Source organism: Mesorhizobium sp. B2-2-3 (assembly GCF_006442405.1).
In the GTDB taxonomy this organism is placed as follows: Bacteria; Pseudomonadota; Alphaproteobacteria; order Rhizobiales; family Rhizobiaceae; genus Mesorhizobium.
Genome location: NZ_VFWC01000016.1, coordinates 54,724 through 111,315 on the forward strand (window position 1 = coordinate 54,724; position 56,592 = coordinate 111,315).

Sequence of the window (56,592 nt, forward strand, 5' to 3'; positions counted from 1 at the left end):
GGTTCGCGCCAGCGACTGGCGCATTTCGATCCGCCGCGACATGAACGACAGCGACACCGACGCCAACACCAAGGCGATCGACTCTCTGCTCAATTTCGAGACGGTCAAATATTTCAACAACGAGGCCATGGAGGCCGAGCGCTTCGACCGCTCCATGGCGCGTTACGAGATGTCGGCGACCAGGATCTGGACGTCGCTCGGCTGGCTGAATTTCGGCCAGGGCGTCATCTACGGTCTGGGCACGGTCATTGTCATGTGCATGTCCGCGCTCGAAGTGCAGCGCGGTACGCAGTCTGTCGGTGATTTCGTCTTCATCAACGCCATGCTGATGCAGCTCTCGGTGCCGCTCAATTTCATCGGCTTCATCTACCGCGAGATTCGCCAGGGCCTCACCGATATCGAGCAGATGTTCGACCTGCTCGACGTGCCGCAGGAGATCGTCGACAAGCCCAGTGCCAGGCCGCTCGCGATCGAAGCCGGCAAGGTCGAATTCCGCGACGTGCATTTCTCCTATGATCCGAACCGCAAGATCCTGAAAGGCATCAGCTTCGAGGTGCCGGCCGGCAAGACGGTCGCCATCGTCGGTCCTTCGGGCGCGGGCAAGTCGACCATCTCGCGGCTGCTGTTCCGCTTCTACGACATCCAGTCGGGCCAGGTGCTGATCGACGGCCAGGATGTCAGGGAAGTGACGCAGGAGAGCCTGCGCGCGGCGATCGGCATGGTGCCTCAGGACACCGTGCTGTTCAACGACACCATCGCCTACAACATCCGCTACGGCCGCATCGGCGCCAGCGAGGAGGAGGTGCGCAAGGCGGCCGAACTCGCCCAGATCGGCCCTTTCATCGAGCGGCTGCCCGAGGGTTACCGCTCGATGGTCGGCGAGCGCGGGCTGAAGCTTTCCGGGGGCGAGAAGCAGCGCGTGGCGATTGCCCGCACCATTCTCAAGGCGCCGCCGATCCTGATGCTCGACGAGGCGACCTCGGCGCTGGACAGCCATACCGAACAGGAGATCCAGGCCGCGCTCGACCTGGTCAGCCGGGGCCGCACTACCATCGTCATCGCCCACCGGCTGTCGACGGTGATCACGGCCGACGAAATCATCGTGCTCAAGGACGGCCAGATCGCCGAACGCGGCACACATGCCGATCTGATGCGCAAGCACGGGCTTTACGCCTCGATGTGGGACCGCCAGCGCGAGGCGACCGAAGCTGAGGAGCGTCTGCGCATCGCCCGCGAAAGCGACGAACTGGGTGTGGTGGTGCGCAGGCGCACGTCGGAGCTGTCGTAGCGGCGTTGGCTATCTCCATCGCTTTCGCCAATCAGCGTGTGCCCGAAATGTAAGACGGCCATCCCGCGCCAGGCGAGGAAACAGCGACGCCCAGCACCTGACCAGTGCGGGCGTCGCTCGACATGTGGTCGAAGCCGCGCCATTCGGCGACGGTGATGAACAGCGTCCTGCCGTCGACACCGCCCAGCATGCAGGCGAAGCAGCCGCGATCGGCGGTCACGGTCTGCAGCACCTCACCGCCTTCGCGTACCTGCGCACAGCGCTTGTTGGGAACATCCGCGTACCAGACCGTCCCTTCGGCATCTAGGCAGATGCCATCGGGATAGCCGTCGAGATCGGCCCACACCCGCCGATTAGCCAGAGTGCCGTCGGCGGCTATGTCGAAGGCGGTCAGCCGGTTGGAGTGGGATTCGGCAATGATCAGCGTCCTGTTGTCCGGGGTCACAGCCATGCCATTGGCAAACGCGATATTCTCAGCCACTTGCCTGGCCGTCCCGTCCGGTGTGATCAGCACGATCGTGCCCGGGCCGAAATGCTGGCCGGGTGCCGGCGCCGGGCCGCCGCCATTGACATAGATATTGCCGCGCCCATCGACGACGATCTCGTTCCAGGGGCTTTTCGAGAGGTCGCGCAGATCGGCATGGGTGACGAGCCTGCCATCCACCTCCTGCCTTAGCAGCAGGCCTTCGCGGCCTGAAATCACGAGCAACCTGCCATCCGGCAGCCAGTCGATGGAGTAGGGCAGGACCGCTGGCATGGTGAGCATCACCCTGCTCTTGCCGTCTTCGCTCACGGCGACGATCTCTCCGGTACCCCAGTTGCAGAGCCACAGGCGTCCCTCATGCCAACGCGGCGATTCCCCGAAAGCGAGGCCCATGGTGATAATCTTGGCGTTCTCGGCAACGGATGACATTGGCTGGCTCCTTGGCTGCGTGACCCACGTCACCCTTCCGAAGGCGTCGCGAGGCACTGTCCTGCCAAGGACGGGCGAGCGTATGGCTTGCCGACATTGCGGCCGACAATTCTGAAAGGCTAATACGCGATGGTGATCCCGCCAAATCTGCACATACCTGGGTCTCTTTCAAATCTAAAAGCAGGTGATATTGTCACCTCGGGAACAACCAGCCGCGGTTGCTTTGCGGTCTATGAAAGCATTTTCGATGTTCGGATTTTTCTTTCGCAAGTCTAAAAAAACGTCTGAAAAACTCGCGCCGAATGCTGCCAGGTGGCCACAGGTCAGGCTGCCGCTGCCGGTTTTTGTGCGCCGTTCAACAGTAGAAAAGGCAATCGATAGCCCCTCGGAACTCGTCTTCGCCGTTGAGATTTTCATCCATACCATGACTTATGAAGGGCTCTACCGATATCCGGAGATCAGCCCGAGGGCGATGCAGGTTTCCCACGCAAACTCGTACTCGGCTGAGGTGAAGAATGGCGGGCACAGTCAATTCATCTACAATGGCGCAGAGGAAACCAACGCCATGATTACGAACGCCCGAGTTGGACTCGCTGCTAGCGGTGCGAGCGGCCAATTGGCGACTTTGGAAAAGATGTCCTCCTGGATTGCCGAGCATCCCGATGAGGCGGCCGAACAAACGGGCTTCGAGGGTGGTTGCGACGATTTTCTGGATGCGCTTGACGGTGAGTTCTACCACGCAGATGAGGCTGCACCGATGCAGGGTTTCTTGGCGCGCTGGATCGTCTCGTGGCCTGATCTACAGATTGTCGAAGATGACGACTACAGCGATGTTATACACGGTCTGGTGATGGCCAACCCGCAACGCGAAGCCAGGCTTCTTCATCGTTCGATTAGCAAGCTGGTGCGCCAGATGATCGGCTGGCGCGACGTTGGGGCCGGTCTCGCCTGCGCCAAGGTGTCTCCGCCTGAGGTCAGATTGGGCTTTGGCATGGCAAGAATGCTGGATGTCGGGGGTGAGATGCAGATGGTTTTCCAACTGCGTACCAGTGCGAAGGAGCCTCGGCTATGCGTTGCAACTGAGACGCACGCCGATATCTACGAATACATCGCGGCGGAAGACCCACCGGTCATACGCCCGGGTGAGAATTCTTTGGGAGCCATCGCTCCGCGAGTAGGCAACCGACTTGGCCACGCTGAAGGCTCGGAAATCAAAATGGTTGTCGAATTGGCTGAGCAGTATCATGCCCCGGCTGCTGTCGACCTTCTACTGCGCAAAGCCGGATTCGACCCGACGGACGCCATCGTTTCAGCGAACTCAATCGTGCAAACGGCGGAAGGCGTGGTCGTGAACTGGGTGGTGTTGGCGTCTGACCGGGCCTTCCTCTTGCTGTCTTCGTGGAATGGTAGTGTGCTCTTGCGTGGCAAAGATAACGAAAAGCTTGCCGACGCTACAATCCCGGAGCTCGCCGAGCACTTTGATCGTTCCGCTGCTGCGGGCTAGCTCGTCCACCCTCCCTCGCCATTGTCGCGTTGCGGGCAGAGGGTGTTTCGGTTATTGAGGCCGGACCTGAAACAGGGACTGCCCCATCCCATGAGCCTTGTCGATACGGTCAAGAACGCGTTCGTACCGATCCATCGCGAGGGCTATCCGTTCATCGCCGCCTTTGGCGCGGGCACGCTTTTCCTCGGCTATTTCTCCTCGATCCTGTTCTGGATCGGGCTCATCCTCACCGCCTGGTGCGCCTATTTCTTCCGCGATCCCGAGCGGGTGACGCCGGTCGACGACCGTCTGGTGGTGAGCCCCGCCGACGGCGTCATCTCGGCGGTCGGCCCGGCCGTGCCGCCGCGCGAGCTTGGCCTCGGCAATGCCGAAATGACCCGCATATCGGTGTTCATGAACGTCTTTTCCTGCCACGTGAACCGCGCCCCGGTGCGCGGCAAGATTTCCCGTATCGAGCATCGGCCCGGGAAGTTCCTTAATGCCGAACTCGACAAGGCAAGCACCGAGAACGAGCGCAACGGGCTGGTCATCGACAGCCCCAACGGCACCGTCGCGGCGGTGCAGATCGCCGGCCTCGTGGCGCGGCGCATCGTCTGCTGGGCCGAGGCCGGCGGCTCGATCGCCATCGGCGAGCGTTTCGGCCTGATCCGCTTCGGTTCGCGCGTCGACGTCTTCCTGCCGGAGGCGGCGACACCACGCGTGGCCGTCGGCCAGACGGCGGTCGCCGGCGAAACGGTGCTGGCGGAATTCGGCGGTATCGCCGCCACGCCTCTCGTGCGGATATCCTGACCGGTGGGCGCGCCGTTCAAGAAATTCGAGGCGCATGCCAGCGGCGGCCCGCGCATCCGCGAAATCCCGATGCGCATGGTGCTGCCCAATCTGGTTACGGTGCTCGCCATCTGTGCCGGCTTGTCCGGCATCCGCTTCGCTTTCGAGAACCGCTTCGAGCCCGCGGTGGTCATGGTGCTGCTCGCCGCGTTCCTCGACGGCATAGACGGCCGGTTGGCGCGAATGCTGAAGGCAACGTCGAAATTCGGCGCGCAGATGGATTCGCTGGCCGACATCGTCAATTTCGGCGTCGCGCCCGCGCTGGTGCTTTACGCTTTCCTGCTCGACCGCGCGGGATCGCCGGGCTGGATTGCCGCCCTTTTGTTCACCATCGCCTGCGGCATGCGGCTCGCCCGCTTCAATGTTCTTGACGAGGAAAAGGCCGAGCGGCCGGCATGGCAGACCGAATATTTCGTTGGGGTACCGGCGCCGGCGGGCGCCGTGCTGGTGATGCTGCCGCTTTATCTGTATTTCCTGCGGCTTGGGCTGGAGCCCGGCCGCCCGGCCGCCTTCATCGCCACCGGCTTCACCGTACTGGTCGCCTTCCTGCTGGTCAGCCGTTTGCCGGTCTATTCGGGTAAGAGCGTCAAGGTGCCGGGTGACAAGGTATTGCCGGTCATCCTGGGGGTCGTGCTCTACATCCTGCTCTTGATGACCTATCCCTGGTACACGCTGACGGCCTCCGTCGCCGGTTATCTCCTCTTCCTGCCCTTCAGCGTGCGTGCCTATTCGAAGCGCGCCAGGCTGGAAGGCGAGCAGGTGCCGCCTTCGGATATAGGATAACGCTGTTATCCCTCTTTGAAGGCGGGGATGTCGCCGAAGGCGACAGAGGGTGCATTGAAGGCCAGCGCTTTGCGCCCGGGCCTGCGATTTAGGCGAGACGACCCTTCAGGCCGTTCGCCTACGCCGCCGCACTCAGCCCCAGACGATCGATGGCCAGTCTGCGGGCCGACACGTAGTCGGTCTTGCCCGAGCCCAGCGCCGGGATCTCTTCCACCTTGACGATGTCGTTGGGCACCATCAGTTCGGCCGCCCCGGCCTTCTTGCCGAATTGGCGCAGTTCCTCGGCACTCGCATCGTCGGCGGTGGTCACCAGCACGATGCGCTCGCCGCGCCGTTTGTCGGGCACCGCCACGGCGGCATGGCGCTCTTCCGGCCACAGCGACTGCACCAGCATCTCGACCGCACCCAGCGACACCATCTCGCCGGCGATCTTGGCGAAACGCTTGGCCCGGCCGCGAATGGTGATGAAGCCCTCGCGGTCGACCGAGACGATGTCGCCGGTGTCGTGCCAGCCCTCGAGCCGCTGCAATTCGCCCGGTCGGTCGGCGGTCATGTAGCCCATCATCATATTCGGGCCGTCGAGCCACAGACGGCCGGCGCCATCGATGCCGTCGACGGGTTCGAGCTTCATGCGGATGGCCGGCAGCAGCCGCCCGACGGTGCCGTCGCGGCTATGGATGGCGGTGTTGACGGCAACCACGGGCGCGGCCTCGGTCAGCCCAAAGCCTTCGATGATCTCGGCCTGGAAACGCTCGCGATAGGTGCGGCGGGTTTCCGGCTTCACCGCTTCGGCGCCGGCGACGACGAAGCGCAGGCTGGAAAAATCGCCGTCCTTGGCGGTGCGCGCGTAATTGGCGAGGAAAGTGTCGGTGCCGAACATGACCGTCGGCTTCACCTTACGGGCGATCTCGGGGATGATCTTGTAATGGAGAGGCGAAGGGTAAAGGAACAGCTTTACGCCTGTAACCAGCGGCAGGATGGTGCCGCCCGTCAGCCCGAAGGAGTGGAACACAGGCAATACGTTGAGCAGGATATCGGCCGGCGAGATGGTGATACGGGCTTCCGCCTGCATGGCGTTGGCGTAAAGGTTCTTGTGCGACAGCACCACCGCCTTCGGCGTGCCTTCCGAACCGGAGGTGAACAGGATGACCGCGGGTTTGGCTGCGTCCTGGCGCTGCAGCGGCCAGCGCCACAGCAAGGCGGCGGTAAGCTTTTCCAGCGCCGTCACGCTTGCGCGTGTATCCTCCAGCCAGAGAAATTTCGCGCCGCCCTTTTCGACCGCCGTCACGATATCGCCGAGGTCGGCCTTCTCGATGAAGGCGCGGGAGGAGACGACCGTGCGGATCACCGCCGTGCGGATGGCGGCGGTGACGCTGGCCGGACCCGCGGTGTAGTTGATCATCGCGGCCACCCGACCGGCCGAGAGCAGCCCGACCAGGGACAGCACCACGCCATTGGCGTTGGGCAGGAGCAGGCCGACCGCTTCGCCGGGCGCCGTCACCGCCTCGAAATGCCTGCCCAGCACGCGCGCGCCGATGAACAGTTTTCGATAGCTGAGCGCGCCCGAGACGACGTCCTCGATGATCGGATGGGATGCGCCGACCCTGGTTGCGGCATCACGCATGGCCAGGAACAGGCCGCGATCGAGATCGGCGGCTGCGAAGCGCGCCTCGGCGAAGCGGTCGAACAGCGCGTTGGTGTTCGAGGCCTGCTCGGGAATGCGCGCCACCAGCTCGGCGATGGTCATTGGTTCCAATGCGCTGATCGACAGGCGCGGGAACCAGCGCCGGGGCACGATGCTGGCCGGCGTCAACGAGACCGGAAGGTCGCGGGCGCCGCCGACGAAGATCGGCACGATGCGGGCATCGGCCTGCATGGCGATGCGCGTGACAGCGCGAAACAGCCGGAACGACTTGACGTCGGGCTCGACCGCGTCCGGCAGGTAGACGGCAAGCCGGCCCTTGCCCTTCAGCACGCGCACCAGCCTGCGGCTGACGAAGACGTGTTCGGCGTTGAAGGCGATGGTGCGGCCAAGCTCGCGCCACGGCTCCAGCCATGGTGCCCTGGCCGAGGCTCCGTCGAGGATGTGCAGCGTGTCGTCAGGCAGCAGCGACAGCATCAGCGCCGGTTCGAAATGCGACTGATGTGAGATGACATAGATGACTGGCGCCGCCGCATCGCGCGCGATTGCCATGCGGCTGTCGCTGATCCGGTAGGCGAGCTTGAACGGCACGTAGAGCAGCGCCTGGGTAAAGCGCAGGCCGAGGCGGAACTTTTCCATCACCCCGATCAGCAGCCAGGCCACGACCAGACCCGCAAGCAGCGCCAGTGTCAGGATCATACCGCGTCTCTCCCAACGTTCCTTGCACCTCGGCTCTGCGGCCGCTTCGGCAAGAACCTAGACGATGTGCGGTCAAGGTCAATGCGCAAGGGCCTCTTGCCGCCTCTCACGAAGGGAAGGGCAAAAGCGGCATCCTTTACGCCGCCTTCAGTCTCCCGCTGATGAAGCGGAATTCCTGCGTTTTGCCGCCATAACCGTAGGCGGCGGCCGGCACTTCGTGGACGAAGGCGTAGCTTTCTTCGTGCACGGACCCGAGCAGGCGCCCGAAGGCGGCGAAGATCGCCTTGAGATAGGCTTCCAGCTCGAGCTTGGTGTTGGTGCCGTCGACCACCTTGATGTCGAGCCAGAACGTATTGGTCCCATGCTCGGCCAGCGACGCGCCGCCGGCGAACCAGTGCTGCGGATCGAGATAAGAGACGGCAACCGCCGTTATGGTCGGATCCTTGCGAAGGTGCGTGGCGGTGAGTTCGGTCGCCTCCTTGGCGATCCTGGCGGACAGCGTGGCGTCGGGCTTCCCGGTGACGCTGACGTTGATGATGGGCATTGTCCTTCTCCTTGGTTCTGGCGGCCTCTGTCAGCCGATGACGCAACCATGTCACCGACCATGAATCATGAAAATCGAATTGTTTTCAAAGAATAGTTCGATAATATCGAATTATGAAAACGCTCGATCCCGACTTCCTGAGGACATTCCTCGCCTTCGCCGACGGCGGCTCGCTGGCGCAGGCGGCCTCTATTGTCGGCCGTTCACCGTCGGCTGTGACGGCGCAGATGCAGCGGCTGGAAGAGGCTGTCGGCGAACCGCTCCTGGCGCCGCAGGGCAGGGGCCGCGGCCTGACGCCGACCGGTGAGGAGCTTGTCGGCCATGCCCGGCGTATCCTTGCAGCGCATCGTGAAGCCTGGCTCGGCTTGAAGGGCGCAAAGGCCGATGGACGCATCGCGATCGGCACGACGCAGGATTTCGCCGACAGCGGCTTGCCCGATCTATTGCGTGCTTTCGCCGAAAGCCATCCGCGCGTCAGGATCGAGCTGCGCGTCGGCCGCTCCGCCGAGCTGGCGCAAGCCCTTCAGGGCGGTAGCCTGGATCTGGCGATCGTTATGCGGCAAGCTGCGACGCCGGACGAAATCGGCATGCTGCGCGAGCCGATGATGTGGCTCTGTTCGCAAAAAGGACTGGCAGCGCGACAGGACGAGTTGCCGCTTGCACTGCTCGATCCGCATTGCGGCTTCCGCGAAGCGGCTATCTCGGCGCTCGATGCGGCCGGCCGGCGCTATCGCATCGCGGCCAGCAGCGCGAGCTTGGCCGGCCTGCGCACGGCGGTCAAGGCCGGCATCGCGCTGACGCTGCGCACCGCGCGCTTTGCCCATTCCGGCATCGTCGAAGCACCGCGCGCGTTCGACCTGCCGCCCGTGCCCGTTGCCGAATTCGCCATCCGGCTGCGCGCCGATGCCGAGAACCCGGCGCGGGATCTGGCCGCACTGCTCGGCACCGGCCTGGCTGTGCCAGGACTTTTTGGCTGACAGCCGTCTGTCTTCAGGCGTGGGGCCAAAGAAAAAGCCGACCTTGCGGTCGGCTTGGAGTAGGACGGACCGAGGGGTTTGGGGGGACTCGGGGGGTGGTCCGTCGGCTCAACAATGCCTGAACGGGATGATGGTTCCGTGACTGCGCAAATTTTTTTGGGCTCGGCTTTCACAACGGACCTGGCGCTTGTTGCTGCTTTGCCGACAGCCAGTCGCGGCCGGCATGGGCAAAGACCGCGCAAAGCACGATTGCGCCGCCGATCATGCTGGCCATGGGCGGTATCTCGGCCAGGAAAAGGAAGGCAAACAGGATCGCGAACGGCACTTCGGCAGAGCCGAGCAGGCCGGATTCAGCCGCCGGGATGAGCCTCGCGCCTTCCGTCCACAGGATCGAGGAGAGTGCGAAGCTCGAGCCGAAGGCGACGAGCAGCACGGCATCCCTTGCCGAGACGGCAAGCGGGTCGGTGACGAACCAGCCGAGTATGAACAACAGCAGGGCCGAGACCGCGCCTGCCCAGACCGCCGGCGTGTCGCGGAAGGCGCGCACCATGATCATGTAGAGCGCGCTGCCGATCGTCATCAGCAGCGCCAGCCCGTCTCCGAACAGATTGCCTGTGCCGAAGCTCGACCAGACCATGACCGCAACGCCGCAAAGCGAGACGGCGGCGGCTAACATCGTCTGAAGACGGAAGGGCTCGCGCACCAGCAGGAAGGCGAGCAGCGCGGCAATGAAAGGCGACGTCGCGTAGATGACCGTGACATTGGCGACGAAGGTGAATTTGAAGGCGCAGATGAAGGCAATGCTGGCCAGCGCGCCTTCCACCGCCAGCAGCCAGCCGCGCCAGCCGAGCCGCAGCGTCTCGCGGTTGCCGGAGCGGTGGCGGCGCCACAGCACATAGAGGCTGATCAGGATCGAGCCGACGAAACCGCGCCAGCAGGTGATGGTCAGCGGATCGGCATGGATCGATTTGGTCAGCACGCCGGTCAATCCGAACACCGCCGCCGACGACGACACCAGGATGATGCCAAGTGTCCGTTCTGCGGTGTCGGTGGCGGCTGCTACATCGGTCATGAAAGCCAATTTACGTGGTTCTGTTCTGACATCGTAGTGTCAGCAATCTGGACCGTCACAGCCGTTTGCGAAAATGCTCGCCGCCGACGATCAGCAGCCCTGCGGTGATGATGAGAGCAGCGCCGAAAAACACTTCGCGACGCGGCACGTCGCCCCAGATGGCGAAGCCGAGCGCGAAGGCCCACAACAGCGAAGTGTATTCCAGCGGCGCGATGATCGAGGCCGGCGTCCGTTTCATGCCTTCGAAGAGAAGATACTGCGCCAAGCCGCCGAGCGCGCCGACGCTGGCAAGCAGAAGCAGTTCGCTCCAGCCAGGCGTCTGCCACCAAAGCAGCGCGGGCACCGCCGAGAATATCAGGAAATAGAAATTGTTGAGCATGAGCTGGATCATCGAGCGCTCGGCAAGTGCTGTCTTGCGCAACAGCACGATGGCGATGCCCCACAGGAAAGCGGCGGCCAGCACAAGCAGCACCGCCACGGACAGGCCGAGATGGGCAGGGTCACAGGCGACAAAGACGCCGGCGAAGCCGATTGCCACCGCCAGCCAGCGTAGCATGGGCACTTTTTCGCCAAGCATCACCACCGAAAGCACGGTGACGATGATCGGGGCCGCGTAATAGACGGTGGTCAGTTCGGCGAGCTGCAGGCTGCGCGCGGCATTGTAATAACAAAGCCACGCCGCCAGGGTGAAGACGCCGCGCAACAGCATCGGCCACACGATCGGCGACCGCGCCGTCTCCGCATAGAGATGCCGTCCGCCGATCGCCGCGCAGGCGGTCAGTATGGTGACGCTGCGGAAGAACAGGATCTGCCAGACGCTCATGCCGGCTACCAGCAGCTTGATCGAAGCGTCCTGCGTCGAAAAAAGCAAATAGGCGGCGCCGGTCAGGAGGATACCGGCGAGAACCCTTTCGCGTGTTTCGAGAATGGCGACATCGGCCATGCGACAAGCGGCCTTGTGTGAAAACGGCTCCGGCCCCTGTCGGCTCCGCTCCCGCCAGCTATAGGGGCGAAACCTTGCATGGCGCTGCTCCAGCGCCGTGCTTGCGTTGGGGCAGGGCCGATCCCGATGCGGCTTCTGGCGCGGCGCGACTGATTGGTTTAGCATCGTCTCACAAAGCCGGCGCGTAAGGTTCGGCGAGCCAAGGGAACGGTGCGGATCAGGAAGCCAGCGCTCGCATAAGAGACGCCATTCGCATCATGCGCGGTGGGCCTGACAGCTGGCACTTACGGATATCGAAACGCCGACATCAGGGGGAGAACGCAATGCAGAAACTGCAATCGCAAGGCGTCCATCACATCACGCTGGTCGGCGCCGGTCGCCAGACATCGATCGATTTCTGGGAAGGCGTGCTGGGCATGCCTTTCATTTTCGAGCAACCCAACCTCGACAAGGCAGCCGAAAGCCATCTCTATTTCGATCCGGGCGACGGGCGGCTGATCACCATCTTTACCGACGAGACCCGCACGCCGGCAAAGCGCCGCACCCCGACCGATACCGGCTGCGTCCACCACATCGCCTTTGCCGTGTCGCGCGTGACCTTCCTGCAGGCGGTCGCCCGGCTTGACGAGCGCGCCATCAAGCACAGTGGCGTCAAGGACCGCGGTTTCATGGATTCGATCTATTTCGAGGATCCGCTTGGCCTGCTGATCGAACTTGCTTCCTACCGTTTCGAGCCGCCGGCCGGCTTTGGCCATGCCGACGTGCTGATGGAAGCGCACAAGCTCCGCGTCGCGCGTGGCGACTACAACATCGCCGAGGCGCATCTGGCCGACGCCATCCAGGCGCTGGTCGAGCGCTCGCGCGCGAGTTTGTCGGCCGACAGGACGCCGCGCAATCCGTATTGATTTTTGAATAAGCAAAGGGAGGAACACATGGCAAAGACAGCGACGAAGGGTGCGAGGAAGCCGGCAGCTAAGGGCACACCAAAGGCTATGGCAAAACCAGCAGCAAAAGCTTCAACCAAGCCGGCACCAAAAATATCGGCAAAGCCTTCGGCCAAGGCGACGTCAAAAGCAGCAACCGCCGGCAAAGCCGCGTCCAGGACCAAGGGGAAGTCGGCGAAGAACCCCGCCCTGATGATCAGCATGCTGAAGCCGAGCGTCAACAACATGACGGTTCGGGTGTTTGCCCGCGCCGCCGGGCTGGACCATGCCGAGGCCGACGCCTGGGGCAGCACGCGTTCGCCCGAATTCATGGCGCGCAACCCGGCCCATCTGACTCCGATGATCGAGGACAAGGGCCTGCCGCGAGGGGTGCTTTGGGAAAGCTGCGCCATCATGCAGTATCTCGCCAACAAGCACGGGCTGGAGAAATTCTACCCCAAGGCGCCCGCCAAGCGGGCGATGATCGACAGCGCCATGTTCTACCTGATCGGCACGCTCTATCCCTATGTGGCGCGCGCCACCTATCCGGCGCTCGGTTTCCCGCAATATGCCGGAGAGGTCGGCCACAGCGACGCTCATCCCGACAGGAAGGCCGAGGCCCAGAAGGCGGCGATCGCCGCCATCTCCGAACCGCTGGAGGTGTTCCACTCCTTCTTCAGGGACGGCAAGCCCTTCATTGGAGGCAAGAACCCGTCTATCGCCGATATCCGCCTGGCGGCGACACTCGAATTTCTCGCCGTCATCGACTATGCCCTGCCCGAATGGGCCAGCGACTACATGGCCGCGATGGAGAAGAAGCTCGGCAAGGCCTATGCAGACCCGGCCAGCGACGTGCGCGGCTACATTGCCCATGTGAAGTCACAGCCACGGGTGTGAGATCGCTTCGGCGCCGCAGGCCGGTTGAAGGCAGCCGGCGGCCAAGATGAACTGCGATGTCCTTCGCGGCTCCTTTGCCTGGAGGACAGAGGAGCGAACTGTCCCGCCAGCGTATCGCGGACTGCCCGTCACTCCGGTGCTACCAAGCGACGCTTACTGCGTCGCTTGGTAAAGCTCCGCCGCCGCTGCCTTGAGCGCCCGCCTTCCGTCCGGCCTGAAATACATCATGTGTCCTCCGTCCAGCACATCGACGCGGATGGGCTTTGCACCGGCGAGCGTCGGTACCTGGTTCACCAGATAGCGAGATGCCAGATAGGGCGTGACGAGGTCGGTGTAGCCGTTGACGATGACGACGCCGAGCGCGGGATTGAGCGAGCGCGCCCGCTGCAGATCGTTCATCACGCCGGCATAGCCTTGCCGCGATGTGCCGTAGTCCCAATTGCGGCTGATCTCGCCATTGAGCAGCCGGTAGCTGACATCGGTGTGGTAGTTCAATTCGTCCCGGGCATAGCCGACAAAAGCCGAGGTCAATGCTGGAACGCTGCGGTCGAGCACCGGATCGGGTCCGGCGGTGCGAGCGCTTTCAGGAGCGATGTCGGCCGTGCCGATCATGGCGTCATAGGGGCTGAGCACCTTGCTTTTCGAGCGGGCAAACTCCCTCGCGAAAAGGCTGGTCGGTATACGCGCGAAATTCCGCTGCACGAGGTCGAGGGGCAGGCCGGTGATCTCGGCCACCCGCTGGCTCGCCAGCCGCCCGCCTTGCTCCAGCCCGCTGGCCAGCGCCGTGAGGTAGTCGCCAAGCGCATAGCGCTCGACCGCGGCCAACTGCGCCCGCAGCGCCTCGCCGGTAACGCCGTCGGCACTGAGCCGCACCGACGCCAGCGAGGGGAGTTCGAGAGCCCAGTGCAGCGGCTCGAATTCGTCGGGTTGCACCAGCATGAATTCCAGCGCCGGCGAGATCAGCACGATGCCGCTCGGGCTAAGGCCGACATCTTCCTGCAAAGTCCTGGCGAGCAGCGCCGCGCGAAACCCGCCATAGCTTTCTCCGGCCAGGAAAAGCGGCGAGCTGCTGCGGCCGTTCTGCGCCAGATAGAGCCGGATGAAGGCGCCGATCGAGCTGGCGTCCTGGTTGACGCCCCAGAAGTCGTGGGTGTTCTGCCCGGGAGCCTCGCGGCTGTAGCCGGTGCCGACCGGATCGACAAAGACGAGGTCGGTCATGTCGAGCCAGCTGTCCGGATTGTCGATGATCTTTTGCGGCGGCGGCAGGAATTCGCCATCGGCTCCGGTCGTGATGATGCGCGGACCGAGCGCACCGAGATGCAGATAGGCGGAAGCCGCCCCGGGGCCGCCATTGAAGACGAAGGTAATGGGGCGTGGTGCCGTTTTTGCCGCGTCAGCCGGTGGCCGCAGCGTATAGGCGACATAAAAGATCTCCGCCGTGACGTCGGCCTTGCCTGAAAGCAGCGACAGCGTGCCGGTCTTGGCCTGATAGTCCAGCTTGCGTCCGGCAACCGTGATCGAATGGCTGGTGACCTGCGGCGGCGGCAGCAGCGACAGCACACCGCCGGTCGGCGCCGGCCTCTCCGGCGTTTCAGCCAGGACAGGCTGTGCGAAGGCAGCAAGCATCAGCAGGATGAGAGAGATCAGTTTCAACTTGAACGGCATGACGCCTCCGCGAGAACGCTTGTCGCATAGCTATAGCCGATGCGATCGAAGTCAAAGGAAAGGCTTGTCCGGCTGAAGACGGATCGCCCGCCATCAAGCAACGAATCCGGGTCAGCGGGTTCCGTGCAAGCCTTCTCGACGCGCTATTGAGAGAGCATTGAATGAAAAAAACCGCCTGTACGGCGGGTCCGTGGCGCAACTCAGCACCATAACCAGAAATGTACCATAGCTGCCTTCACCCTGTCAAGAAAAAATTCCTATCAGGAGAGACCGTTGGCACACCCGACTGCCCATCGCCAGCCTTGTTGACCCGAGTCGGTCACCAGAAAATGGGACGACGGCACTCGCACGGCTCAGACGGTCTTTGAGACCTCGTCCGTCAATGTCCATTTGGGATAGTGATTGCGCGCCTGTGTCCCAACGCGATGATTATGTTTGCTTTCCGGTGTGATCGGGTCAAATCTCGGTGGGTTGACGCATGCCAGCGCCAGAAACGATCGTCGAAAGGGGCAGCGAAATGGACGCCACCGCACTGAAGGCCATGCAGGCGCCGCTGAAAGAGACCTATCGCGATGATGCTTCGCGCGCGCTCATCACGCTCAGGGCCAGAGGCAGTCTCGATGACCAGTCGATCGCCTGCAAGGTCGAGACGGGCAGGGCTCTCGCGATTGCCGGTCTGCATCCCGCAACCGGCGGCTCGGGGCTCGAGCTTTGCTCGGGCGACATGCTGCTGGAGGCACTTGTGGCCTGCGCCGGCGTGACGCTCAAGGCGGTGGCGACGGCGCTCGAATTCAAGCTCGGCGCCGCCACGGTCGAGGCCGAAGGCGACCTTGATTTTCGCGGCACGCTTGGCGTTGCCAAGGATGCGCCGGTCGGTTTTCGCGCCATCAGGCTGAATTTCAGTCTCGACACCGATGAGCCGCAGGAGCGCATCGATTCCTTGCTGAAGCTGACCGAACGCTACTGCGTGGTGTTCCAGACCATCAACCAGAAGCCGGAACTGACGGTCAGCGCACGGCGCTGACGCCGCATCGCGCCTTACTGCGCTGCCGGTTCCTCCGCGTCGCCCTCATCGGTGAAGGGTGACGCGCTCGGCACGCATTGCAGCGACCAGCCGGTCGGGGCCGGCTGCTTCTGGTATTCGGTGATGGCGGCGGTGCATTGTTCGCGCTTGTCGAACGTGCTGGGCAACACGACCATGCCGCCTTGCGGGCCGGCGATTACCAGGTACCAGACCAACGCTACGCTCGAAGCCATGGGAATTTCCTTGCTCTGCCCAGCCGGGCTTGTTGTGGGAATCTATGCGATCCTATCAACTCTGCGGAAATGACGAAAGCATGACCGCGACTCAGCTTTCCGCCGCCACATCACAGCCGCGTGATGTGGCGGGGCGGGCGAGGTCTGGTCAATTCGTTGCGAAACAATAGAACAGGCCGTCGCCGCCGGTGCCTTTCAGCGCCTCCTGGCCGCAGCCGCCGCGCGAACCATGCGAAGAGTTCCAGGATTTGGCGGCAGCTGAATCGTCGAGCCCGGTGCGGTCGTGATGGCCCATCATGGCTGCCCCTTCCGTGCCGCTCATCGTCCAGTCACCGCAGGTCTGGTCGGCGATCCTGGTGCCGTCGGGTTTCGAGCCGGTCAGCATATCGTGGCGGTTCGGCGTGTCGCCGCGGCCGTTCACCATCTCGCCTTTTTCGTTGAGCGCCGTCTGCTTGGTGATGCCGTTGGCATCGCCGTGCAGCGAGGCGACGTCGTCGGCTATCTTGACGCCCTTGGCATTCACCCACGGTCCCTTGCCGATGCGGTCGCGCGCATCCTCGGTGCTGGTCGACAGATATGCGGCCCAGGTCTTGCCGGTGACGCCGGCTGCTTCCGCCAGCGAGGCGCAATGCGCGTCGGCGCCCTTAAGGCCGCCGAGGTCGGCCCCCTTGCCCGAGCCGACGCTGGTGACGAAGAAACTCATCTTGGCATCTTGTGACAAGGCTGTGCCGGCGGCCAAGGCGGAGATAGTGGCGGTGGCGGCGATGAGAATAAGTCTGCGCATGTCGGTCCTCCGGGTTTGAGCTTCGAATGTACATTCGAGGAACGCCGCCCGGAGCCGAATTCTTCCGACAAAAAAGATGCGGCTATTCCGGCTGTCGGTAGGCGACGAAACGGTTGTGCTTGGCCTGGAAGATCAGTCCTGTCTCTTTCAGGTCGGGGCTTGCCAGCGGCACGATGCGTTTGGCGATCTCGGAAGGATGCGGCAGCGTTTCCGGGTCCTCGCCGGGCACGGCTTGCGCGCGCATCACGGTACGGGTGGCGCCGGGGTCGGCGGCATTGACGCGCAACGGCAGGCTCTGCGTCTCATGTGCCCAGGAGCGCATCATCGTCTCGACCGCCGCCTTGGAAGCCGCGTAGGGCGCCCAGAAGGCGCGCGCCGAGTGAGCAGCGTTGGACGACAGGATGATGGCCCGGCCGGCGTCGGAGAGCCGCAGCAGTGGGTCGACCGAGCGGATCAGCCGCCAGGTCGAGGTGACGTTGATGGTCATCACCTTCTCGAAGGTTTTCGCCTCGACATGGCCGATCGGCGAGATCACGCCGAGCACGCCCGCATTGGCGACGAGAATGTCGAGCTTGCCCCACCGCTCATGGATGGCGCCGCCCAGGCGGTCGATGCCGACCATGTCGGCAAGGTCGAGCGGCACCAGCGTCGCTTCGCCCTTGCCGGTTTTGGCGCGCTCGGCCTTGATCTGGTCGTCGAGTTCTTCCAGCCCGCCCACGGTGCGCGCCACGGCAATGACGTGGGCGCCGGCGGCAGCCAGTTCCCTGGCGATGAAGTAACCGATGCCGCGCGAGGCGCCGGTGACGACCGCAACGCGGCCGGAAAGGTCGAAGGTCATGCGATAGATTCCGGAAATATGGCTATGGCAACTGGCAGTGCGGCAATCCTATGCGCCGCTCGTCGCCAGCAGCGACAGCGTGCGCACATTGTCGTGGCCTTCGAAGTCGAGCAGGCGGGTCGGATACTGGCCGGTGAAGCAGGCGTCGCAGAATTGCGGCTGCTCGTTGTCGCGGTTGGCCTCGCCGACGGCGCGATAGAGTCCGTCGATCGACAGGAAGCCGAGCGAATCGACGCGGATGAATTCGGCCATCTCCTCGATCGACATACGTGATGCCAAAAGCTTCGATTTTTCCGGCGTATCGACGCCGTAGAAGCAGGAGGCGCTGGTCGGCGGCGAGGCGATGCGCATATGCACTTCCTTGGCGCCGGCGTCTCGCACCATCTGCACGATCTTCTGGCTGGTCGTGCCGCGCACGATGGAATCGTCGACCAGCACGACGCGCTTGCCCTCGATCATGCGGCGGTTGGCGTTGTGCTTCAGCTTGACGCCCATGTGGCGGATCGAATCGCCGGGCTGGATGAAGGTGCGGCCGACATAGTGGTTGCGGATGATGCCGAGCTCGAAGGGGATGCCCGCGGCTTGCGAAAAGCCGATTGCCGCCGGCGTGCCGGAATCCGGCACCGGCACGACGATGTCGGCCTCCACGGGATTTTCCTGCGCGAGTTCCGCGCCGATGCGCTTGCGCACCTCGTAGACGTTGCGGCCTTCGACCGAAGAGTCCGGGCGTGCGAAATAGACATATTCGAAGATGCAGAAGCGGGTTTTCTGCGGCTCGAACGGGAACAGGCTCTCGATGCCCTTGGAGGTAACGACGACCATCTCGCCGGGCTTCAGGTCGCGCACGAAACGCGCGCCGATGATGTCGAGCGCGCAGGTTTCGGAGGCCAGGATCCAGGCACCGTCGAGGTCGCCCAGCACCAGCGGGCGGATGCCGAGCGGGTCACGGCAACCGATCATCTTCTTGGCCGTCATCGCCACCAGCGAAAAGGCGCCCTCGACCTGGCGCACCGCATCGATGAAGCGCGAGTTGAGATCGCGCTCCTTGCTGGTGGCGACGAGGTGCAGAAGCGTCTCGGTGTCGGAGGTCGAGGAGAAGATCGCGCCTTGCTTCTGCAGCGCGCGCTGGACGGTCATGGCGTTGGTCAGATTGCCGTTATGGGCCACGGCAAAACCGCCATCGGCCAGTTCGGCGAAGAAGGGCTGGATGTTGCGCATGCCGGCGCCGCCGGTCGTGGCGTAGCGCGTGTGGCCGATGGCGCGATTGCCTTGCAGGCTGTCGATGACGCGTTGCTTGGTGAAGGTGTCGCCGATCAGGCCGACATGGCGTTCGACATGGAACTGGGTGCCGTCGTAGGAGACGATGCCGGCCGCTTCCTGGCCGCGATGCTGCAGCGCGTGCAGGCCGAGCGTGACGATGGCCGCCGCGTCCTGCCGGCCGAAAATGCCGAACACGCCGCATTCGTCGTGGAAGTGATCGTCAGCTTCCGCGGAAAGCACGTGGTCTGCGTCTGCCATGGGGCTCAAGCTCCGCTAAAATCGCCATATAAGGCGACAGCGCCGTAAAAGCAACGCGCCCGGCGATGGTTCACGATCACCGCCAGTCTCGGGCGCCTGTTCTGCGGCGCCCGATCACTCATCAATTCGCCGGCGCCGCCGGGGCCGGATTGGCCGGTGCGTTGTCCGCGGGAGGCGTTCCGGCATCGCTGTCGTCAGGAGCCGGCGCATTGGCATCGTCCCCTCCCGCCGGGGCATCCGTCGCCGGTGCATCCGGTGCGGCGGGCGTTTCGGCAGCCGGCTGATTCGGGTTGAGCTTCTTGAGGATGGCGTTCTCCGGATCCTCGGGCAGCAGGCTTTCGAGCTTGGCGCCGATCTGCTCCAGCAGCGGCCGCGACTTGGCCTCCGTGACCCAGGCCGGTGCCTTGGCGCCGGCCAGCCAATTGAAGAACAGCAGGGCCACGGCGACCACCAGAATGCCGCGGGCGGCGCCATAGAGGAAGCCGAGCGTGCGGTCGAGCGCGCCGATGCGGGAATCGATGATCCAGTCGGCGAGCTTCATGGTGATGACGCTGACGACGATCAAAGCAATGATGAAGACGACGCCGGCGGAGGCCGCCATGGCGATCTTTTCATTGTCGATGTAGGGCTTCAGATAGGGCAGCACGGGCTTGTAGAAAAAGAATGCCGCCGCGGCCGCCGCCGCCCAGGACACGATGGACAGGACCTCGCGTGAAAAGCCGCGAACCATGGCGAGCATCGCCGAGACCAGGGTGAAGCCGACGAGAATTCCGTCAAGCAGCGTTATCGGCATCTTTGTCGCCCCACTCCCTGTCGCTCACCACCAGGTGAGCCCGTCATTCTTCGTCGTTGGCGCGGCTGCGCCGTGAGCCGGCTATGCGCGCCACGAGGTCGGCGAGCTCGGTAGGCTGGAAAGCGCCGGCCCCGATTCCTCCGGCAAGTTCCTCGCTGCCCAAGGGCAGAACCGCGCTTGCGAAACCCAGCTTTTCGGCCTCCTTGAGACGCTGCTGCGCATGCGCAACCGGCCTCACAGCGCCAGAAAGGCTGATTTCGCCGAAATAGACGCAATCGGCGGGAAGGGCAAGACCGGTGAGCGAGGAAACCAGTGCGGCCGCCACCGCCACATCGGCCGCGGGCTCGGAAATGCGGTAGCCGCCGGCTACGTTCAGATAGACGTCCTGTTGGCCGAAGCGCACGCCGCAATGCGCCTCGAGCACCGCCAGGATCATCGACAGCCGGGCGCCGTCCCAGCCAACGACGGCGCGGCGCGGCGTGCCGAGCGAGGAGGGCGCGACCAGCGCCTGGATTTCGACCAGCACCGGCCTTGTGCCTTCCATGCCGGCGAAAACCGCTGCTCCCGGCGATTTCGCGTGGCGCTCGCCGAGGAACAGCTCGGACGGATTGGCAACCTCGCGCAGCCCCTTGTCCGACATTTCGAAGACGCCGATCTCGTCGGTCGGCCCGAAACGGTTCTTGACGGTGCGCAGGATACGGTAGTGATGGCCGCCTTCGCCCTCGAAATAGAGCACGGCGTCGACCATGTGCTCGACGACGCGCGGGCCGGCGATCTGGCCTTCCTTGGTGACATGGCCGACGAGCACGATCGCAGCACCCGTGGATTTCGCATAGCGGATCATCGCCTGGGCGGCCGCACGCACCTGGGTGACGGTGCCGGGCGCCGAATCGGCGAGGTCGGTCCACAGCGTCTGGATCGAATCGAGGATCACCAGGTCCGGCCGCTTGCCGTCCGCGATCGTGGCAAGGATATCCTCGACATTGGTCTCGGCCGCAAGCTCGACCGGTGTGGAAGCGACGCCGAGGCGCTGCGCGCGCAGCCTGATCTGGGCGACCGCCTCCTCACCCGAGACATAGACGATGCGGTGGCCCCTCGAGGCAAGGGCAGCAGCAGCCTGGGTGAGCAGCGTCGACTTGCCGATACCGGGATCGCCGCCGACCAGCAGCGCCGAGCCGCGCACGAAGCCGCCGCCCGTGGCGCGGTCGAGCTCACCGATGCCCGACACGATGCGCGGCGCGTCCTCGATATCGCCGGAAAGCGTGGTCAGCACCACCGCGCGGCCCTTGCGGGCGTTGCGCGTATTGGCCGGCCCGGAACCGATGCCGCCGGACGTACCTTCCTCGACCAGCGTGTTCCATTCGCCGCAGGCGTCGCATTTGCCGGCCCAGCGCTGATGCACCGATCCGCAGTTCTGGCAGATGAACTGGACGCGGGATTTAGCCATTAGCGAGGCCTGCTTCGGGATCGCCGATGCTGGATAGGTGGGCGGGACAGAGGGGGTGTGACGGAGCGTGACGGTGAGTCAAAAAAGCTACTCAAACCTTTCCGCGATATGATGTTCCTCCGCCAGATCCGAGAAGCGGGTAAATTCGCCGTGGAAGGCTAGCGTGACCGTGCCCGTCGGTCCGTGACGCTGCTTGGCCACGATCACCTCGGCCTTGCCGCGCATCTCGTTCATCTCGTTTTCCCACTTGATGTACTCGTCGGTGCCGAGCTTCGGCTCGCGGTTCTTGAGGTAGTATTCCTCGCGGTAGACGAAGATCACGACGTCGGCGTCCTGCTCGATCGAGCCGGATTCGCGCAAGTCCGAGAGCTGCGGGCGCTTGTCGTCGCGGCTTTCAACTTGTCGCGAGAGCTGCGACAGCGCGATGATCGGCACCGCGAGCTCCTTGGCCAGTGCCTTGAGACCGGTGGTGATCTCGGTGATTTCCTGCACGCGGTTCTGCGAGGCCCTGGCGCTGGAGCCCTGCATCAGCTGGATATAGTCGATGACGATGAGGTCGAGGCCGCGCTGGCGCTTCAGGCGCCGGGCGCGGGCCGAGAGCTGGGCGATCGAGATGCCGCCGGTCTGGTCGATGAACAGCGGGATCTTCTGCATGGTCTGCGAACAGGCGACCAGTTTTTCGAAGTCCATTTCGGTGATCTCGCCGCGGCGGATCTTCGAGGAGGAGATTTCCGTCTGTTCGGAGATGATACGGGTCGCGAGCTGTTCCGACGACATTTCGAGCGAGAAGAAGCCGACGACACCGCCATTCGCCGCCTTGAACGACCCGTCGGCCTGCTGCGCCGGCACATAGGCCTCGGCGACGTTGAAAGCGATGTTGGTGGCGAGCGACGTCTTGCCCATGCCCGGACGGCCGGCAAGGACGATCAGATCGGACGATTGCAGGCCGCCCATGCGGCGGTCGAGGTCGCGCATGCCGGTGGCCAGCCCCGACAGGTGGCCGTCGCGCATGTAGGCGGCGTTGGCCATGTCGACCGCGGTCTTGACCGCGTCGGTGAAGCTCTCGAAGCCGCCGTCATAGCGTCCGGTTTCGGCCAGCTCGAACAGGCGCCGTTCGGCATCCTCGATCTGCTCGGACGGCGACATGTCGACCGGCGCGTCATAGGCGATGTTGACCATGTCCTCGCCGACGGTGATCAGGGCGCGACGCGTCGCAAGGTCATAGATGGCGCGACCGTAATCTGCGGCGTTGACGACCGTGACGGCTTCGACCGCCAGGCGCACGACATATTGTGCTACCGTCATGTCGCCGACCTTCTCGTCGGCCGGCAGGAAGGTCTTCAGCGTGATCGGCGTTGCCACCTTGCCCATGCGAATGAGCTCTGCCGCGATCTCGAAGATCTTGCGATGCAGGGGTTCGTAAAAGTGGCTGGCCTTCAGGAAGTCGGAGACGCGATAGAAGGCATCGTTGTTGACCAGGATCGCGCCGAGCAGCGCCTGTTCCGCCTCGATGTTGTTCGGCGCCTCGCGATAGAGCGGTTGCTCCGCCACGCCGAATTTCCGCGCTGCCTCTGCCATGATGTCCCCGATTTCGATCCCGGTCTCTCGATATCAGAATCGGAAAATTGAGTGCTGACTTATCTGCAACAGTTATCACCCAAGCAGATTTGATGCCCACTGTTCACAGAAACAAAAAACCGTCCACAGGACAGTATTCCCGTGCCCTGATTCCGATTGACTCGACAAGGTGCTGATTCTACGCGACGGTTTGGAACAAAGCAAGAACGATCGTCACCCGAATCCCTACGCTGTATCGAGCACATCGCCCCAGTCCGACCGCCGTGCCGCCTTGAACAGTTCACCGTCACGCTTGCTGAAAAGCGTCTCTCCGGCACTGCCGTCCGGCCGGCAAAGCTTGAGCGCCGCCTTGCCCGAGCCGGTTTTCGGTGGCGCGATCACCCGCGCCGCGCGGACTGGCGCCGGCTGCCTCGAAGCCGCGACATAGATGAACTTCTCGTCCTCCCATGGCACTTCGGCGTCCTTGGCCAGCCGGTGCAGGCGCGAGCGGGCGACGCGCCGCGAAAAGTGGCACCAGTCGGGCGGGATGAGCGGGCAGGGGGCTTCGTGCGGGCAAGGTGCCAGCACATGCGCGCCCGCTTCTATCAGTTGCCGGCGAACCGCGAGAACACGCTGCCAGCCCGCCGGCGTGCCCGGCTCCACGATCAGCAGCGTGTCTGTCGTGAGCTGCCACAGCCGATCGACTATTTTGGGCAGGGATGCCGGTGCGATCTCATCCAGCACATAGGCGCAGGTGACGAGATCCGCCGGCTGCGAACCGTCAAGGTCGATGGTCACATCGCCGGCCTGCCAGGCGATCCGGGCAGCGATTGCATCGGCGGCAAGCGCCTCGCCGACCTTGCGCACCGCAGCACTGGCCTCCAGCAAAACCGCATGCTGAAGATCGGGCCACAGGTCCGCCGTGGCCCAAAGCACGGTGCCCGGGCCGGCGCCGACATCGAGCAGGGTTTTCGGCGCGAATTCCGGCTGGGCTTCGTTCACCGCGTCGAGGCTGGCGCGGACGGCGGCATAGGTCGCCGGCAGCCGCGTCGCCAGATAAGCCTTGACCGCCATATCCTGCGCCATATGCAGGCGGCCGTCGCGCATCTCGGCGCGGTATCGGTCCGACAGGGTTTTCGCCGCCTGCCTGAGCACCGGCAGCGGCACGTTTTCGAGGGCACGGTCGACGGCCTGTCGAAGCGGGGCGGGCAGTTCCACGGCTCATGCCCCTCGTGGTGCGAGCAGGATGACAGAGGCACCCAGTATGCAGAGCGCCGCCCCCGCAAGGTCCCACCGGTCGGGACGCACGCTTTCCACCAGCCAAAGCCAGGCCAGTGACGCCGCGATGTAGATGCCGCCATAGGCGGCATAGGCGCGGCCGGCCGCGCCGGTGTCCACCAGGGCCAGAAGCCAGGCGAACACAAGCAACGAAACGAACCCTGGTAGCAGCCACAGCGGCGATTTCTCCAGCCGCCACCACGCCCACACCGAAAAACAGCCAGCGATCTCGGCGAGCGCCGCGGCTGCATAGAGGAGGTAGGTCATGAAAAAGGCCTCGCGACGATCACGAGGCCTTTTTCAGGGCACGAGCCGGGAATGGCAAGCGCCAATGCGGCAAAGCGGTCTGTTCCTATTCCGCCACCTTGCGGCGCCGGGCGGGCTTGGCGGCCTCTTCGACCGGAGCCGCTTCGCGATGGCCCATGTCGCGCATTTCGAGCGCCTTTTCACATTTGACCATATAGTCGCGCGCCATCGGCAGGGTGTCGTTCTTCCTGGCAAGCTGGATCTGGAAGATGACCAGATCCTGCCAGCGGAAGGCGGCTTCCGAGGCTGCCAGATAGAATTCCCACATGCGGCAGAAGCGTTCGTCATAGATCGCCTTGGCCTTGTCGCGGTTGGCGGCGAAGCGCTGGCCCCAATGCTTCAACGTGTCGGCATAATGGAGCCGCAGGATTTCGATGTCCGTGACGACGAGGCCTGACTTCTCGATCGCCGGCATGACTTCGGAAAGCGCGGGAATGTAGCCGCCCGGGAAGATGTATTTGCGGATGAAGGCGCTGGTCGCCCACGGCACGCCGGAGCGGCCGATCGTGTGCAGGAGCATGACGCCATCAGGCTTCAGCAACGTCGCGCTCTTGTCGAAGAAAGTGCGGTAGTGATTGACCCCGACATGTTCGAACATGCCGACCGAAACGATGCGGTCGAAGCGTTCGTTGAGTTCGCGGTAATCCTTCAGCTCGAAGTGAACGTGGTTTTCCAGGCCCTGGGCATGCGCCCGGTCGGTGGCGACGCCGTGCTGCTCGGTCGACAGTGTCACGCCCTGTACGTCGACGTCGAAGGCCTTGGCAAGGTAGAGGCCTAGCCCGCCCCAGCCGGAGCCGATGTCGAGCACCGTCTGCCCGGCCTTCAGCCTGAGCTTGGCGGCAATGTGGCGCTTCTTGGCTGCCTGCGCCTCGTCCAGCGTCATGTCGGGCTGCTCGAAATAGGCGCAGGAATACTGCATGTCCTCATCGAGGAAGAGCCGGTAAAGGTCGCCCGACAGATCATAGTGGCGCTGCACGTTGCGGCGCGAACGCGACGCGGTGTTGATCTGCTGCAGGCGGCGGAAAGCGTGGCGCAGGCCTTCGATGGCTTTCGACCACGTCGCGTCGATGCCGCCGCTGCCCATGTTCTGGAAAGCGATGCGCATCAGGCCAAGAACGCCGCCCTCGAGGATGTCGAGTTCGCCATCCATGTAGGCTTCCGGCACGGCCAGCATCGGATCGAAGGTAATGGCGCGCTCGGCGTGCCTGGTCTTGATGTGCAGGTGCACCGGCTCGCCGCTGCCGTCACCGAACACGAATGTCGTGCCCTGTGGGCCGGTCACCTTGAGATTGCCTGTGCGCACCAGGCGGTCGAGAACGCGTTTCAACAGAATATTCATGACCCAAATGTCCCCTCTCGGTCAGACAGGCTGTCCTACTCTGCATCAATATATAGGGTTTCGAAAAGTTCCTTTTGGCACAAAAATGCCCAGGTGGTGAACCCGGGCATTGGTCCAGTCTGGCTTGAACTGCCAGTCTGATCGGAGCTGCCAGTCTGATCGGAGCTGATTGGCCGAAGCCGAATGCGGCGCGCCGGCAGGCGCGCCGCGCCGATGTCAGGCGTTCTCTTCGCCGCCCTCGAACTCGGCGTTCGGGTCGAAGAAGTTCTCCGGCCGGGCATTGTCGTTGATGTCCTCGCCATAGATGGCCTCGGCGGTGGTCAGCGTCTCGCCCTTGGCCTGCCGCTCGGCTTCGTCGGCCGTGCGGGCGATGTTGAGCGTGATCGTGACCTCGACTTCCGGATGCAGCGCGATCGCCACATTGGTCACGCCGATGGTCTTGATCGGCTGGTTGAGCTGGATCTGGTTGCGGTTGACCGAAAAGCCCTCTGCCGTCAGCAGGTCGGCGATATCGCGCGTCGACACCGAGCCGTAGAGCTGGCCGGTCTCGCCGGCCGAGCGAACGGCGATGAAGCTCTTGCCGTCGAGCTGTTCGGCGACCTGCGAGGCTTCGGACTTCCGCTCGAGGTTGCGGGCTTCGAGCTGCGCGCGCTGGCCTTCGAACTTCTTCTTGTTGGCTTCGTTGGCGCGCAGCGCCTTGCCCTGCGGCAACAGGAAATTGCGGGCAAAGCCGTCCTTGACCTTGACGGTGTCGCCCATTTGGCCGAGGCGGGAAACGCGTTCGAGAAGAATGACTTCCATGGTTTTGTTCCTTTTGGTTAGGGCGCCAATCACGGGATCGGTGCGAAATTCTTTGGAACAGGTCAGGAAGCAAAAGGGCGTTGCCGCCGGTGTCGCTGTCCTGCCTGTCGCGGCAGTTAGAGGCTTTTGGCCTCAACTCGGGATTTGATGCGCAACCCAGCGGCGCCCGTCGCCGTGGAAGAGAAGCGGGGGGCGGAGCCGCCCGCGCCAAGGATTAGCGAACCACGTAGGGCAGCAGGCCGAGGAAGCGGGCGCGCTTGATCGCCTTGGCGAGCTCGCGCTGCTTCTTCTGGCTGACGGCGGTGATGCGCGACGGCACGATCTTGCCGCGCTCGGAAATGTAGCGCTGCAGGAGGCGCACGTCCTTGTAATCGATCTTGGGCGCGTTGGCGCCCGAGAACGGGCAGGTCTTGCGGCGGCGATGGAACGGGCGCCGGGTCGGGATCTGGTTAATGTCGACCATTATTCTGCACCCCCTTCAAAGCCTTCGCGCGGACGGCGCGGACCACGATCGCCACCAGCGTCGCCGCCGAAGCTGCGTGGCGGACGATCGCCGCGATCACGGTCGCCGAACGAGCGCGGACCACGGTCGCCGCGGTCGCGGTCGCCGAAGCCGCCGCGTTCCGAGCGCTCTTCGCGCTTCTGCATCATGGCGGAGGGACCTTCCTCATGCGCATCGACCTTGATGGTCAGGAAACGCAGCACGTCCTCGGACAGGCCCATCTGGCGCTCCATTTCGTTGAGCGCTGCCGGCGGGCAGTCAAGATCCATCAGCGTGTAGTATGCCTTCCGGTTCTTGTTGACCCGGTAGGTGAGGGACTTCAGTCCCCAGTTCTCGACCCGGCCGACGGACCCGCCATTGGCGGAGATGACGCCCTTGTACTGTTCGACAAGCGCATCGACCTGCTGCTGCGAGAGGTCCTGCCGGGCAAGAAACACATGTTCGTAAAGAGCCATTATGTCTTTTCGCCTTTCTTCGTTTCTCTCCCGGTTCCCGGCGGCAAAAGCCTCTGCAACTTCTCTGACCCGCCAGGAGCGGGGAAGAAAGGAGCATGACGAGACGGTCGAGAGCGGAGACACGGGAGGCGGAAGCGCTTCTGGCTTCACGCGAAGGTTTTCGAAAACCTCCGGCCCTCCGTTCAGCCCCCAGCTGGGACCGGCAGATTGGCGGCGTCTATATAGCAATCCACGTGGAAGGCAAGAGCAGGCGGCAATCCCGGATGTCGCAGGGCCGGAAAAACCGGCATGTGCGGCAACAGGACTCCGTGGTTCCCGGAAACCAGGCCTTAACCACCATGACAGGTTGTATGGGGTTGCGGCCCCGGCATCAACCGCCGATTCATCATGTCTGGCGCAAAAAGCGGCATCCCGCTGTCAGCAACGGGCTAGGCATTTCCGGGGGTAAGGATGCTTCTCAAGAAATTCTGGCGCTCGAAAAGCGGCAACTTCGCGCTTTTGCTCGGGATCGGCTTGCCGGCCATCCTGTCGGCGGTGGCCTTCGCAGCCGATGTCTCCACCATCATGCGGGCCAAGAGCAACCTGCAGAATGCGCTCGACGCGGCAAATCTCGCCTCCTCGCATCTCGGCGATCTGGACATCACCCGCACCGACGCCTTCAACCGCTATTTCCAGGCCAACGTAGCCGGACATGGCGAACTCACAAATGCGCGGGCCACGTTGACGGTCGACAGGGGCGTCAACTTCGTCAAGACGAAGGCCGTCGCCTCGGCTGACGTCGATTTGAACTTCGCCTTCCTGCTCGGTGAGAGCAGGCACATCGTGGTCGATGCCTCGGCGGTCGAATCGAACAATCAGCTCGAAGTCGTGCTGGTTCTGGACAACACCGGCTCGATGGCCGGCGCCAAAATTGCTGCCCTCAAGACAGCGACGGACAATCTGCTCAAATATCTGGAAGCGGCGCAATCACCGACGCGCAAGGTCCGCGTGGCGCTGGTACCCTTCGTCACGGCTGTCAATGTCAACGGCGACGGGTTCGACCCGTCCTGGATCGACATGGACGGCAAGTCATCCACCAATGGAATCAATTTCCCCGTCATCAACGACAAGCGTCCCAATCATATGGCGCTGTTCAGGCAGTTGATGAAAGATCCGGCCTCTGCCGCCAAATTGACGGGGTGGAAGGACGGCAAGGGGGAGGATACGGGTTGGAAAGGCTGCGTCGAGGCGCGGCCTGGTGTCCTTAATATCGCCGATACGCCGCCTGATCCACGTTACCCTGACACTCTGTTCGTGCCTTATTTCGCGCCGGACAGTCCGGGAAAGGGGACGAGACCTTCCAGCGGCTATTCAAACGATGCCTATCACTACAACAATTCCTTTATCGACGACGCCCCTGATGAGGCCAAACTTGCTCGGAATGGCGGACTGAATATTCTCGGAATAGACCTGAGCGGCTTGCTTGGAAGTGCTGCCGGGCTTTTGCGGGGTGATCTTGAAACAGTCGCCAAATATGTGGCGCCGCAGAACACCGCCATTGCCACCGCGGTCACAAACGATCCAAACGCCTTGCAATTGACGGTGGGGCCAAACCGGTCCTGTCCCTCGCCAATCGTCCCCTTGACCGAAGACTTTACAAAACTTCGCAACGAGGCCGCCAAGATGCTTGCATGGGCGGGGTCCGGCACCAATGTTTCCGAGGGCCTGGCCTGGGGCCAGCGGGTGTTGTCGCCGGGTGCGCCATACGCCGAGGGTACGCCTTGGAAGACGCCTGGGGTGAGCAAGATCGTCATGTTGCTCACCGACGGCGAGAATGTCGTCTACGGCGCCAGCAACGAGACGACCAAGTCAGACTATACGTCCTATGGTTTTCTCGCGGGCTCAACCTATGGCGCTGCCGGTCGGCTTGGATCGGACAATCAGACCACCGCCGCGCGCAATGTCGACGGATGGACCAAAAGCGTCTGCACGCAGTTGAAGAAGCAGGGCGCCGAAATCTACACGATGGTGCTGCAATCCGATACCGCCGCCAACCGCACGCTTTACAGCGCCTGCGCCTCGGATCCCAGCGACTACTACGCCGTCAACGATCCAAACAAATTGCCGAACGTGTTCCAGCAGATCGCCAACAAATTCTCGAAATTGCAACTGACGAATTGAACGCTCGACCCCGCTGGGCGGCATCCTGGAAGGATGCCGCGAATTTCAGCTCATATGGGCGACGACCTTGTCCACCGTTTCGGGGAAGAAGTCGGGCGCCGCGTGGCGTTTGCCGAACATCATGTCGTATTGCAGCAGCCGGAAGTCGCGGATCGCCGGGTCGATCTGCTTTTGCCGCGCCCAATCGGGCGTGGCTTCTCCCGCCGGCGTCAGCAGCAGATTGCGGTCGACCACGCGGTAGCGTTCGCGCATCTCGCCCAGGAAGCCGGTATAGTAGGGGTGGGTGATGCCGGCCGTTTTCAGGATGTGATAGGGCAGGAAGGCGGGGCTGACGGCGCCCATGTCCTTGGCAGGGCCTGTGCGGTTCGACCAGATGACCAGTGGCGTCTGATGATGCTCCAGCGCCGCCTCGGCGGAAGCCTCCTTGCGCGGCGCGACATTGTCCTTCATGAACCCGGTCTCTACATAGACCGGCCCAAGCGGCGGCAGATGGTCGCCGAAGAAGGCGATGACGGTGGGGCGAGAGCGTTTCTTTGCCCATTCGATCAGGCGTTCGAGACCGCGGTCCGCGTCGGCCGAGCCCTCGGTGTAACTCAGCAGCGATTCACGCGCCCATTGGCTGATCGGCGCCTGCACGGTGTGGGTCGGGTTGTAGTAGCGGTTCGGCTCGTAAGGGCCGTGGTTCTGCAGGCTGACGGCAAAGAAGAACACCGGGGCATCGCTGGCATCGGCCTCGCTGATGATCTCGTCCGTCATCGCCGCGTCGGATGCCAGCGGCCCGCGCTTTTGCATCGGCGGCAACGTCTCTTCCGATCTGAAGTCGTCGAAGCCGAAATCGGCATAGACCGCGCCGCGGTTCCAGAACCAGTTGGTGCCCGGATGGATGGCGCGCGCCCTGTAGCCCTCCCTCTTCAGGAAGGTCGCCAGCGACGGCGTCGGCGTGCGCACATATTGCTGGTAGGGGATGCTGCCGGCCGGCAGGAAGGCGTTGGAGAAGCCGGTCAGTGCCTCGAACTCGATATTGGCGGTCATGCCGCCGAATTCGGGTGAGAACATGGAGCCCGAACGCAGCGCCCGCACGTTGGGGATCGGATCGGGCGTGATGGTGACCCCGGGCAGCTTGGTCGGATCCCAGAAGGATTCGCTCATGACGACGATGATGTCGGGCTTTTCCTGGGGCACCGAGGCGGTCACCTGCGGCCTGTCGATGGCCGCGATCGCCTTTTCCGAATAGCCTGGCGGCGCCGAGACATGCGCCATCGGCACGTTCAGCGCGAAGGCGAGCGCAAAGCCGTTGGAGGCGTAATTTTCCTTCTGGTCCCACATAATCGGGATGATCTGCAGCCGGTCCCGGGTCCAGGAGAAGGTGGCATAGTCCATGATCGAGACGAAGAAGGCGAGCAGCGGCACGGCCAGCGTCAGCCGGGCGAGACGGCCCTTGCGGCTGAGTATGGGCACTTTTCGACGCCAGACCCGCCAGCCATAGATGAGCAGCGACAGGCCGGCGACGATGCCGACAATCATGGCAAGGGCAGTCATCGGACGGTCACGCACCAGAAGCGGCAGCAGCGCCACGATCTGGCGGGAGTAGAGGAAATCGGTCGGGTAGAGGGGATCGCCGAGATAATGCGATTTCTGGTGACCGATGAAAGCCAGCGAGAGCGTCAGCGGCGCGACGATCATCAGGCTTTGATAGCTGCGGCCGAAAACGGCATCGAGGCCGACCAGAACCAGTGCGAACACCACGATCGTGGTCCAGCCCGGCTTGAGCGGCTGCAGGAAGAAGGAAACCGTGCCGGCGAAGTCGCCGCGCACGATCAATTCGATGGCGAACACCAGGACGGCCGCGATCAGCAGGCTGGTCAGCCCATAGCGTATGGTCGGCCACTTCCGTCCCGGCAGGTAGCCGGTGGAAGGATCGTCTTCCAGAAACTGTGGCGCGGCTTTGCCTGCGCCTTTCGAAATCCTAGCCACTTTAACTTCCCCACCCAGCGACAGACCCGTCACTCGATTGTCATGGAATTGTCACGCAAAGCTAGCGCCTGTGGCGGAAATAAGAAGAGCCAGCAAACGATTCGTGAGCGGTTTTCATCAGGAGTGATCGCCAAAAAGCCTTTTGGAACAGGCACTCGGCCGGCAAAGCTGCCAAGGGGCCGGGTCGAACCGGGCTTGACTTGGCAGGCCGCGTTGCGTCACAGGCAGGAAAATTCGTGTATCAGGCAAGCAGAACCGAGCTTTGGGAGCCCACACATGGCCGTTGCATTCACCTTTCCGGGACAAGGCAGCCAGGCTGTCGGCATGGGCAAGGACCTCGCCGATGCCTTCCCCGAGGCGCGTAGGGTTTTTAGCGAAGTCGACGACGCGCTCGGCGAAAACCTGTCGAAGCTGATCTGGGAAGGGCCGGAAGAGACGCTGACGCTCACCGCCAACGCGCAGCCGGCGCTGATGGCCGTATCGCTGGCCGCGATCAGGGCCTTGGAAGCGCGCGGCTTCTCGCTGAAGGACAAGATTACCTACGTCGCTGGCCATTCGCTGGGCGAATATTCGGCGCTTGCCGCCGCCGGCTTCGTCTCGGTTGCCGATGCCGCCAGGCTGCTGCGCATCCGCGGCAATGCCATGCAAGCGGCGGTGCCCGCCGGCGAAGGCGCCATGGCGGCGATCATCGGACTGGAGCAGGCCGATGTCGAAGCCGCCTGCGCCGAGGCTGCCAAAGGATCGGTCTGCCAGATCGCCAACGACAATGGCGGTGGCCAGCTGGTGATTTCCGGCGCCAAGGCAGCGGTCGAACTGGCTGCCAAACTGTGCACGGAAAAAGGCGCCAAGCGAGCGCTGATGCTGCAGGTCTCCGCGCCCTTCCATTCGGCGCTGATGGCGCCCGCCGCCGAGATCATGCGCGAGGCGCTGGCCGGGGTAACCAAGAACGCGCCTGTCGTGCCGCTCGTCTCCAATGTCACGGTCACTCCGACCAGCGATCCCGAAATCATTGCGCGCCGTCTGTTCGAACAGGTGATCGGCCGCGTGCGCTGGCGCGAGACGGTGGAGTGGTTCGGCGCGAACGGCGTCACCACGCTCTATGAAGTCGGCGCGGGAAAAGTGCTTTCAGGGCTGGCCCGGCGCATCAACCGCGAAATCGCCACGGCATCGGTCGGTTCCGCGGCCGAGGTCGAAACCGCACTGGCGGCGCTCGGGTGAGGCGCCGCGTGTGAATTTGATGGCGCGGCTTGTATCGCTGAAGATATTCCGTTGGTGATGGCAATCGGATACCCGCGAGACGTATACAGATAAGGTTGCTCGCTGAGCTTCCGAAACCAAAGAGGAAAACACATGTTCGAACTGACCGGCCGCAAGGCACTTGTCACCGGCGCGTCGGGAGGCATCGGCGAGGCGATCGCCAGGGTGCTGCATGCGCAAGGCGCCATCGTCGGCCTGCACGGCACGCGCGTCGAGAGACTGGAGGCGCTGGCCGCCGACCTGGGCGACCGGGTGAAGCTGTTTCCGGCCGACCTGTCGAACCGCGATGAGGTCAAGGCGCTCGGCCAGAAAGCGGAGGCCGATCTCGAGGGCGTCGACATCCTGGTCAACAATGCCGGCATCACCAAGGACGGGCTGTTCGTGCGGATGTCGGACGCCGACTGGGACAGCGTGCTCGAAGTCAATCTGACGGCCGTGTTCAGGCTGACGCGTGAGCTGACCCATCCGATGATGCGCCGTCGCCACGGCCGCATCATCAACATTACCTCGGTGGTCGGCGTCACCGGCAATCCCGGCCAGACCAACTACTGCGCCTCCAAGGCCGGCATGATCGGCTTTTCCAAATCGCTGGCGCAGGAGATCGCCACTCGCAGCATAACCGTCAACTGTGTCGCCCCGGGCTTCATCGAATCGGCGATGACCGACAAGCTCAACGACAAGCAGAAGGAGGCGATCATGGCCGCTATCCCGACGCGCCGCATGGGCACCAGCGCCGAAGTGGCGTCCGCCGTCGCTTATCTTGCCTCCAACGAGGCCGGCTACGTCACCGGCCAAACCATCCATGTGAACGGCGGCATGGCGATGATCTGATCGGGTCGGCCAAAGCATGCATTTCGGGCCGAGCCCGGGCATTCGCGGTGGCTTTGGGACGGCGACAGGCAACGCCTGGGCGGGCTGTGAAAAGCGACCATTTCGGCTTGGACGCCCACGATTTTTCGTGTAATGCGGCCCGCAACCCGGCGGTTCGGGCAAAAACCGGTCTGCGGCCATTGCGTTTCCGGCGGGACCATCTTTCAGCTTGATTAGCGGCATTCCGCCCGCTAACGAAGACAGACAACCAAAAGACGAGGATGCCCCAAATGAGTGACACCGCAGAGCGCGTCAAGAAGATTGTCATCGAGCACCTGGGCGTCGATGCCGACAAGGTGACGGAGCAGGCGAGCTTCATCGATGATCTGGGCGCCGACAGTCTCGACACGGTCGAACTCGTCATGGCGTTTGAAGAAGAATTCGGCGTCGAGATCCCCGATGACGCGGCTGAAACCATCCTGACGGTGGGCGATGCCGTGAAGTACATCGACAAGGCTTCGGCCTGACGCTTTCCGCAGTCATCACCGGGGAGGACCTGCGATGAGGCGTGTCGTCGTCACGGGCCTTGGGTTGCTGTCGCCGTTCGGCATGGGCTTCGAGCACAGCTGGAAGGAACTTCTGACCGGCCGCAGCGCCGCCAAGCGCATCACCGAGTTCGAGGTGGAGGATCTTGCCTGCAAGATCGCCCATGTCGTTCCGCGTGGTGACGGCAGCAACGCCACCTTCAATCCCGAGGCGGTGCTCGAGCCGAAGGAACTGCGCAAGATCGGCGACTTCATCCTGTACGGGATCGCAGCCGCCGACGAGGCGCTGAAGGATTCCGGCTGGCAGCCGAAGACCCATGCCGAGCAGTGCGCCACCGGTGTCCTGATCGGTTCGGGCATTGGCGGCATCGAAGGCATCGCCGAGAACGCGATGATCCTGAAGGAGCGCGGCCCGCGCCGCATCAGCCCCTTCTTCATCCCCGGCCAGATCATCAATCTCGTCTCCGGCCAGGTTTCGATCCGGCATGGGCTGAAAGGTCCCAACCATGCCGTCGTCACCGCTTGCTCGACCGGCGCGCATGCGATTGGCGATGCTGCCCGGCTGATCATCTGGGGCGATGCCGACGTCATGGTCGCCGGCGGCGCGGAAGCGCCGGTGACGCGACTGTCGATCGCTGGCTTCGCTGCCTGCCGTGCGCTGTCGACCGAGCGCAACGACGCGCCGCAAACGGCTTCGCGGCCCTATGACCGCGATCGCGACGGCTTCGTCATGGGCGAGGGCGCCGGCGTCGTCGTGCTTGAGGAACTCGAGCATGCCAAGGCGCGCGGCGCGAAGATCTATGCGGAAGTGACCGGCTACGGCCTGACCGGCGACGCCTATCACATCACCGCACCGGCTGAAGATGGCGACGGCGCATTCCGTTGCATGACGGCGGCGTTGAACCGGGCAAAGCTGACGCCCGCCGATGTCGATTACATCAACGCGCACGGCACTTCGACCATGGCCGACACGATCGAGCTCGGCGCGGTCGAGCGGCTGGTCGGCAATGCCGCATCGAAGATTTCGATGTCGTCGACCAAGTCGTCGATCGGCCATCTCCTCGGCGCGGCAGGGGCTGCCGAAGCGATCTTCTCGATCCTCGCCATCCGCGACAACATCGCGCCGGCGACCATCAACCTTGACAATCCGGAGCGTGAGACCGCGATCGACCTGGTGCCGAACAAGCCGCGTGCCCGCCAGATCGACGTGGCGTTGTCCAATTCCTTCGGCTTCGGCGGCACCAACGCTTCACTGGTCTTCCAGCGCTACAATGGCTGACCGTCCGCCTGCCGGACGGCGCTTCGGCGTGTCGTCAATTTTGCCATATTCGCCCCTACTCTGCCGCAGGGGATTCGTTGAGAGATCAAACGGTAGGGCGAAATGAACACAAATCCGGCCGGAAACGGAGAGTTCGGGCAAGGGCAGGCGACATCGGGACCGATCGTACCGAAGACAGCCGCCGAAGCCTTGCGGCCGGAGGCCGGCACGCCGCCGCCGAAGCGCTCGCGTGCTTCGCGCAGTCAGGTCGTCGTGTTCATGAACTTCGTCATCTCCTTGGTGATGCTGATGGTTCTGGCGGCGGGTGTCGCGCTTTACTTCGGCAAGCAGGAATTCACCGAGCCCGGCCCATCGGCCAATGGCGACACCTTCCTGGTCAAGCCCAACACCGGCGTCCAGGATATCGCCGACCAGCTCGAGCGGCGCGGCCTGATCAGCGACGCCCGCATATTCCGTCTTGGCGTACGCGCCTTCGGCAATGATTCGGCGCTGAAGGCCGGCGAATACGAGATCAAGCCCCGGGCGTCCATGCGCGACATCATGGAATTGCTGAAGAGCGGCAAGTCGGTCATGTACTCGCTGACCATTCCCGAAGGTCTGACGGTCGAGCAGGCGCTGGCGCGCATCGCAGGCGAGCCCGCCCTGAGCGGCGACATGCCGGCCACCGTGCCTCCAGAGGGCAGTCTCGCCACCGATACGCTGCGCTTCACGCGCGGCGCCACGCGCCAGCAGATGATCGACAAGCTGCTGGCCGACCAGAAGAGGCTGGTCGAGGAGGTCTGGCAGCGGCGCGCCGCCGACCTGCCGCTCGCCAGCATTGACGAGTTCGTCACGCTGGCCTCGATCGTGGAGAAGGAAACAGGCAAGGGCGATGAGCGTTCGCGCGTCGCCGCGGTCTTCTTGAACCGGCTGGCCAAGGGCATGCGCCTGCAATCCGATCCGACCATCATCTACGGTCTGTTCGGCGGCAAGGGCAAACCCGCCGACCGGCCGATCTATCAGTCGGACATCCAGAAGCCGACGCCCTACAACACCTATGTGATCAACGGCCTGCCGCCGACGCCTATCGCCAATCCCGGCCGCGCGGCGCTGGAGGCGGTAGCCAATCCATCAAAGACCGACGACCTCTATTTCGTTGCCGACGGCACTGGCGGACACGTCTTCGCCGCCACGCTTAACGAGCACAATGAAAACGTCGCGCGCTATCGAGCCCAGCAGAAGAAGCAGGTCGACGACGCGGCCAAGGCTGATGCCAAGGTGGAGGGGCAGACCGACGCGCCCATTGACGGCGACGCGGGGGCGGCCCAGTAGCGGCGCACGGTTTTTCCAGCTCGTCCACGCTGGTTGAAGGCAGGGGCGTTTGGATTTATCGGGGCGCCTCGTAAGCCGATTGGCAGGCGGGCATTCGGCTTTCTGAAGGTGCGCGAGGCCGGATCACGCAGTATCCGTAATACGCGCCAGGGGGTATGCAGGCACGATGAATTTGCAGAGCATGACCGGGTTTGCGCGTGCTGTCGCCGAACATGACGGCACCTCGATTGCCTGGGAGGTCAAATCCGTCAACGGCAAGAGCGTCGAGGTGCGGCTGCGGCTGCCGCAGGGCTTCGAGCGGCTGGAGCCGGCCATCAGGCAGACGCTTCAGAAACGTTTCGCGCGCGGCAATTTTCAGGCGACGCTGACCATCACGCGCGCCGCCGGAATGCAGTCCCAGCCCGTTGTCAACGAGGCCTTCCTCAAGGACCTGGCCGGGCTCGCCAAGCGGATCGAGGAACAATTTGGTGTTGCTCCTGCGACCGCCGATGGATTGTTGTCGCTGCGCGGCGTGCTCGATATTCCCGAGACCACCGAAACCGAGGATGTGCGCACGGCGCTCGAGAACGCCGTCATGGCGGCACTCGAGGTGGCGCTGGAGGGGCTGGAGCGGTCCCGCCAGGGTGAGGGCGCGGCACTTCGCACGCTTCTGCTGGGCCACATCGACGCCATCGAGGCGCTGACGCTGGGCGCTGAAGCGGATCCGTCGCGCGAACCGGCGGCCATCCGCGAGCGCCTCGCCGAACAGGTGCGGCTCTTGATGGATGCTTCGGCCAACCTCGATGTCGGCCGCTTGCACCAGGAAGCCGCCTTCCTCGCCACCAAGGCCGATATTCGCGAGGAGATCGACCGCTTGAAGACGCATGTGACGTCCGGTCGTGCATTGCTTTCCGGCGGCGGCGCCATCGGACGCAAGCTCGATTTTCTGGCACAGGAATTTAACCGCGAATCGAATACGCTGTGCTCAAAGTCGAACGCTGCCGCGGTCACCGCCATTGGACTGGAACTGAAGGCCGTGGTCGATCAGTTCCGTGAACAGGTCCAGAATCTGGAGTAGCCGATGGTCGCCAGGGATTTAGGGTCCCGCATTCGCCGCCGGGGCCTGATGCTCGTGCTGTCGTCGCCGTCGGGCGCGGGCAAGTCGACGATTGCGCGCAACCTTCTGGAAAGCGATTCCAGCCTCGAATTGTCGGTCTCCGTCACCACCAGGCCTCGCCGCGGCTCGGAGATCGAAGGCGTTCACTATCATTTCCGCACCATGCGCGCGTTCGAGCGGCTGCGCGATTCCGACGCCCTGCTCGAATGGGCGGAGGTGCATGGCAATTGCTACGCGACACCGCGCGAGCCGGCGGAACTTGCGCTCGCTCAAGGGCGCGACATGCTGTTCGACATCGATTGGCAAGGTGCCCAGCAGCTCAAGGAAAAGATGCGCGCCGACATTGTCTCGATCTTCATCCTGCCGCCGTCGATGAAGGAGTTGAAGGCAAGGCTGAAGCGCCGCGCCGAGGACCAGGAAGCGGTGATCGAGACGCGGCTGAAGAACGCGCGCAACGAGATCGAGCACTGGAAGGAGTATGATTTCGTCATCGTCAACGATGATCTCGATCGCGCCTTCGCCGAAGTGCGCGGCATCGTTGTCGCCGAGCGGCTGCGGCGCGATCGTCGGCCCGGCTTGTTCGATTTCGTCTCGGGACTTTTGGACGAGAAGACGAGCTAGCACTTTGCTTTGCCCACGAAGATGGGCCGGCGGACAAGCCGAAGGCCGGCAGCACCAAACGATGTGCCCGGGCAGGCGCCTGTCCTGCAAGATGCGCTTTTCGGCGCCATAAATCAGACAATTGACGAAGAGGGCAACGCCCCTAGTTTCTCCCGCACGAACGCGTGCGCGGCGCCGGTAACGGCCGGGGCGGCAGCGTTTCAGCGTACCGCCATGAGGGAGAGCAGATCTTGAAACGCTTCTGGCTGGGCGTTCTTGCCATCATCATTGTCTGCGGCGCCGGATTTTTCGCCTATGCCTGGAAGCCGGCAATCGATCCTGTCGAGCCGCCGCAACGATCGTCGTTCGACCCGGCGTTGATCGAGAAAGGCGCTGTGCTGGCCTCGGTCGGCAATTGCACCTCCTGCCACACCAGGCCCGATGAAAAGTCCTTTGCCGGCGGGCTCGCCGTGCCGACGCCGTTCGGCACCATCTATTCGACCAACATCACGCCAGATCCGCAGACCGGCATAGGCCGCTGGTCGCAGGCAGCCTTCAACCGCGCCATGCGCGAAGGCGTCGACCGCGAGGGCAGGCATCTCTACCCGGCCTTCCCATTCGATCATTTCACGCGTGTCTCCGATGAGGACAACCGCGCGCTCTACGCCTATCTGATGACGCGCCAGCCGGTGAACAACCGGCCGCCTCCGAACGAGTTGCCTTTCCCGCTCGATATGCGCCTGGTGCTGGCCGGCTGGAAGCTGCTGTTCTTCGACAGGGGCGCCTATCAAAACGATGCTTCACAAAGCGCGCAGTGGAACCGCGGCGCCTATCTGGTCGATGGGCTCGGGCATTGCGGCGCCTGCCACACGCCGCGCAATCGGTTCGGCGCGGAAGAGAAGGGTTCGCACATGGCCGGCGGCGAGGCGGAAGGCTGGACGGCATTTGCGCTCGACGGCACTTCACCGGCGCCGATACCATGGACGCATGACAGCCTGTTTGCCTATCTCAGGCAAGGCTGGCATGCCGACCACGGCGTCGCCAATGGCCCGATGGGCGAAGTGACGGGCAATCTCGGCCGGCTTCCCGATGCCGACATCGACGCCATGGCCACTTACGTCATGTCGCTCATGGGCGAACCATCCGCCGAACGGACGGCAGCCGCGCAGGCCATCCGCGGCCGCGCCGCGGCCGACCCGGCGTCCACCGCCGCCGTGGTGCCGACATCCGCCGATACGCCGGCGGCGCGTGGAGCCGTCATCTACCAGGCCGCATGCGCCACCTGCCACGACGGCGGCCGTCCGCCGCCTTTTGGCGGTATCAATTTCCATCTGTCGAGCGCGGTCAACGCGCCAGATCCGCAGAACGTCATCAACACCGTGCTGTTCGGCCTGCCGGCGGCGGGTGGACGCCCGAGCGCGATCATGCCGGGATTCGCGGCGACGCTGAAGGACGACCAGGTAAACGACTTGCTGGCCTATCTGCGCGATGCCTTTGCCGGCAAGCCGGCCTCGCAGGATGCGGCCGCCAGGATCGCCGACACCAGGAGCGGAAAATACCAGGTCAGCGTCCGGCCCTCGGACGGCATCGAGCGCGGCCCGGACAATGTAGGAGCGAAGGACAGATGATCAATCTCAATGTCAACGGCACCTCCCACGACGTCGACGTCGATCCCGCGACGCCGCTGCTTTACGTGCTGCGCAACGATTTGAAGCTGAACGGCGCCAAGTTCGGCTGCGGCCTTGGCCAATGCGGCGCCTGCACGGTGATGGTCGACGGCAAGCCCGTCTTCTCCTGCCTGACGCCAGCGATGCTGGTGGAGGGCCGCGAGGTCAAGACGGTCGAAGGTTTGGGCACGATCGAGAACCCCGGCCCGATGCAGAAAGCGTTCATCGAGGAGCAGGCGGCGCAATGCGGTTATTGCATCGCCGGCATGATGATGCGGGCGCAAGCGCTGCTCGAGGCCAAACCCGATGCCGGTGAGGCCGATATCAGGCAGGCGCTGGAACCCAACCTCTGCCGCTGTGGCACCCATATACGCATCCTGCGGGCCGTGAGCCGCGCGCGCGACCTGATGAAATCGAAATCGGCTGGCTTGGCGCCGGCTGCGGCCGCGGGGAGGGCATGATGAACGCGCCAACCTTTCCCGAGCTGACACGACGCGGCTTTCTCGCCGGAACCGGCGCGCTGGTCGTGTCCTTCACCATTCCCGTGCAGGCTCAGGAGGCGGCGCCCTCGGCACAGACGCCCGCGACGCCGGCCCCGGCCAAGAAACTGCCGGGCAGCCTTGCCGATACCCCCTCGCTCGACGCCTGGATCAGGTTGGATGCCGACGGTTCGATCACCGTCTTCACCGGCAAGGCCGAACTCGGTCAAGGCACCAGGACGTCGCTACGCCAGATCGCCGCCGAAGAACTGGAGGTCGAGCCGGCTTCCATCAAGCTCATCACCGCCGACACCGCGCTGACTCCTAACGAAGGCTATACCGCCGGCAGCCAGACGATCCAGAACAGCGGCACCGCCATACGCTACGCCTCGGCACAGGTGCGCCAGATCCTTATCGCCAAGGCCAGCGAAAAGCTCGGCGTTCCGGCCGACCAGCTCAAGGCGGCAAGCGGTAGGATCACCGGGTCGGACGGGAAGTCCGTGGGCTATGGCGAACTCGTGGTGGCGGATTTGCTGCATGTGGACGCATCGGCCGACACGGCGCTGAAATCGCCGGACAGTTATCACGCGATCGGCAAGCCGTTCGCCCGCGTCGATATTCCGGCAAAGGTGACGGGCGGCGAGGCCTATGTGCAGGACATGCGGCTTCCCGGCATGGTGCATGCCCGCGTCGTTCGCCCACCAAGCTATTCGGCCAAGCTCGTCAGCGTCGACGAGGCCGGCATCAAGACGATGCCCGGCGTGCTGGCGGTAATCCGCGACGGCGACTTCCTGGCCGTGGTGGCCAAGCAGGAATTCCAGGCGGTCCAGGCCATGCGCGCCATGGCCGCCAAGGCGAAGTGGCAGGAGCAGCCGGTCTTGCCGGACCAGGACAATATCCCCGCCTTCCTCGAACGCTCGGTCGCCGAGGTCGGCACCGTGACTTCGGTCGGCGCGGAAACGGCAGCCGGCGCAAAGACGCTGCAGGCGCAGTTCACCCGCGCCTACCAGATGCATGGGTCGATCGGCCCTTCCGCTGCCGTTGCCCTGTCGGACAAGGGCCTCATCACGGTGTGGACGCACACGCAAGGCGTCTATCCAGACCGCAAGGCGATCGCCGAGATGCTCGGCGTCGGGCCGGAAAAGGTGCGCTGCATCCACACCGAGGGATCAGGCTGCTACGGCCACAATGGTGCCGACGACGCGGCGGCCGACGCCGCGCTGATCGCGCAGGCGCTGCCCGGCACGCCGGTGCGCGTGCAGTGGATGCGCGATCAGGAGCATTTGTGGGAGCCCTATGGCCCTGGCATGCTGACGCGCGCCAGCGCAACGCTCGACGCCGGCGGCAAGATCGTCAACTGGCACTATGATCTGTGGAGCAACAGTCACGGCACGCGGCCGGGAACGGCAGGTTCGCTGATCGCCGGCCGGCTGGTGGCGAAGCATTTCCCGCCCGATCCGGCCAAGCTGCAGATCTCGCCGCTCGGCAATGGCGACCGCAACGCCATCCCGCTATACGACGTGCCGAACCAGCGGGTGAACTGGCATTTCGTCGCCGACATGCCGGTGCGCGTCTCGTCGCTGCGCGGTCTCGGCGCCTACTGCAACGTCTTCTCGATCGAAAGCTTCATGGACGAGCTGGCGCTCGCGGCCGGCGCCGACCCGGTGGAATACCGGCTGAGGCACATGAAGGACCCGCGCGCCAGGAAGGTGATCGAGGTTGCGGCTCAAAAATTCGGCTGGAGCAATGATCCTATGCCGGAGGGCCGCGGTCGGGGGTTCGCCTTCGCCAAGTACAAGAACCACGCCGCCTATCTCGCGGTCGCGCTTGAAGCGGAGGTCGATCGCGACAGCGGTGCCATCGCCATCTCGCATGTGGTCTCGGCGGTCGACTGCGGCGAAGCGGTGGCGCCGGATTCGATCGTCAACCAGACCGAAGGCGGTATCCTGCAGTCAATGAGCTGGACGCTCTACGAGGCCGTCCATTTCGACGACACCCGCATCCTGAGCGCGGATTGGTCGGCCTATCCGATCCTGCGCTTCAGCGCCGTTCCCGACAGCGTGGAAGTGCATGTCGTCGACAATCCCGGCACGCCCTATCTCGGCGTCGCGGAAGCAGCGCAGGGCCCGACCGCCGGCGCGATCGCCAACGCCTTCCGCCATGCGGCGGGAAAACGCATTTATGACCTGCCCTACACGCGCGAGCGCGTTAAAGCGGTGTTGGGCGTGTAGTTCGAAGCATGCGCTCGACAAGGACCGGATTGCTCTGCGCTTCCACGGCCGGCGGCATTACACCGCATTGGTCAGCCGCACGAACTCCTCGACATCGAGCGTCTCGGCGCGCCGGGTCGGGTCGATCCCGGCGCGTTCGAGCAGGGTCTCGCCGCCGAGGCTCTTCACGCTCTGCCGCAGCATCTTTCGGCGCTGGCCGAAGGCGGCTTCCGTGACGCGGCCGAGTTTTTTCACGTCGGCGCATAGCGGTGTCACACGCGGCTCGAGATGGACCACGGAGGAGGTCACCTTGGGCGGCGGTGTGAACGCCTGGGGCGGCACGTCGAACGCTATCCTGGCCTGCGTGCGCCACCCCGCCAGCACGCCGAGCCTGCCATAGGCCTCGCTGCCAGGCGCGGCGACGATACGCTGGGCCACCTCACGCTGGAACATCAGGGTCATCGAGGCATAGAAGGGAGGCCAATCCGCGACGGTCAGCCAGCGGACCAGCAGTTCCGTGCCGATATTGTAGGGCAGGTTGGCCACGATCCTGACCGGACCGCCGTCTCCGGCGGTCGCGGCAAGCGTCGGGAAGTCGATCTTCAGAGCGTCGCCGGAAACGACCTCCAGCCGTCCGGGATAATGGGCCGATATCTCGGCGAGGGCCGCCAGGCAGCGTTCGTCGCGCTCGATGGCGACGACCTTGCGCGCGCCGTTGAAAAGCAGGGCCCTTGTCAACCCGCCAGGGCCGGGGCCGACCTCGATTACGGTCGTCTCCGCCAGGCTGCCGGCGGCGCGCGCTATCTTGCCGGTCAGGTTGAGGTCGAACAGAAAATTCTGGCCCAGTGCCTTCTTTGCCTGCAAACCGTGGCGCTCGATGACCTCGCGCAGCGGCGGCAGCCCATCCATGCTCATGAGTTGAGCCTCATTGCGTGACAAATTTGGCGTCGGTGTCGGCCAGCTGCCGTGCAAGCCGCAGCGCCGCCATCAGGCTGTCGGGCCGGGCGATGCCCTTGCCGGCGATATCGAAGGCGGTGCCGTGGTCGGGCGACGTGCGGATGAAGGGCAGGCCGAGCGTGACGTTGACCGCTTCGTCGAAGGCCAGCGCCTTGGCCGGTATCAGCGCCTGGTCGTGATACATGCACAGCGCCACGTCGTAGCCGGCCCGGGCCCGGGCATGGAACAAGGTATCCGCGGGCAACGGCCCGAACGCGTCGATGCCTTCGGCTCGCAGGATCTCGATTGCCGGTCGGATGATGCGCTGGTCCTCCAGGCCCATGGAGCCATCCTCGCCCGCATGCGGGTTGAGGCCGGCGATGGCGAGCCGTGGGTTGGCGATGCCAAAGCGGTCCCTGAGGTCGGCGGCGGTGACCCGCGTCGTGGCGAGGATCAGGTCGGTGGTCAGCGCCTTCGGCACTTCGGCCAGCGCGATGTGAATGGTGACGGGAACGGTGCGCAGGTCGGGGCCTGCCAGCATCATCACCGGCATCGCTTCCACGCCGCTGTGCTGCGCCGCCAGATACGCCAGATATTCGGTGTGGCCGGGAAAGCGGAAGCCGGCGTCGTAGAGCGGCTTCTTGGCGATCGGGCAGGTGACGACGGCCGCGGCGTCGCCGGCGAGGCTAGCGGCCACCGCCCGATCGATCGCTTCGATGATACCCGCCGCATTGGCCGGGTCCGGCTGGCCGGGGCTGTCGATGAAGCGGGCAGCCAGCGTAACGACCGGCAGTGCGTGGCCAAAGACCTCGGTTGCCTGCGCTGGCGTCGTTTCCTCGATAGGCAGCGAAACGCCGAGGCGGCGCGCCCGCGAGGCGATCAGCGCGGGATCGGCGAGGAGATAGAAGGGCGGAAGGGCTGCGGCTGTACGCGCCAGAAACGCGGCAATCGCGATTTCCGGCCCGATGCCGGATGGATCGCCGACGCTCAACGCCAGCGCGCGCATCGCCCTGTCCACCTCAGCGCTTGACGATGCGGGCTTTTGCCTTCAGCTCGTCGACATATTTCTTGCTGAGATCGTCGGCCGCCTTGTCGTTGGAGCCTTCGCTCTGGAACACCATCTGGGCGACCTTGTCGTCGGACACCTCGCGCGACGAACAGATGCCGATGAACTCGACACCGCGCTCCGTTTGGCGGGTAGGCGTGGCGCCGCCAACCTTGGTGGCCTTGATCTGCTCGGCCCAGTCCGGCGGCAGTTGCGGCGCCAGCACCCGGCCGAGATCGCGAACCGTGACGTCGATCAGGCCCTTGGCGAACTGCCGCGTCGTGTTGCAGCCGTTGAAGCGGGCACGCATGGCGTCGGCTTCGCGCTTGCGCTTGCCCAGCGTCGCGCTGCGTTCGGCCGCCGGCACGACGAAGATGACCTGCTGGAGCATGTATTCAGTGGCGCTCGGCTTGGAGCCGCCCTTGTCGAGCATGCGCCTGACCGCGTCCTGCTCGGTCACGCTGCCGCCCTCGCCGGAACGGTACCGCGCGCTCAAGGCCTGATTCCAGGCCATCTGGGCGCGGATGAACTCCTTGAAATGGCCCTTGCTGACGCCGGACTTTTCCATGACGCCGTCGAGCTGGCTGAGCTGCATCTTGTTGCTCGAGGCAAAGCGCTGGTACGCGGCCTCGACCTGCGCGTCGCTGATGTGAATCCCAAGCCGTCTGGCTTCGGCCATGCGCAAGGTCTGATCGATCATTTCCTGGCCGGCGTCGCCCTTCTTGCGCTGCAGCTTGAGGAAGGCGGCGCGATGCGCGATGTCGCCGCTGGTGATCGGTATGTCGTTGACGACGTACTTGATCTCGCTGGCGAAAGCCGGCGGCGTGATGACGGTCATCGACACGGATGTCGCCACCACAAGCAGCGCCAACCCTGCTGAAAAGAGGTATTTCCTCATCGCAAACATCCCAATTCTATCCCGGTCCCGCCCAACTTCATCCTTCTTCGGGGTTTGTGAAGTCCCTGCCAGCCCTATGCGGCGAAACGATGTCGCGGACTACTGGGTGGTGTCGAAGGCGCTGCTCGACGATCCGAAATCGCCGAGGGTGCGGAACGACAGGTTGAAGCCGACACTCTGCGTCACCTCCCTGGTGTGCAGGTCGCGCGACTGCGAGTACGTCATCAGATAGGTGAAGCAGGAATCATTGTAGGCGAAACCGACCCCGTCCTTGACCAGCAGGCTTTCCTCGAGGTCATAGGTTCCCGTCCCGAACACGCGCCAGTTCTCGGCAAGATGCGTGGACGCGCCGAGCGTGACCTCGTGGCGGTCGGTGGTGAAACCATAGAGCGGCTGAGCCTGGATGAAGGCGTATTTGGCGCTCAGCGACACCGGTAGGCCGGAATAGGCGGCCTTTACCTCGGCGCGGCGAACCTCGAAGCTCTGCTCGTCGAAACGGCCGCTGACCGAGGCGGCGAACCCGTTCGGGCTGCTGACGCCAAACAGGCCGACATAGTCCGACTTGGTGTTTTCGAGGCCCGAATAGGCGCCGACATTGACCAGGTCCGGCGCGTCGAAGGAGTTCTCGCCGCCGATCTGGTAGGACTGGCCGAAGATGGCGTTGGTGCCCCAGCCGTTGATGTAGGAACCGGAATAGCGAAGGCCGACATTGGCGCGCGAGCCGCCTTCGATGCGGTCATAGCCAGAGAACTTGTCGCGCTCGAACAAGGTGCTCGCGTCGAAAACCATGCTCTGCGCATCTTCGTTCGGGACGGCAAGGCCGCCGACATATTGTTCGTTCGGGCGCAGGAAGACCTGCGCCATCGGCTCGAACACATGACTGGAGCCGCTGGCCATCGAAAACAGCAGCGGCCAGCTCATCTCGAGCCCGGCGGTTGCCATATAGCGGGCGAAAGACGAGCGCATATCATCCTGCTCGCCCAAATTCGTCGCCATCTGGTTGACGGCCGCGAGTGAAGCTGATGACGCGTTGACATAGTCGACGTCGCCCTGCAGCGCCAGCAAGGGTGTCAGCACCAACCCGTCATCGGTGACAAATGACCGCTTCCACTCGGCTTGGGCGGTGAGCCGGCCTGATTCGCCCTCGATGCCGCGCACACGTTGGGTGCCTGAAGGGGGGAAGTAGGGGGTGAAATAGGTCTCGTCGAGGTCATCGCGGCGGATGACGCGCGAATTGACGTTGAACGACAACTGGCCGCCTGCGACCGACGTATCCGGAATGTAGGCATAGTCGAGCGAGGGCAGCACCCACGGCTGCTGGCCGCTTCGCGCAGCGATATTGCTGTCCAGGGTGTCTTCCTGCACCTCGAAATGCATGGCGCGCAGGTCGAAATAATTACGGCCGTCGAGCCCCGTCAGGTAAACCGACGACTGGTGAACGGACCCGTTGTATTTGTCGATGGCGTAGGTGTTCGAGAAGTTCTTGTCGGTCTGCAGCAGCATGTCCCAGCCGAAATTCCAGCGCGAATTGATGGCGAACTGGCCTTGTGTGCCCATCATGCCGCGGAATTTGTTGGGATCGCCGGCCTCGCCCGAATCGATATTGCGGCCGGCGGCGTCGATGAAGGCATCGGGGTCTCGCTGCTGAATCCCCGCGATCTTCAGGCTGTATTCGCCATTGTTGAAGCGCTGGCGCCACTCGGCCTCACCGAGAAAGCCCTGCTTGGTAAAGCCGGTGCCGGTGACGGTCAGGTCGTAGGTCGGCGAGAGCGCGAAATAATAGGGGACCTTCACCCCCACGCCCAGATCGCTTTTGAAGACGATGCCGGGGATCAGGAAGCCGCTCTTGCGCTTCACCGTCGGGTCGGCGATCTCGAACGCCGGCAGGTAGGCTAGCGGGAAGCCGAAGAATTCGAAATTCGCGTTCTCGAAGCGGACCGTCTTCTTTTCGCCGTTCCAGATGATCTTCCTGGCCTTCACACGCCAGGTCGGCGCCTTGTCGGGCTTGTCCTCGCACGGTTCGCAGGCAGTGTAGACGCCATTGTGGAAGGTGGTCAGCACGCCGCCCATGCGTTCGGCGCTTTCGGCGGCGAAATAGGCCTTGTCGATGGTTTCGACGCGGAGCGCGTTGACGAAACCGTCGGCGAAGTCGTCGGTGATGTCGATATGATCCGAATTGATCTTGGTGCCGTCGCTGTTGATCACCTCGACATTGCCGCTTGCGACCATGCGCTTGGTGTTGCGGTTGTACTCGACCTTCTGTGCGACAAGTCGGTTGCCGCCATAGTCGATCTGCACGCCGCCGACGGCGGTCACGGTCTGATTGTCGTTGTTGTAGACCAGCGTATCGGCCGCCAGCAGCATCTGCGAGCCGGACGGCACCTTGGTCGCCATGTCGCCGACATCCTGCGCGACCGCAGGCAGCGGAACCGCGCATGCAAACAGGCATGCTAAGGCGGTCGCCGCATAAAGGCGCGCCAAACCGGCCTGCCTGTTACTGGGCAAAAAGGCCTCCCTCACTAGCCGTCTTCCTTGTATAGCAGGAAAGTCACCCCGAAGAACATAGCTACCACGACCGGCACCCAGGCAGCTACGACAGTCGGCACGAACCCCGCCACGCCGAATGCCTTCACCAGCACCGAAACGACATAAAGCAGAAACCCGGCAACGACGCCACCCAGAATCATCGTTGCCGATTGCCCCATCCTCGCAAATCGCATTGAAACTGTTGCCGCAATCAGCGTCATGGCGACGAGCAGGAACGGCAACGCCACCAGCGAATCGAACTGCATGGCGAAGGCATTTGCCTTGAGGCCGAAGGAACGGGCAACCTCGATTTTTCCCGGCAGATCGTAGAATGGAATGGTCTCCGGGCGCGCCAGCCGCTCCTGCACGAATTCGGGCTTCAGATTGGTTGGCACGCGATCGTTTGCCGCAGGCTGGATGGTGCCGTTCCTGAAGGTCTTAACGTCCTGCAATTCCCAGTAGCCGTCCCGCAGGTAGGCGCGCGCGGCATCCTTGCGCTCGACGATATCGCCTTGCGGGTCGAGGATGAAAAAGACAGCGTCAGCCATCTCCAGGCCTTGGTTGAGGATGGCGCGCGCTCCGATGATGGTGTCTCCGGAGCTGGTTTTCTGCCGGATCCAGGGCGCGGCGTCGGCCGACACCGTATTCGACTTGCCCGAGCGCAACTGGGTTTCGATCTGTTCGGACCAGGAGAAGGCGTGCGCTGCGAGCGGGTTGATGAGACCGACCGACAGGACGCCGAACAACAGCGCTCCGATGCAGCACGGCAAAAGGAACTGCCAGGCCGAAACGCCGGCTGAGCGCGCTATGACCAGTTCATACCTGCGGTTGAGCGAGACCAGCGTCGCCATCGCCGAGAAGAGACCGACAAACGGCACGGTCTGCAGCATGATCATCGGCATCCTGAGTCCGGAAATGGCCAGCGCCGTTCCATAGGTGAAGCCGGGCAGGCCGGTCGTGCGGCCGGAAAGCTCGGTGAAATCGATCAGGAACACCAGCGCAAGCAGGCCGATGAAGAACCACACGGTGATCGTGACATAGCGGAAGAAGAAGTAGCGTCCCAGCGTCCAGCCCATCAGCTGACCCCCTGGCCCGAGGCGCTGCGCCTGGACAGGCGCAGCTTGACGGCATTCCAGGCGTCAGCCATCCGGCTGGCGAGATTCGTCAGCCAATCTGCCCAGGCCACTGGCAGTTCCATCGTCCGGTTGGATGCGATGAACCAAATTGCCACCGCCGACGACACGATGGGCACGCCGTAGACCATATACGCATATTGCGGGACCTCGTCGGCCTTGCTGGCGGCGAAGAAGCCCAGCCAGCGCACGAACAGCGATATCGCGATGGCCGTGATCAGCGGATTGACGCGCGCCTCGCGATGCGAGCGTGCGTCTCCGGCGACCGCGAGTGCGATCAAGGCGAAAACCATGGAATAGAGCCATTCCGAGAACCGCTGGTCGACCTCCGCCCGGTATTCGTTCGGGCGCTGCTGGTAGACCTTGTCGTTGGCACTCGGGTTGAGCAGGTACTGGGTCGTCTGGTCTTTTGGCATCAGCGTCACCTCCGACGCTGCCGCCATGAAGGCCGACATGTCGAAGGCATAGGAGGTGAAGCGGATGACCGAGAGGTCGCCGGTCAGTGTCTTTCGATGGATGACGCCGTCATTCATCATCAGCACCTTTTCGCCGCCGCGTTCGATGATGCTGCCCGTCTTGGCATAGTAGACGAGGTTGACGCCTTCCTCGCGCGAATCCGCGACGAAGATGCCGCCCAGCCGGTTGTCGGGAAGCCGCTCGCCTATCTGCAGGAACAGCCCATCATCGATCTTGCGGAATGTGCCCTCCTGGATGATCAGCGACAGAAGATCCGCGCGTGACTCCGCCACCAGCATCCGGTTCTTCTGGCGCGCGTAAGGGTCGATGCCGTTGTCGACGGCGAAGGAAAAGACGCTGGCCGCGGCCGCGAGAATCATGATCGGCCGCACGATGGTCCAGCGCGAGGCGCCCGCTGCGTTGACGACGGCGAGCTCCGAATCCGAATTCATGACGCTGAGCGTCTGGGCAACCGCCACCACGAGCGCGAAGGGCACCACGATCGGAATGATCGAGGGAAGAATGAGGGCCGCAACCTCGAAGAAGGTCAGCGCCGACTGGCCGCTGTCGGTGACGAGGTCGATCTTGGCCAGCACCTGCGTCGTCCAGACAATGGCCAGCGTCCAGGCCAGCGCTGCAATAAAGACCACGAAAGCGCGGCGCATGATGTAGCGTTCAACGACCTTCATGAAGGCTTTTCTCAATTTTCTCGAACGGCATCATGCCACCGGATAAGGGTAGCCGTCCGGCGACGCCCGCACAACTGGCTGCGTCGGGCTCTGTCAGGCAGACGATCCGGTTCCCGTCCCACATCGCGCGCCACGTTGGGCCGGAGTGTCGGCGGGATTGGATAAGAAAGGGCGAACATCGATGGTTAACAACAGGTTGCGGCCAAAAAGCGGAGCCGTGCCGCGACGAATCGCCGTTGATTCATGTGCCATATGGGGAGCACGTTTGGCAAAGTCTTGCCAAATGCCGGAAAACGACCAAATGTCGCGGATCGCTTCCAACCGCTTCGCGCGAGCCGCGCATTCCCCGAAAGCAGGACATGATGAACCAGAGACCCTCGATCGCCTTCGCAAAATTCGCTGCGCCGCAGACCGCCGCGAACAGGAAGGGGACGGTCTTCGTGCTGGCGGCGGATGATGGCGGCCTGAGCGAAACCGCCGCGGCGTATGATCCCGGCAAGACGCTGGAACGGGCCTTCCCTGTGGCCGAATTCACGGCCAAGTTCGCCAGCGTGGTGGAAGTGCTGACGCCACAGGCAAGCTCGCTCGACAGGCTGGTCGCGATCGGCGCCGGCAAGGTATCCGGGCTCGACGAATACGCCTGGACGAAGCTTGGAGGCACCATCGCGGGGTCGCTACGCAAGGCGACGGACGTGGCGGTGGTGCTCGACGTGGTCGGCGCCTCGTCAAGCGGTGCGCAGGCGGCCAGCCTTGCCGCGGGTATTCTTCTGCGCAGCTATTCCTTCGACAAGTACAAGACCAGGAAAGACAAGGACGATGGCCAAGGCGACAAGGCCGAGCCGAAAAAGCCGGCCAAGATAACCATCCACACCGCCGATCCGGCGGGTGCGAAGAAGGCCTTCGCCGAGACCGAGGCTGTGATCGACGGCGTGCTTTTGGCACGTGACCTCGTCAACGAGCCGGCAAACGTCCTGGGACCGGTCGAGTTTGCCGCCCGCGCCAAGGAACTGGAGGCCCTCGGCGTCAAGGTCGAGATACTGGCCGAGAAGGAAATGAAGAAACTCGGCATGGGGTCGCTGCTCGGCGTTGCGCAAGGCTCGCCGCGCGGCGCCCGCATGGCCGTCATGCAGTGGAACGGCGGCAAGGCCAAGGACAGCCCGGTCGCCTTCATCGGCAAGGGCGTCACCTTCGACACCGGCGGCAATTCGATGAAACCGGCATCTGGCATGGAGGACATGAAGGGCGACATGGGCGGGGCCGCGGCGGTGACCGGACTGATGCATGCGCTCGCTGGCCGCAAGGCGAAGGCCAATGTCGTCGGCATCATCGGGCTTGTGGAAAACGCCGTCGACGGCCATGCGCAGCGTCCCGGCGACATCGTTACCTCGATGTCGGGCCAGACCATCGAGGTGCTCAACACCGATGCGGAGGGGCGCCTGGTGCTGGCCGATGCGCTCTGGTACTGCAATGACCGCTTCCAGCCGAAGTTCATGGTCAATCTGGCGACGTTGACCGGCGCGATCATGGTCGCGCTCGGCCAGCACTATGCCGGCCTGTTCTCCAACAATGACGAACTGGCGGAACGCCTGGCGACAGCCGGGCAGTCGACGCAGGAGCGGCTGTGGCGCATGCCGCTCGGTCCTGAATATGACAAGCTGATCGATTCCAAGAATGCCGACATGAAGAACATCGGCGGCCGCTATGGCGGCGCCATCATCGCCGCGCAGTTCTTGCAGCGCTTCGTCAAGGACACGCCCTGGGCCCATCTCGACATCGCAGGCACCGCCATGGGGGCGCTGTCGAACGAAATCAACCAGTCCTGGGGTTCCGGCTTTGGCGTGCGGCTGCTCGACCGGCTCGTGCGCGACCACTACGAGAGCTGATCGGGACCCATGGCCGACGTGCTGTTTTATCACCTGACTGAATCGACGCTGGAGGATGCGCTGCCCGGCCTCCTTGAGCGCAGCGTCGATCGCGGCTGGCGCGCCGTGGTGCAGACCGGCACCGAGGAGCGGCGCGACGCGCTCGACCAGCATCTGTGGACGTTCCGTGACGATTCTTTCCTCGCGCACGCCACCGACCGCGAAGCCCATCCCGCCGAGCAGCCGATCCTTTTGACCACCGGCGAAGCCAACCCGAACGCGGCGCAGATACGCTTTCTGGTGGACGGAGCGGCGCCGCCTGACCTTGGCGGCTACGAGCGCGCCGTGTTCCTGTTCGACGGTCACGATGCCGCCCAGGTCGAGGCCGCCCGCGGGCACTGGAAGACGATGAAAGACGCCGGCCACGCGGTGACCTACTGGCAGCAGACGCCCGACCGCCGCTGGGAACGCAAGGCTTGAGGGACGTCAGCGGCGGCTGATCACTGCCTTGTTGATAATGTGGATCGCGATCATCGAGCCGGAAGAAACCTGTCGCTCGTCACATGAGCAGCCTTACTTCTTCACTTGCGGATGGATCGTCTCCCCGCGCTTGAGCATCTCGACAAAAGTCTCGATCTTCTTCCTGCGCCCGGCTTCGGTCTTCATGTTGTGGATACGGAAGGCGAGCGCGAAGCGGTTCTGCGCGCTGAGTTTTTCGAGCATTTGCCGAGCCTCTGGCTCGGCATCGATCGCGGCCTGCAGGTCATCGGGAATTTTCATGTCCTTGCCGCTGGCATAGGCACGCGCCCAGCGGCCATCGGCCTTGGCGGCTTCGACCTCGGCGAGCCCATGCCGCGTCATCCGGCCGTCGTCGATCAGCCGGGCGACATTGTCGATGTTGATCTGGCTCCAGATGCTTTTCTTCGTCCTCGGCGTGTAACGCTGCAGGAAGCTCTTGTCGTCGAGCCCCTTGCGCACCGCGTCGATCCAGCCCCAGCACAGCACGACCTCGATCGCCTCCTTTGCCGAGATCGACTTCAGTCCCGAGCCGGTCTTGTGGATTTTGATCCAGACCTCGGTTTCCCTGTCATGATGTTCACCGAGCCAGGTATAAAAGCTCTCGGCGTCCTCGAATTCGTGCACCTTGTCGGGGTCGACCTTGACCGGCGCCATTTGCGGCCTCGTCCATGCTTTGCGATTGCACTTTCAATGCGGCATTTCCCGCTGGATGACAATCGAAGGCGAAGATGATGGCTGCCCGATGACGGCGGTTCTGCGGTGGCCCGCAGGCGCGGACCACCGCAGGGTCGTTTCACTGCCCGCCCATTTCCTTCTTGAACGTGTCGAAATCGACCTGCATGCCATTGAAGATGGTGCTCCAATGGCGGGTCAGCGCCGCCATCGCCACCGCCTCCTGGATTTCCTCATCGGTAGCGCCGGCGCGCTTGGCGTTTTGCGTGTCCGACCAGATGCAGTAGTTGCACGGGATCTGCGCCGCCACTGCCAGCGAGATCAATGACTTTACCTTTGGCGGCAGCGCCGTCTTGTCGCTGAGTTCGATGGCCTTGACCTCGGCCCAGGCGCCGGGCAGACCGGCTTTGGGAAGTTGCTTCACAAAGCTCGGCACGCCGCCCATGGTCGACTGGATGTCCTTTATGGTTGCATCGTAGTCGTCGGCATAGGCAGGGGCCGCGGCGAGGACGCAGGCCACGGCGGTTAGAGCCAACGCACGATGGAGGGACGAATGCACGGATTTGGCAATGCGATGGTGTGACATGTTTTCCTCCTCTGGTCTTTGTTAGCCTTACTGTGTAAGGTGAAGTGAAAAATGAACCTTACGCTGTAAGTTGTCAAGCGCGGCCATGGACTCATCGATCAAAAAAAAGCGAGCACGCGGACGGCTATCCCGCGAGATGATCGAGGATGCCGCTTTCGAGGTGATCGAGAAGGAGGGCCTTTCCGGTTTTTCGATGCGCAAGCTCGCCGCCGTGCTCGGCTGCGAGGCGATGAGCATTTATCATCACTTCCCCTCGCAAGCGCACCTCTATGAGGCGTTGGTCGATCGCCAGGTCAGCGGGATGGTTATCCCCGACGACAGCATGCCGTGGCGCGACAGGATTCGGATGGTCATGCATGAGTTTCGCCGTGTTGCGAGGGAGCACCCGGCCTTTGCGCCATTCCTTGTCGTCTACCGGATGAATTCGCCGCCTTGCCTTGCGATGCTGAACGGCGTCATCGGCCTGTTCGAGGCTGGCGGTTTCGGCCCGGAACTCAGCGCCAGGCTGTTTCGCACCGCCAGCTATTATCTCATGGGCGCGATCCTCGACGAGACCGCGGGCTACGCCAAGGGCCCGTCGGCGGTGACCACCGTCGACGACGAGCAACTGGCGAAGGATTTCCCCAGTGTCATGGCGGCCGGGACCTATTTCGGCACCGGCGGTTTCGACAAGACATTCGAACTCGGCCTCGACATGCTATTGGACGAAATGGAGCGCCTGCGCGACAGCGCCAATGGAGGCTAATTGTCCGGCAACGTCCGATTACAAGGTGATTCCCTGAATGCGCTTTCTGTTCCTGTTGATCCTGCTCGCCGGCATCGGCGTCGGCGCCATCTATCCATGGGCGATGACTAATTTCTCCGGTCACCAGATCGGCAGCTGGCGGGTCTATGAGGGTGGCCGCTTCAGGCAGGTCACGGTGCCGCTTGCCGCGCGCGATGCGCCGGTCAGGGTGCTGGTCGACTTGACCGCGAGGGCCGAGCGCATCGTTTCGCAGCAGCGCACGGTGCTGACGCTGACAGCCGCCTCCGGCGGCCGCACGGTGCTTGCCTCGACGCTTCAGTTCAATCATTCCGACAATCCGCGTCAGGCGAGCCCGCAACTGCCCGACAAGATCTTCCGCGATGAGGCTGGCGTGATCCGGACCGTCGGCCCCGGCCCCTATGTCTTCACCGCCGGTCCCGGCGACGCCGACCACATCCCGATACGCGCGGTCGATCTTGTCTTGCGCTCCGGTGTGGGCGAGACCGACAGCCGTGCGCGACCGGTTGGCTTCGCGCTGATGGCGATCGGCCTGGTCGGCTTCCTGCTGTCCTTGCGTTCTGCCGGCGGGCGGCCGCAAAATCCGAATTCACAGCCACCGCCGCCACGTTGGGGCAGGGGTTCCACATGAACTATCGCCACGCCTATCACGCCGGAAATTTTGCCGACGTCGTCAAGCACGTCGTGCTGACGCGGCTGCTTGAATATCTGAAGCAGAAGGACAAGGCGTTCCGCGTTATCGACACTCATGCAGGCATCGGCCGCTACGATCTGTCCTCGCTCGAGGCGCAGAAGACCGGCGAATGGCAAGGCGGCATCGGCCGGCTGGTCGATGCTGCGCCCGAAGCCCAGGCCGCAATGCTGCTCGCGCCCTATCTCGACGCGGTGCGTGCGTGCAACGCAGACGGTCCATTGAAAAAATATCCGGGCTCGCCGCTGGTCGCGCGGCACCTTCTGCGTAAGCAGGACCGGCTATCGGCGATCGAGCTGCACCCGAAGGATGTCGCGAAGCTGAAGACGGAATTCGCCGGCGATTTCCAGACAAGGGTGATCGAGCTCGACGGCTGGCTGGCGCTCGGCGCACACCTGCCGCCGAAGGAAAAGCGCGGACTGGTGCTGATCGATCCGCCATTCGAGGAAGAGGGCGAGTTCGGCCGCCTCGTCGACGGGCTGGCGAAGGCGCACAAGCGCTGGCCGGGCGGCATCTATGCGCTGTGGTATCCGATCAAGGACCGCAAGGCGGTGATTGGCTTCCGCAAGGCACTGAAGGAAACCGGCGTTCCGAAATTGCTCGACATCGAATTCGAAATCCGGCCCGCGTCGCAAGAGCCCAGCCTCGACGGCAGCGGCCTGGTCGTGGCCAACCCGCCTTTCACGCTGGAAGGTGAATTGCGCATTCTCCTGCCGGCCCTGCACAAATTGCTGGTCTTGGAAAAGCCGGCGCACTGGACGCTGAACTGGCTGGCAGGGGAGTAGCAGCGGGATGCAGGCTGCGAGCGGCGTCCTTACAGATGCGCCAAGACAAACAGTTAAAGCGGGTCTGCGGCCGGCCCGGCTCCGCTCCGC

At 63.7% G+C, this 56,592-nt stretch carries 53 protein-coding genes (2 of these 53 cut by a window edge); 25 read left to right on the forward strand and 28 right to left on the reverse strand.

Annotation, left to right across the window (positions count from 1 at the left end; all coding sequences use genetic code 11):
* Positions 1-1,288, forward strand: the 3' portion of a protein-coding gene (locus FJ951_RS24810) for an ABC transporter ATP-binding protein/permease (RefSeq protein ID WP_140517829.1). It extends 596 nt beyond the left edge of the window; only the last 1,288 of its 1,884 coding nucleotides appear in the window; the start codon falls outside the window, past its left edge; the stop codon is at positions 1,286-1,288.
* A gap of 31 nt (positions 1,289-1,319) precedes the next feature.
* On the opposite strand, the gene FJ951_RS24815 is transcribed toward FJ951_RS24810, so the two are convergent.
* Entirely contained in the window at positions 1,320-2,201 is an 882-nt protein-coding gene (locus FJ951_RS24815) for an SMP-30/gluconolactonase/LRE family protein (protein ID WP_140517830.1), read from the reverse strand.
* 232 nt (positions 2,202-2,433) lie between these two features.
* On the opposite strand from FJ951_RS24815, the gene FJ951_RS24820 reads away from it, so the two are divergent.
* The 3 genes from FJ951_RS24820 (at position 2,434) to FJ951_RS24830 (ending at position 5,316) form a co-directional block, all read left to right on the forward strand.
* Positions 2,434-3,705 (forward strand): DUF4375 domain-containing protein, encoded by a 1,272-nt coding sequence (locus tag FJ951_RS24820; RefSeq protein ID WP_140517831.1) that lies wholly within the window; start codon positions 2,434-2,436, stop codon positions 3,703-3,705.
* Positions 3,706-3,795: 90 nt separating this feature from the next.
* Positions 3,796-4,494 carry a phosphatidylserine decarboxylase gene (locus FJ951_RS24825; protein WP_140517832.1) on the forward strand — a complete coding sequence of 233 codons (699 nt, stop codon included), beginning with the start codon at positions 3,796-3,798 and terminating at the stop codon, positions 4,492-4,494.
* 3 nt (positions 4,495-4,497) lie between these two features.
* Positions 4,498-5,316: a phosphatidylcholine/phosphatidylserine synthase gene (locus tag FJ951_RS24830; RefSeq protein WP_140494505.1), complete on the forward strand. Its 819-nt coding sequence runs from the start codon at positions 4,498-4,500 to the stop codon at positions 5,314-5,316.
* A 118-nt stretch (positions 5,317-5,434) separates the two neighbouring features.
* Here FJ951_RS24830 and FJ951_RS24835 read toward each other — a convergent pair whose 3' ends face one another.
* Both FJ951_RS24835 and FJ951_RS24840 read right to left on the reverse strand, forming a co-directional pair.
* Positions 5,435-7,657, reverse strand: coding sequence for an AMP-binding protein (locus tag FJ951_RS24835; RefSeq protein WP_140517833.1), 2,223 nt, complete (start codon positions 7,655-7,657; stop codon positions 5,435-5,437).
* Positions 7,658-7,793: 136 nt separating this feature from the next.
* Positions 7,794-8,201 carry a 4-oxalocrotonate tautomerase family protein gene (locus FJ951_RS24840; RefSeq protein WP_140517834.1) on the reverse strand — a complete coding sequence of 136 codons (408 nt, stop codon included), beginning with the start codon at positions 8,199-8,201 and terminating at the stop codon, positions 7,794-7,796.
* A gap of 113 nt (positions 8,202-8,314) precedes the next feature.
* Here FJ951_RS24840 and FJ951_RS24845 point away from each other — a divergent pair, with 113 nt between their 5' ends.
* Positions 8,315-9,178 carry a LysR substrate-binding domain-containing protein gene (locus FJ951_RS24845; protein ID WP_140517835.1) on the forward strand — a complete coding sequence of 288 codons (864 nt, stop codon included), beginning with the start codon at positions 8,315-8,317 and terminating at the stop codon, positions 9,176-9,178.
* A 169-nt stretch (positions 9,179-9,347) separates the two neighbouring features.
* Here FJ951_RS24845 and FJ951_RS24850 read toward each other — a convergent pair whose 3' ends face one another.
* Positions 9,348-10,250 carry a DMT family transporter gene (locus FJ951_RS24850; RefSeq protein WP_140517836.1) on the reverse strand — a complete coding sequence of 301 codons (903 nt, stop codon included), beginning with the start codon at positions 10,248-10,250 and terminating at the stop codon, positions 9,348-9,350.
* Positions 10,251-10,305: 55 nt separating this feature from the next.
* Positions 10,306-11,193, reverse strand: coding sequence for a DMT family transporter (locus FJ951_RS24855; protein ID WP_140494495.1), 888 nt, complete (start codon positions 11,191-11,193; stop codon positions 10,306-10,308).
* 323 nt (positions 11,194-11,516) lie between these two features.
* Here FJ951_RS24855 and FJ951_RS24860 point away from each other — a divergent pair, with 323 nt between their 5' ends.
* Together FJ951_RS24860 and FJ951_RS24865 are read left to right on the forward strand one after the other, a co-directional pair.
* The gene (locus FJ951_RS24860) at positions 11,517-12,098 is read left to right on the forward strand and encodes a VOC family protein (RefSeq protein WP_140517837.1); all 582 of its coding nucleotides are present in this window, start codon (positions 11,517-11,519) and stop codon (positions 12,096-12,098) included.
* Between the two features lie 27 nt (positions 12,099-12,125).
* Entirely contained in the window at positions 12,126-13,013 is an 888-nt protein-coding gene (locus FJ951_RS24865) for a glutathione S-transferase family protein (RefSeq protein ID WP_140517838.1), read from the forward strand.
* A 153-nt stretch (positions 13,014-13,166) separates the two neighbouring features.
* Here the strand turns inward: FJ951_RS24865 and FJ951_RS24870 are convergent, their stop codons facing one another.
* The gene (locus FJ951_RS24870) at positions 13,167-14,678 is read right to left on the reverse strand and encodes a peptidase S10 (protein ID WP_140517839.1); all 1,512 of its coding nucleotides are present in this window, start codon (positions 14,676-14,678) and stop codon (positions 13,167-13,169) included.
* A 517-nt stretch (positions 14,679-15,195) separates the two neighbouring features.
* On the opposite strand from FJ951_RS24870, the gene FJ951_RS24875 reads away from it, so the two are divergent.
* Positions 15,196-15,702, forward strand: a complete 507-nt coding sequence (locus FJ951_RS24875; RefSeq protein ID WP_140494488.1) for an OsmC family protein — start codon at positions 15,196-15,198, stop codon at positions 15,700-15,702.
* 14 nt (positions 15,703-15,716) lie between these two features.
* Here the strand turns inward: FJ951_RS24875 and FJ951_RS24880 are convergent, their stop codons facing one another.
* From FJ951_RS24880 to rpsF, 13 genes are all read right to left on the reverse strand, one after another.
* Positions 15,717-15,935 (reverse strand): hypothetical protein, encoded by a 219-nt coding sequence (locus FJ951_RS24880; protein ID WP_140494486.1) that lies wholly within the window; start codon positions 15,933-15,935, stop codon positions 15,717-15,719.
* Between the two features lie 148 nt (positions 15,936-16,083).
* Positions 16,084-16,719 (reverse strand): hypothetical protein, encoded by a 636-nt coding sequence (locus FJ951_RS24885; RefSeq protein WP_140517840.1) that lies wholly within the window; start codon positions 16,717-16,719, stop codon positions 16,084-16,086.
* Between the two features lie 82 nt (positions 16,720-16,801).
* A complete protein-coding gene (locus tag FJ951_RS24890; RefSeq protein ID WP_140517841.1) occupies positions 16,802-17,557 on the reverse strand; it encodes an SDR family NAD(P)-dependent oxidoreductase in 756 nt (251 codons plus the stop codon).
* A 48-nt stretch (positions 17,558-17,605) separates the two neighbouring features.
* Entirely contained in the window at positions 17,606-19,075 is a 1,470-nt protein-coding gene (gene purF, locus FJ951_RS24895) for an amidophosphoribosyltransferase (protein ID WP_140494480.1), read from the reverse strand.
* A 121-nt stretch (positions 19,076-19,196) separates the two neighbouring features.
* Positions 19,197-19,868, reverse strand: coding sequence for a CvpA family protein (locus tag FJ951_RS24900; protein WP_140494478.1), 672 nt, complete (start codon positions 19,866-19,868; stop codon positions 19,197-19,199).
* 43 nt (positions 19,869-19,911) lie between these two features.
* Positions 19,912-21,315: a DNA repair protein RadA gene (gene radA, locus FJ951_RS24905; RefSeq protein WP_140494476.1), complete on the reverse strand. Its 1,404-nt coding sequence runs from the start codon at positions 21,313-21,315 to the stop codon at positions 19,912-19,914.
* Positions 21,316-21,402: 87 nt separating this feature from the next.
* Complete coding sequence (locus FJ951_RS24910; protein ID WP_140494474.1) at positions 21,403-22,893, reverse strand: replicative DNA helicase; 1,491 nt, start codon at positions 22,891-22,893, stop codon at positions 21,403-21,405.
* 225 nt (positions 22,894-23,118) lie between these two features.
* A complete protein-coding gene (locus FJ951_RS24915; protein ID WP_140517842.1) occupies positions 23,119-24,090 on the reverse strand; it encodes a small ribosomal subunit Rsm22 family protein in 972 nt (323 codons plus the stop codon).
* A gap of 3 nt (positions 24,091-24,093) precedes the next feature.
* The gene (locus FJ951_RS24920) at positions 24,094-24,417 is read right to left on the reverse strand and encodes a YnfA family protein (RefSeq protein ID WP_140517843.1); all 324 of its coding nucleotides are present in this window, start codon (positions 24,415-24,417) and stop codon (positions 24,094-24,096) included.
* Between the two features lie 85 nt (positions 24,418-24,502).
* Positions 24,503-25,795, reverse strand: coding sequence for a cyclopropane-fatty-acyl-phospholipid synthase family protein (locus tag FJ951_RS24925; protein ID WP_140517844.1), 1,293 nt, complete (start codon positions 25,793-25,795; stop codon positions 24,503-24,505).
* Positions 25,796-26,011: 216 nt separating this feature from the next.
* Positions 26,012-26,596 (reverse strand): 50S ribosomal protein L9, encoded by a 585-nt coding sequence (gene rplI, locus FJ951_RS24930; protein ID WP_140494465.1) that lies wholly within the window; start codon positions 26,594-26,596, stop codon positions 26,012-26,014.
* Positions 26,597-26,810: 214 nt separating this feature from the next.
* Positions 26,811-27,059 (reverse strand): 30S ribosomal protein S18, encoded by a 249-nt coding sequence (gene rpsR / locus FJ951_RS24935; RefSeq protein ID WP_006203718.1) that lies wholly within the window; start codon positions 27,057-27,059, stop codon positions 26,811-26,813.
* Complete coding sequence (gene rpsF / locus FJ951_RS24940) at positions 27,059-27,553, reverse strand: 30S ribosomal protein S6 (protein ID WP_140494463.1); 495 nt, start codon at positions 27,551-27,553, stop codon at positions 27,059-27,061. Before rpsF ends, rpsR begins: the two co-directional genes overlap by 1 nt.
* A 450-nt stretch (positions 27,554-28,003) precedes the next feature.
* On the opposite strand from rpsF, the gene FJ951_RS24945 reads away from it, so the two are divergent.
* Complete coding sequence (locus FJ951_RS24945) at positions 28,004-29,713, forward strand: pilus assembly protein (protein WP_140517845.1); 1,710 nt, start codon at positions 28,004-28,006, stop codon at positions 29,711-29,713.
* Between the two features lie 45 nt (positions 29,714-29,758).
* Here the strand turns inward: FJ951_RS24945 and FJ951_RS24950 are convergent, their stop codons facing one another.
* A complete protein-coding gene (locus tag FJ951_RS24950) occupies positions 29,759-31,687 on the reverse strand; it encodes an LTA synthase family protein (protein ID WP_224646406.1) in 1,929 nt (642 codons plus the stop codon).
* A gap of 276 nt (positions 31,688-31,963) precedes the next feature.
* Between FJ951_RS24950 and fabD the strand changes: the two genes are divergently transcribed.
* From fabD to FJ951_RS25000, 10 genes are all read left to right on the forward strand, one after another.
* Entirely contained in the window at positions 31,964-32,905 is a 942-nt protein-coding gene (fabD, locus tag FJ951_RS24955) for an ACP S-malonyltransferase (RefSeq protein WP_140517846.1), read from the forward strand.
* A 132-nt stretch (positions 32,906-33,037) separates the two neighbouring features.
* Positions 33,038-33,775 carry a 3-oxoacyl-[acyl-carrier-protein] reductase gene (fabG, locus tag FJ951_RS24960; RefSeq protein ID WP_140494457.1) on the forward strand — a complete coding sequence of 246 codons (738 nt, stop codon included), beginning with the start codon at positions 33,038-33,040 and terminating at the stop codon, positions 33,773-33,775.
* 269 nt (positions 33,776-34,044) lie between these two features.
* On the forward strand, positions 34,045-34,281 hold the full coding sequence (locus FJ951_RS24965; RefSeq protein WP_006203723.1) for an acyl carrier protein: 237 nt from the start codon (positions 34,045-34,047) through the stop codon (positions 34,279-34,281).
* 34 nt (positions 34,282-34,315) lie between these two features.
* Entirely contained in the window at positions 34,316-35,578 is a 1,263-nt protein-coding gene (fabF, locus tag FJ951_RS24970) for a beta-ketoacyl-ACP synthase II (RefSeq protein WP_140494455.1), read from the forward strand.
* A gap of 102 nt (positions 35,579-35,680) precedes the next feature.
* The gene (mltG, locus tag FJ951_RS24975) at positions 35,681-36,889 is read left to right on the forward strand and encodes an endolytic transglycosylase MltG (RefSeq protein ID WP_140517847.1); all 1,209 of its coding nucleotides are present in this window, start codon (positions 35,681-35,683) and stop codon (positions 36,887-36,889) included.
* A gap of 166 nt (positions 36,890-37,055) precedes the next feature.
* Positions 37,056-37,946: a YicC/YloC family endoribonuclease gene (locus FJ951_RS24980; protein ID WP_140517848.1), complete on the forward strand. Its 891-nt coding sequence runs from the start codon at positions 37,056-37,058 to the stop codon at positions 37,944-37,946.
* 3 nt (positions 37,947-37,949) lie between these two features.
* The gene (gmk, locus tag FJ951_RS24985) at positions 37,950-38,606 is read left to right on the forward strand and encodes a guanylate kinase (protein ID WP_140517849.1); all 657 of its coding nucleotides are present in this window, start codon (positions 37,950-37,952) and stop codon (positions 38,604-38,606) included.
* Positions 38,607-38,836: 230 nt separating this feature from the next.
* Positions 38,837-40,213: a cytochrome c gene (locus FJ951_RS24990; protein WP_140517850.1), complete on the forward strand. Its 1,377-nt coding sequence runs from the start codon at positions 38,837-38,839 to the stop codon at positions 40,211-40,213.
* Entirely contained in the window at positions 40,210-40,713 is a 504-nt protein-coding gene (locus FJ951_RS24995; protein ID WP_140517851.1) for a (2Fe-2S)-binding protein, read from the forward strand. Before FJ951_RS24990 ends, FJ951_RS24995 begins: the two co-directional genes overlap by 4 nt.
* Positions 40,713-42,962 (forward strand): molybdopterin cofactor-binding domain-containing protein, encoded by a 2,250-nt coding sequence (locus FJ951_RS25000; RefSeq protein WP_140517852.1) that lies wholly within the window; start codon positions 40,713-40,715, stop codon positions 42,960-42,962. The genes FJ951_RS24995 and FJ951_RS25000 overlap by 1 nt, the downstream gene beginning before the upstream one ends.
* Positions 42,963-43,019: 57 nt before the next feature.
* Here the strand turns inward: FJ951_RS25000 and rsmA are convergent, their stop codons facing one another.
* From rsmA to lptF, 6 genes are all read right to left on the reverse strand, one after another.
* Positions 43,020-43,856, reverse strand: coding sequence for a 16S rRNA (adenine(1518)-N(6)/adenine(1519)-N(6))-dimethyltransferase RsmA (gene rsmA, locus FJ951_RS25005; protein ID WP_140517853.1), 837 nt, complete (start codon positions 43,854-43,856; stop codon positions 43,020-43,022).
* Positions 43,857-43,866: 10 nt separating this feature from the next.
* Entirely contained in the window at positions 43,867-44,883 is a 1,017-nt protein-coding gene (gene pdxA, locus FJ951_RS25010) for a 4-hydroxythreonine-4-phosphate dehydrogenase PdxA (RefSeq protein ID WP_181172276.1), read from the reverse strand.
* Positions 44,884-44,896: 13 nt separating this feature from the next.
* Positions 44,897-45,829, reverse strand: a complete 933-nt coding sequence (locus FJ951_RS25015) for a peptidylprolyl isomerase (protein ID WP_181165136.1) — start codon at positions 45,827-45,829, stop codon at positions 44,897-44,899.
* Between the two features lie 90 nt (positions 45,830-45,919).
* Positions 45,920-48,340: an LPS-assembly protein LptD gene (locus FJ951_RS25020; protein WP_181172277.1), complete on the reverse strand. Its 2,421-nt coding sequence runs from the start codon at positions 48,338-48,340 to the stop codon at positions 45,920-45,922.
* Entirely contained in the window at positions 48,340-49,425 is a 1,086-nt protein-coding gene (gene lptG / locus FJ951_RS25025; RefSeq protein WP_181165175.1) for an LPS export ABC transporter permease LptG, read from the reverse strand. Before lptG ends, FJ951_RS25020 begins: the two co-directional genes overlap by 1 nt.
* Positions 49,422-50,624 carry an LPS export ABC transporter permease LptF gene (gene lptF, locus FJ951_RS25030; RefSeq protein ID WP_140517856.1) on the reverse strand — a complete coding sequence of 401 codons (1,203 nt, stop codon included), beginning with the start codon at positions 50,622-50,624 and terminating at the stop codon, positions 49,422-49,424. Before lptF ends, lptG begins: the two co-directional genes overlap by 4 nt.
* Positions 50,625-50,986: 362 nt before the next feature.
* Here lptF and FJ951_RS25035 point away from each other — a divergent pair, with 362 nt between their 5' ends.
* Both FJ951_RS25035 and FJ951_RS25040 read left to right on the forward strand, forming a co-directional pair.
* A complete protein-coding gene (locus FJ951_RS25035; RefSeq protein ID WP_140517857.1) occupies positions 50,987-52,507 on the forward strand; it encodes a leucyl aminopeptidase in 1,521 nt (506 codons plus the stop codon).
* 9 nt (positions 52,508-52,516) lie between these two features.
* Entirely contained in the window at positions 52,517-52,966 is a 450-nt protein-coding gene (locus FJ951_RS25040; protein WP_140517858.1) for a DNA polymerase III subunit chi, read from the forward strand.
* 93 nt (positions 52,967-53,059) lie between these two features.
* Here the strand turns inward: FJ951_RS25040 and FJ951_RS25045 are convergent, their stop codons facing one another.
* Positions 53,060-53,659 (reverse strand): YdeI/OmpD-associated family protein, encoded by a 600-nt coding sequence (locus tag FJ951_RS25045; protein WP_140517859.1) that lies wholly within the window; start codon positions 53,657-53,659, stop codon positions 53,060-53,062.
* Positions 53,660-53,798: 139 nt separating this feature from the next.
* The gene (locus FJ951_RS25050) at positions 53,799-54,263 is read right to left on the reverse strand and encodes a carboxymuconolactone decarboxylase family protein (RefSeq protein ID WP_140494422.1); all 465 of its coding nucleotides are present in this window, start codon (positions 54,261-54,263) and stop codon (positions 53,799-53,801) included.
* 136 nt (positions 54,264-54,399) lie between these two features.
* On the opposite strand from FJ951_RS25050, the gene FJ951_RS25055 reads away from it, so the two are divergent.
* The 4 genes in view from FJ951_RS25055 to FJ951_RS25070 are tightly spaced (at most 37 nt apart) and all read left to right on the forward strand, a layout consistent with a single transcriptional unit that may run on beyond the window.
* Positions 54,400-55,008 (forward strand): TetR/AcrR family transcriptional regulator, encoded by a 609-nt coding sequence (locus FJ951_RS25055; RefSeq protein WP_246671778.1) that lies wholly within the window; start codon positions 54,400-54,402, stop codon positions 55,006-55,008.
* 37 nt (positions 55,009-55,045) lie between these two features.
* Complete coding sequence (locus FJ951_RS25060) at positions 55,046-55,657, forward strand: hypothetical protein (protein ID WP_140517861.1); 612 nt, start codon at positions 55,046-55,048, stop codon at positions 55,655-55,657.
* Positions 55,654-56,502 (forward strand): 23S rRNA (adenine(2030)-N(6))-methyltransferase RlmJ, encoded by an 849-nt coding sequence (locus FJ951_RS25065; RefSeq protein WP_140494416.1) that lies wholly within the window; start codon positions 55,654-55,656, stop codon positions 56,500-56,502. Before FJ951_RS25060 ends, FJ951_RS25065 begins: the two co-directional genes overlap by 4 nt.
* Before the next feature lie 35 nt (positions 56,503-56,537).
* Positions 56,538-56,592, forward strand: the 5' end (the start) of a protein-coding gene (locus tag FJ951_RS25070; protein WP_181165134.1) for a DoxX family protein. The gene runs 206 nt beyond the window's last position; the window shows 55 of its 261 coding nt (coding positions 1-55); the start codon lies at positions 56,538-56,540; its stop codon lies off the right edge, out of view.

Excerpts from the sequence above, each read along its gene's own strand:
- FJ951_RS24815 (WP_140517830.1), bottom strand. The coding sequence starts at position 2,201 with ATGTCATCCGTTGCCGAGAACGCCAAGATTATCACCATGGGCCTCGCT.
- FJ951_RS24820 (WP_140517831.1), top strand. The coding sequence starts at position 2,434 with ATGAAAGCATTTTCGATGTTCGGATTTTTCTTTCGCAAGTCTAAAAAA.
- FJ951_RS24825 (WP_140517832.1), top strand. The coding sequence starts at position 3,796 with ATGAGCCTTGTCGATACGGTCAAGAACGCGTTCGTACCGATCCATCGC.
- FJ951_RS24835 (WP_140517833.1), bottom strand. The coding sequence starts at position 7,657 with ATGATCCTGACACTGGCGCTGCTTGCGGGTCTGGTCGTGGCCTGGCTG.
- FJ951_RS24840 (WP_140517834.1), bottom strand. The coding sequence starts at position 8,201 with ATGCCCATCATCAACGTCAGCGTCACCGGGAAGCCCGACGCCACGCTG.
- FJ951_RS24845 (WP_140517835.1), top strand. The coding sequence starts at position 8,315 with ATGAAAACGCTCGATCCCGACTTCCTGAGGACATTCCTCGCCTTCGCC.
- FJ951_RS24850 (WP_140517836.1), bottom strand. The coding sequence starts at position 10,250 with ATGACCGATGTAGCAGCCGCCACCGACACCGCAGAACGGACACTTGGC.
- FJ951_RS24855 (WP_140494495.1), bottom strand. The coding sequence starts at position 11,193 with ATGGCCGATGTCGCCATTCTCGAAACACGCGAAAGGGTTCTCGCCGGT.
- FJ951_RS24860 (WP_140517837.1), top strand. The coding sequence starts at position 11,517 with ATGCAGAAACTGCAATCGCAAGGCGTCCATCACATCACGCTGGTCGGC.
- FJ951_RS24865 (WP_140517838.1), top strand. The coding sequence starts at position 12,126 with ATGGCAAAGACAGCGACGAAGGGTGCGAGGAAGCCGGCAGCTAAGGGC.
- FJ951_RS24870 (WP_140517839.1), bottom strand. The coding sequence starts at position 14,678 with ATGCCGTTCAAGTTGAAACTGATCTCTCTCATCCTGCTGATGCTTGCT.
- FJ951_RS24875 (WP_140494488.1), top strand. The coding sequence starts at position 15,196 with ATGGACGCCACCGCACTGAAGGCCATGCAGGCGCCGCTGAAAGAGACC.
- FJ951_RS24880 (WP_140494486.1), bottom strand. The coding sequence starts at position 15,935 with ATGGCTTCGAGCGTAGCGTTGGTCTGGTACCTGGTAATCGCCGGCCCG.
- FJ951_RS24885 (WP_140517840.1), bottom strand. The coding sequence starts at position 16,719 with ATGCGCAGACTTATTCTCATCGCCGCCACCGCCACTATCTCCGCCTTG.
- FJ951_RS24890 (WP_140517841.1), bottom strand. The coding sequence starts at position 17,557 with ATGACCTTCGACCTTTCCGGCCGCGTTGCGGTCGTCACCGGCGCCTCG.
- purF (WP_140494480.1), bottom strand. The coding sequence starts at position 19,075 with ATGGCAGACGCAGACCACGTGCTTTCCGCGGAAGCTGACGATCACTTC.
- FJ951_RS24900 (WP_140494478.1), bottom strand. The coding sequence starts at position 19,868 with ATGCCGATAACGCTGCTTGACGGAATTCTCGTCGGCTTCACCCTGGTC.
- radA (WP_140494476.1), bottom strand. The coding sequence starts at position 21,315 with ATGGCTAAATCCCGCGTCCAGTTCATCTGCCAGAACTGCGGATCGGTG.
- FJ951_RS24910 (WP_140494474.1), bottom strand. The coding sequence starts at position 22,893 with ATGGCAGAGGCAGCGCGGAAATTCGGCGTGGCGGAGCAACCGCTCTAT.
- FJ951_RS24920 (WP_140517843.1), bottom strand. The coding sequence starts at position 24,417 with ATGACCTACCTCCTCTATGCAGCCGCGGCGCTCGCCGAGATCGCTGGC.
- FJ951_RS24925 (WP_140517844.1), bottom strand. The coding sequence starts at position 25,795 with ATGAATATTCTGTTGAAACGCGTTCTCGACCGCCTGGTGCGCACAGGC.
- rplI (WP_140494465.1), bottom strand. The coding sequence starts at position 26,596 with ATGGAAGTCATTCTTCTCGAACGCGTTTCCCGCCTCGGCCAAATGGGC.
- rpsR (WP_006203718.1), bottom strand. The coding sequence starts at position 27,059 with ATGGTCGACATTAACCAGATCCCGACCCGGCGCCCGTTCCATCGCCGC.
- rpsF (WP_140494463.1), bottom strand. The coding sequence starts at position 27,553 with ATGGCTCTTTACGAACATGTGTTTCTTGCCCGGCAGGACCTCTCGCAG.
- FJ951_RS24945 (WP_140517845.1), top strand. The coding sequence starts at position 28,004 with ATGCTTCTCAAGAAATTCTGGCGCTCGAAAAGCGGCAACTTCGCGCTT.
- fabD (WP_140517846.1), top strand. The coding sequence starts at position 31,964 with ATGGCCGTTGCATTCACCTTTCCGGGACAAGGCAGCCAGGCTGTCGGC.
- fabG (WP_140494457.1), top strand. The coding sequence starts at position 33,038 with ATGTTCGAACTGACCGGCCGCAAGGCACTTGTCACCGGCGCGTCGGGA.
- FJ951_RS24965 (WP_006203723.1), top strand. The coding sequence starts at position 34,045 with ATGAGTGACACCGCAGAGCGCGTCAAGAAGATTGTCATCGAGCACCTG.
- fabF (WP_140494455.1), top strand. The coding sequence starts at position 34,316 with ATGAGGCGTGTCGTCGTCACGGGCCTTGGGTTGCTGTCGCCGTTCGGC.
- mltG (WP_140517847.1), top strand. The coding sequence starts at position 35,681 with ATGAACACAAATCCGGCCGGAAACGGAGAGTTCGGGCAAGGGCAGGCG.
- FJ951_RS24980 (WP_140517848.1), top strand. The coding sequence starts at position 37,056 with ATGAATTTGCAGAGCATGACCGGGTTTGCGCGTGCTGTCGCCGAACAT.
- gmk (WP_140517849.1), top strand. The coding sequence starts at position 37,950 with ATGGTCGCCAGGGATTTAGGGTCCCGCATTCGCCGCCGGGGCCTGATG.
- FJ951_RS24995 (WP_140517851.1), top strand. The coding sequence starts at position 40,210 with ATGATCAATCTCAATGTCAACGGCACCTCCCACGACGTCGACGTCGAT.
- FJ951_RS25000 (WP_140517852.1), top strand. The coding sequence starts at position 40,713 with ATGAACGCGCCAACCTTTCCCGAGCTGACACGACGCGGCTTTCTCGCC.
- rsmA (WP_140517853.1), bottom strand. The coding sequence starts at position 43,856 with ATGAGCATGGATGGGCTGCCGCCGCTGCGCGAGGTCATCGAGCGCCAC.
- pdxA (WP_181172276.1), bottom strand. The coding sequence starts at position 44,883 with ATGCGCGCGCTGGCGTTGAGCGTCGGCGATCCATCCGGCATCGGGCCG.
- FJ951_RS25015 (WP_181165136.1), bottom strand. The coding sequence starts at position 45,829 with ATGTTTGCGATGAGGAAATACCTCTTTTCAGCAGGGTTGGCGCTGCTT.
- lptF (WP_140517856.1), bottom strand. The coding sequence starts at position 50,624 with ATGAAGGTCGTTGAACGCTACATCATGCGCCGCGCTTTCGTGGTCTTT.
- FJ951_RS25035 (WP_140517857.1), top strand. The coding sequence starts at position 50,987 with ATGAACCAGAGACCCTCGATCGCCTTCGCAAAATTCGCTGCGCCGCAG.
- FJ951_RS25040 (WP_140517858.1), top strand. The coding sequence starts at position 52,517 with ATGGCCGACGTGCTGTTTTATCACCTGACTGAATCGACGCTGGAGGAT.
- FJ951_RS25045 (WP_140517859.1), bottom strand. The coding sequence starts at position 53,659 with ATGGCGCCGGTCAAGGTCGACCCCGACAAGGTGCACGAATTCGAGGAC.
- FJ951_RS25050 (WP_140494422.1), bottom strand. The coding sequence starts at position 54,263 with ATGTCACACCATCGCATTGCCAAATCCGTGCATTCGTCCCTCCATCGT.
- FJ951_RS25055 (WP_246671778.1), top strand. The coding sequence starts at position 54,400 with ATGATCGAGGATGCCGCTTTCGAGGTGATCGAGAAGGAGGGCCTTTCC.
- FJ951_RS25060 (WP_140517861.1), top strand. The coding sequence starts at position 55,046 with ATGCGCTTTCTGTTCCTGTTGATCCTGCTCGCCGGCATCGGCGTCGGC.
- FJ951_RS25065 (WP_140494416.1), top strand. The coding sequence starts at position 55,654 with ATGAACTATCGCCACGCCTATCACGCCGGAAATTTTGCCGACGTCGTC.